This is a genomic window from Zobellia sp. OII3 (assembly GCF_002211465.1).
Taxonomy (GTDB): domain Bacteria; phylum Bacteroidota; class Bacteroidia; order Flavobacteriales; family Flavobacteriaceae; genus Zobellia; species Zobellia galactanivorans.
The window spans coordinates 1-57,671 of record NZ_MWRZ01000014.1 but is presented as its reverse complement, the minus strand read 5'-3'; the positions used below and the strand labels follow the sequence as shown (position 1 = coordinate 57,671).

45 protein-coding genes and 5 tRNA genes (1 of these 50 running past the window's edge) are annotated in these 57,671 nt (G+C 43.1%); 37 read left to right on the top strand and 13 right to left on the bottom strand.

Translation table 11 applies throughout. The annotated features are described in order from the left end of the window. From B4Q04_RS20865 to yaaA, 3 genes are all read left to right on the top strand, one after another. Window positions 1-321, top strand: the 3' portion of a protein-coding gene (locus tag B4Q04_RS20865; RefSeq protein WP_013992060.1) for a PASTA domain-containing protein. Its footprint begins 267 nt before the window's first position; the window shows 321 of its 588 coding nt (coding positions 268-588); its start codon lies beyond the left edge, outside the window; it ends in the stop codon at window positions 319-321. Window positions 322-324: 3 nt separating this feature from the next. Continuing rightward, window positions 325-1,353, top strand: coding sequence for an RluA family pseudouridine synthase (locus B4Q04_RS20860; protein ID WP_088697971.1), 1,029 nt, complete (start codon window positions 325-327; stop codon window positions 1,351-1,353). A 105-nt stretch (window positions 1,354-1,458) separates the two neighbouring features. Next, window positions 1,459-2,220: a peroxide stress protein YaaA gene (gene yaaA / locus B4Q04_RS20855; RefSeq protein WP_013992058.1), complete on the top strand. Its 762-nt coding sequence runs from the start codon at window positions 1,459-1,461 to the stop codon at window positions 2,218-2,220. Between the two features lies 1 nt (window position 2,221). Here the strand turns inward: yaaA and B4Q04_RS20850 are convergent, their stop codons facing one another. Further along, window positions 2,222-2,350 carry a 30S ribosomal protein THX gene (locus B4Q04_RS20850; RefSeq protein ID WP_013992057.1) on the bottom strand — a complete coding sequence of 43 codons (129 nt, stop codon included), beginning with the start codon at window positions 2,348-2,350 and terminating at the stop codon, window positions 2,222-2,224. A gap of 197 nt (window positions 2,351-2,547) precedes the next feature. On the opposite strand from B4Q04_RS20850, the gene B4Q04_RS20845 reads away from it, so the two are divergent. From B4Q04_RS20845 to B4Q04_RS20835, 3 genes are all read left to right on the top strand, one after another. Continuing rightward, entirely contained in the window at window positions 2,548-6,000 is a 3,453-nt protein-coding gene (locus B4Q04_RS20845; protein WP_088697970.1) for a pyruvate carboxylase, read from the top strand. A gap of 15 nt (window positions 6,001-6,015) precedes the next feature. Then, window positions 6,016-6,681, top strand: coding sequence for a uracil-DNA glycosylase family protein (locus B4Q04_RS20840; protein ID WP_013992055.1), 666 nt, complete (start codon window positions 6,016-6,018; stop codon window positions 6,679-6,681). 305 nt (window positions 6,682-6,986) lie between these two features. Beyond that, window positions 6,987-9,533 carry a phosphoenolpyruvate carboxylase gene (locus B4Q04_RS20835; protein ID WP_088697969.1) on the top strand — a complete coding sequence of 849 codons (2,547 nt, stop codon included), beginning with the start codon at window positions 6,987-6,989 and terminating at the stop codon, window positions 9,531-9,533. Window positions 9,534-9,603: 70 nt separating this feature from the next. Here the strand turns inward: B4Q04_RS20835 and B4Q04_RS20830 are convergent, their stop codons facing one another. The 11 genes from B4Q04_RS20830 to B4Q04_RS20780 all read right to left on the bottom strand — a co-directional run bounded on the left by B4Q04_RS20830 (window position 9,604) and on the right by B4Q04_RS20780 (window position 18,807). Further along, window positions 9,604-10,596, bottom strand: coding sequence for a carboxypeptidase-like regulatory domain-containing protein (locus B4Q04_RS20830; protein ID WP_236631069.1), 993 nt, complete (start codon window positions 10,594-10,596; stop codon window positions 9,604-9,606). A 26-nt stretch (window positions 10,597-10,622) separates the two neighbouring features. Next, window positions 10,623-10,850, bottom strand: a complete 228-nt coding sequence (locus B4Q04_RS20825) for a hypothetical protein (RefSeq protein ID WP_013992052.1) — start codon at window positions 10,848-10,850, stop codon at window positions 10,623-10,625. A gap of 25 nt (window positions 10,851-10,875) precedes the next feature. Then, a complete protein-coding gene (trpA, locus tag B4Q04_RS20820; protein WP_013992051.1) occupies window positions 10,876-11,640 on the bottom strand; it encodes a tryptophan synthase subunit alpha in 765 nt (254 codons plus the stop codon). Between the two features lie 91 nt (window positions 11,641-11,731). Next, window positions 11,732-12,916: a tryptophan synthase subunit beta gene (gene trpB, locus B4Q04_RS20815; protein ID WP_088697968.1), complete on the bottom strand. Its 1,185-nt coding sequence runs from the start codon at window positions 12,914-12,916 to the stop codon at window positions 11,732-11,734. A gap of 59 nt (window positions 12,917-12,975) precedes the next feature. Next, complete coding sequence (locus B4Q04_RS20810) at window positions 12,976-13,656, bottom strand: phosphoribosylanthranilate isomerase (protein WP_231854790.1); 681 nt, start codon at window positions 13,654-13,656, stop codon at window positions 12,976-12,978. Window positions 13,657-13,680: 24 nt separating this feature from the next. Then, window positions 13,681-14,463, bottom strand: a complete 783-nt coding sequence (gene trpC / locus B4Q04_RS20805) for an indole-3-glycerol phosphate synthase TrpC (RefSeq protein WP_013992048.1) — start codon at window positions 14,461-14,463, stop codon at window positions 13,681-13,683. A gap of 25 nt (window positions 14,464-14,488) precedes the next feature. Then, window positions 14,489-15,484, bottom strand: coding sequence for an anthranilate phosphoribosyltransferase (gene trpD, locus B4Q04_RS20800; RefSeq protein ID WP_013992047.1), 996 nt, complete (start codon window positions 15,482-15,484; stop codon window positions 14,489-14,491). Between the two features lie 57 nt (window positions 15,485-15,541). Then, on the bottom strand, window positions 15,542-16,105 hold the full coding sequence (locus B4Q04_RS20795; protein WP_088697967.1) for an anthranilate synthase component II: 564 nt from the start codon (window positions 16,103-16,105) through the stop codon (window positions 15,542-15,544). Between the two features lie 2 nt (window positions 16,106-16,107). Beyond that, window positions 16,108-17,505: an anthranilate synthase component I family protein gene (locus B4Q04_RS20790; protein WP_088697966.1), complete on the bottom strand. Its 1,398-nt coding sequence runs from the start codon at window positions 17,503-17,505 to the stop codon at window positions 16,108-16,110. Window positions 17,506-17,743: 238 nt separating this feature from the next. Then, window positions 17,744-18,319, bottom strand: coding sequence for a YceI family protein (locus B4Q04_RS20785; RefSeq protein WP_013992044.1), 576 nt, complete (start codon window positions 18,317-18,319; stop codon window positions 17,744-17,746). Window positions 18,320-18,360: 41 nt separating this feature from the next. Continuing rightward, window positions 18,361-18,807: a MarR family winged helix-turn-helix transcriptional regulator gene (locus B4Q04_RS20780; RefSeq protein WP_013992043.1), complete on the bottom strand. Its 447-nt coding sequence runs from the start codon at window positions 18,805-18,807 to the stop codon at window positions 18,361-18,363. Between the two features lie 157 nt (window positions 18,808-18,964). Between B4Q04_RS20780 and B4Q04_RS20775 the strand changes: the two genes are divergently transcribed. From B4Q04_RS20775 to B4Q04_RS20655, 26 genes are all read left to right on the top strand, one after another. Next, window positions 18,965-19,279, top strand: coding sequence for a rhodanese-like domain-containing protein (locus B4Q04_RS20775; RefSeq protein WP_046287314.1), 315 nt, complete (start codon window positions 18,965-18,967; stop codon window positions 19,277-19,279). A 167-nt stretch (window positions 19,280-19,446) separates the two neighbouring features. After that, window positions 19,447-20,331, top strand: a complete 885-nt coding sequence (locus B4Q04_RS20770; protein ID WP_317042133.1) for a DUF2851 family protein — start codon at window positions 19,447-19,449, stop codon at window positions 20,329-20,331. After that, window positions 20,219-20,722, top strand: a complete 504-nt coding sequence (locus tag B4Q04_RS23135) for a DUF2851 family protein (RefSeq protein ID WP_317042132.1) — start codon at window positions 20,219-20,221, stop codon at window positions 20,720-20,722. The genes B4Q04_RS20770 and B4Q04_RS23135 overlap by 113 nt, the downstream gene beginning before the upstream one ends. A 73-nt stretch (window positions 20,723-20,795) precedes the next feature. Next, complete coding sequence (locus B4Q04_RS20765) at window positions 20,796-21,023, top strand: PspC domain-containing protein (RefSeq protein ID WP_013992040.1); 228 nt, start codon at window positions 20,796-20,798, stop codon at window positions 21,021-21,023. A gap of 2 nt (window positions 21,024-21,025) precedes the next feature. Then, window positions 21,026-22,033: a potassium channel family protein gene (locus B4Q04_RS20760; protein ID WP_046287721.1), complete on the top strand. Its 1,008-nt coding sequence runs from the start codon at window positions 21,026-21,028 to the stop codon at window positions 22,031-22,033. Between the two features lie 111 nt (window positions 22,034-22,144). Continuing rightward, entirely contained in the window at window positions 22,145-24,214 is a 2,070-nt protein-coding gene (locus tag B4Q04_RS20755; RefSeq protein ID WP_013992038.1) for an amino acid carrier protein, read from the top strand. Between the two features lie 20 nt (window positions 24,215-24,234). Further along, window positions 24,235-25,119, top strand: coding sequence for a ComEA family DNA-binding protein (locus B4Q04_RS20750; RefSeq protein WP_046287313.1), 885 nt, complete (start codon window positions 24,235-24,237; stop codon window positions 25,117-25,119). An 11-nt stretch (window positions 25,120-25,130) separates the two neighbouring features. After that, window positions 25,131-26,300 carry an acyl-CoA dehydrogenase family protein gene (locus tag B4Q04_RS20745; protein ID WP_088697965.1) on the top strand — a complete coding sequence of 390 codons (1,170 nt, stop codon included), beginning with the start codon at window positions 25,131-25,133 and terminating at the stop codon, window positions 26,298-26,300. A 124-nt stretch (window positions 26,301-26,424) separates the two neighbouring features. Further along, window positions 26,425-26,619: a 30S ribosomal protein S21 gene (gene rpsU / locus B4Q04_RS20740; protein ID WP_038234876.1), complete on the top strand. Its 195-nt coding sequence runs from the start codon at window positions 26,425-26,427 to the stop codon at window positions 26,617-26,619. A gap of 142 nt (window positions 26,620-26,761) precedes the next feature. Beyond that, window positions 26,762-27,652 (top strand): tyrosine-type recombinase/integrase, encoded by an 891-nt coding sequence (locus tag B4Q04_RS20735; protein ID WP_088697964.1) that lies wholly within the window; start codon window positions 26,762-26,764, stop codon window positions 27,650-27,652. A 39-nt stretch (window positions 27,653-27,691) separates the two neighbouring features. Beyond that, window positions 27,692-27,994: a ribosome hibernation-promoting factor, HPF/YfiA family gene (gene hpf, locus B4Q04_RS20730; protein ID WP_088697963.1), complete on the top strand. Its 303-nt coding sequence runs from the start codon at window positions 27,692-27,694 to the stop codon at window positions 27,992-27,994. Between the two features lie 102 nt (window positions 27,995-28,096). Next, a tRNA-Thr gene (locus B4Q04_RS20725) sits at window positions 28,097-28,170 on the top strand. Window positions 28,171-28,197: 27 nt separating this feature from the next. Next, window positions 28,198-28,279: transfer RNA gene (locus B4Q04_RS20720), tRNA-Tyr, on the top strand. 58 nt (window positions 28,280-28,337) lie between these two features. Beyond that, window positions 28,338-28,410: transfer RNA gene (locus tag B4Q04_RS20715), tRNA-Gly, on the top strand. Between the two features lie 71 nt (window positions 28,411-28,481). Further along, a tRNA-Thr gene (locus tag B4Q04_RS20710) sits at window positions 28,482-28,553 on the top strand. A 55-nt stretch (window positions 28,554-28,608) separates the two neighbouring features. Then, window positions 28,609-29,796, top strand: coding sequence for an elongation factor Tu (gene tuf / locus B4Q04_RS20705; protein WP_013992033.1), 1,188 nt, complete (start codon window positions 28,609-28,611; stop codon window positions 29,794-29,796). A gap of 69 nt (window positions 29,797-29,865) precedes the next feature. After that, window positions 29,866-29,938: transfer RNA gene (locus B4Q04_RS20700), tRNA-Trp, on the top strand. Window positions 29,939-29,959: 21 nt separating this feature from the next. Continuing rightward, window positions 29,960-30,148: a preprotein translocase subunit SecE gene (gene secE, locus B4Q04_RS20695; protein WP_046287312.1), complete on the top strand. Its 189-nt coding sequence runs from the start codon at window positions 29,960-29,962 to the stop codon at window positions 30,146-30,148. 9 nt (window positions 30,149-30,157) lie between these two features. Further along, window positions 30,158-30,709 (top strand): transcription termination/antitermination protein NusG, encoded by a 552-nt coding sequence (nusG, locus tag B4Q04_RS20690; protein WP_013992032.1) that lies wholly within the window; start codon window positions 30,158-30,160, stop codon window positions 30,707-30,709. Between the two features lie 67 nt (window positions 30,710-30,776). Continuing rightward, the gene (gene rplK, locus B4Q04_RS20685; RefSeq protein WP_013992031.1) at window positions 30,777-31,214 is read left to right on the top strand and encodes a 50S ribosomal protein L11; all 438 of its coding nucleotides are present in this window, start codon (window positions 30,777-30,779) and stop codon (window positions 31,212-31,214) included. A 20-nt stretch (window positions 31,215-31,234) separates the two neighbouring features. Next, on the top strand, window positions 31,235-31,924 hold the full coding sequence (gene rplA, locus B4Q04_RS20680) for a 50S ribosomal protein L1 (protein WP_013992030.1): 690 nt from the start codon (window positions 31,235-31,237) through the stop codon (window positions 31,922-31,924). A gap of 28 nt (window positions 31,925-31,952) precedes the next feature. Continuing rightward, window positions 31,953-32,468: a 50S ribosomal protein L10 gene (gene rplJ / locus B4Q04_RS20675; protein WP_013992029.1), complete on the top strand. Its 516-nt coding sequence runs from the start codon at window positions 31,953-31,955 to the stop codon at window positions 32,466-32,468. 32 nt (window positions 32,469-32,500) lie between these two features. Next, window positions 32,501-32,899: a 50S ribosomal protein L7/L12 gene (gene rplL, locus B4Q04_RS20670; RefSeq protein ID WP_353939145.1), complete on the top strand. Its 399-nt coding sequence runs from the start codon at window positions 32,501-32,503 to the stop codon at window positions 32,897-32,899. A 144-nt stretch (window positions 32,900-33,043) separates the two neighbouring features. Continuing rightward, complete coding sequence (gene rpoB, locus B4Q04_RS20665) at window positions 33,044-36,853, top strand: DNA-directed RNA polymerase subunit beta (protein ID WP_088697962.1); 3,810 nt, start codon at window positions 33,044-33,046, stop codon at window positions 36,851-36,853. A 54-nt stretch (window positions 36,854-36,907) separates the two neighbouring features. Beyond that, window positions 36,908-41,206: a DNA-directed RNA polymerase subunit beta' gene (rpoC, locus tag B4Q04_RS20660; RefSeq protein WP_013992026.1), complete on the top strand. Its 4,299-nt coding sequence runs from the start codon at window positions 36,908-36,910 to the stop codon at window positions 41,204-41,206. A gap of 53 nt (window positions 41,207-41,259) precedes the next feature. Beyond that, a complete protein-coding gene (locus tag B4Q04_RS20655) occupies window positions 41,260-41,571 on the top strand; it encodes a DUF3467 domain-containing protein (RefSeq protein WP_013992025.1) in 312 nt (103 codons plus the stop codon). A gap of 57 nt (window positions 41,572-41,628) precedes the next feature. Here B4Q04_RS20655 and B4Q04_RS20650 read toward each other — a convergent pair whose 3' ends face one another. Continuing rightward, a complete protein-coding gene (locus B4Q04_RS20650; protein ID WP_088697961.1) occupies window positions 41,629-43,218 on the bottom strand; it encodes a peptide chain release factor 3 in 1,590 nt (529 codons plus the stop codon). A gap of 399 nt (window positions 43,219-43,617) precedes the next feature. Between B4Q04_RS20650 and B4Q04_RS20645 the strand changes: the two genes are divergently transcribed. From B4Q04_RS20645 to B4Q04_RS20625, 5 genes are all read left to right on the top strand, one after another. Then, window positions 43,618-46,704, top strand: coding sequence for a gliding motility-associated C-terminal domain-containing protein (locus B4Q04_RS20645; protein ID WP_088697960.1), 3,087 nt, complete (start codon window positions 43,618-43,620; stop codon window positions 46,702-46,704). A gap of 14 nt (window positions 46,705-46,718) precedes the next feature. After that, a complete protein-coding gene (locus B4Q04_RS20640) occupies window positions 46,719-47,678 on the top strand; it encodes a type IX secretion system membrane protein PorP/SprF (RefSeq protein WP_013992022.1) in 960 nt (319 codons plus the stop codon). Window positions 47,679-47,690: 12 nt separating this feature from the next. After that, window positions 47,691-49,631 (top strand): OmpA family protein, encoded by a 1,941-nt coding sequence (locus B4Q04_RS20635; RefSeq protein WP_013992021.1) that lies wholly within the window; start codon window positions 47,691-47,693, stop codon window positions 49,629-49,631. Between the two features lie 284 nt (window positions 49,632-49,915). Then, a complete protein-coding gene (locus B4Q04_RS20630; protein WP_088697959.1) occupies window positions 49,916-54,415 on the top strand; it encodes a Calx-beta domain-containing protein in 4,500 nt (1,499 codons plus the stop codon). A gap of 566 nt (window positions 54,416-54,981) precedes the next feature. After that, on the top strand, window positions 54,982-57,671 hold a 2,690-nt coding region (locus tag B4Q04_RS20625), incomplete at its 3' end, for a beta strand repeat-containing protein (RefSeq protein WP_133087855.1).

Sequence of the window (57,671 nt, the reverse complement as noted above, 5' to 3'; positions counted from 1 at the left end):
AATCCACCGGCGGGTAGTAAGGTCAAGGAAAACCGAAAAATTTATCTGACCGTAAATCCTTCCGGCTATAAAAAAGTTTCCGTTCCTAATATTATACAGGTTACCCAGCGTAACGCTACCTCAATGTTACGCGCCGTAGGTCTTGATGTGCAGCGGGTTACCTATATTGACCAGTTGGGTAAAGACATGGTCTATTATATTAAGTACAAGGGCAAGCAAATCAAACCCGGCGACAAGCTGCCTAAAACCTCTAAGATAGAATTGGTTTGTGGTAATGGCTCCATTACCGATCAGGCCAGGGTTCAAGCAGATTCAGAATAATACATGCAAACACCGGAAAACCAAGAACTGAACGATGACGAGCTTTTTGAGCATCACCGTTTTGTAGCCTCAAAAGGTCAAGAACCGTTAAGGGTCGATAAATTCTTAATGAATTTCATAGAATACGCTACCCGAAACAAAATCCAACAGGCTGCGAAAAGTGGTCATATTTGGGTCAATGGGGCTATCGTAAAACAAAATTACAAGGTAAAACCGGGCGATGAGGTAAAGGTCTTGTTCGAGCATCCGCCGCATGAATTTCTTTTGGTTCCTGAAGATATTCCTATCGATATCGTTTACGAAGACGATGTGCTCTTGGTGGTGAACAAGCCCGCCGGAATGGTGGTACACCCAGGTCATGGTAACTATTCGGGTACGCTGATCAATGCGCTACTACATCATATCAAAGACCTTCCTGTAAATAGTAACGAACGGCCAGGCTTGGTGCACCGTATAGATAAGGATACGTCGGGACTTTTAGTGGTAGCCAAAACCGAGGCTGCAATGACCCATCTTGCCAAACAATTTTTCGATAAAACATCGGAAAGGGAATATATAGCCTTGGTATGGGGCAATGTGGAGGATGATCATGGGACGATTGAGGGCAATATTGCCAGAAATCCAAAGAACCGCTTACAAATGCAGGTCTTCCCAGAGGGTGATGAAGGCAAGGAAGCCGTAACGCATTACTCCGTTATAGAAAGGTTGGGTTATGTAACCTTGGTGTCGTGTAAGCTCGAAACAGGTCGTACCCATCAGATCCGGGCGCATATGAAATACATAGGCCATACCCTCTTTAACGATGAGCGCTATGGAGGTGATAAAATATTAAAGGGCACCACATTTACCAAGTACAAACAGTTTGTGGACAACGCCTTCAAAGTACTGCCCCGGCAGGCCTTACATGCCAAAACCTTGGGTTTTGTACATCCCGTAACGGGCGAGACCATGCGTTTCGATTCTGAAATTCCCCAAGATATGGTCGATTGTATCGATAAATGGAGGCACTATGCACAGCACAGTAGCAAATAGGTTATAAGGAACATCGATAGCCCTATCGATAACTCTTTTCCAAATGCATAGGTTTTACTCTGGATCATCAGTATTTTTACCTGAAGTTTTGAAATAGACACAAGCATGAAAATCGTTATCTCTCCTGCAAAATCCTTGGATTTTGAAAAAGAATATCCAAAATATAAGGAAACACAACCACAATTTTTAGATGAGGCCCAGAGCCTGAACAAGGTTTTGGCCAAAAAAAGTCCAAAGGCCCTATCTGAGCTTATGGGGATTTCCGATAATTTGGCCCAGCTCAATTATGAGCGAAACCAGAACTTTGAAGTGCCTTTTACCCTGAAAAATTCCAGACCGGCCATTTATGCGTTCACGGGTGATGTCTATCAGGGACTGGATCCCTATACCATACCCTCCCATAAGATGGAGAAATTACAGGAAAGATTACGTATCCTCTCGGGATTGTACGGTATTCTTCGCCCCCTTGACCTTATGCAGCCCTATCGTTTGGAAATGGGTACGCAGCTGAAGGTCGGTAGAAAGAAGAACCTTTACGAGTTTTGGAAAAAGACCCTGACCGATACCTTGAATTCGGAATTGAAAGACGATGAGCTTTTTATCAACCTGGCGAGCAACGAATATTTTAGTGCCATTGACAAAAAGGCGCTGAAAGTACCTATTATTACCCCCATATTCAAAGATTGGAAAAACGACAAGCTCAAGGTTATTAGTTTCTTTGCAAAGAAAGCGCGCGGTGCCATGGTTCGTTATATTATAGATAACGAAGTGCAAAGCCTTGATGAACTGAAAGGGTTCAACTATAACGAATATGAGTTTAGCCCGTCACATACCTTAAAAGAAAACGAACCTGTTTTTATCAGGTAATCTATTTCTTTTTCTTTAGGCTGATTTTTTCTTCTACGGTAGGGCGTCTCTTAATTTTTCTAGGGCGCCTTGCCCCGTAAGAGCGATTGGCAATTTTCCCTCTTCTCGATTTTTTGTCTCCTCTTCCCATGTGATATTATTCTTTAGCTGAAGATACTATTTTAGGTTCGGAATATCAAGTAAAGCGCAAACTGACTTTCTTAAGGTGACATAGAAACGTCACAAAATTCCTATAATTTATAAGGGTGTCATATTGCTATCCTAGAGCAAAAAAGTTAAGTTTGTTTGAATCGGTTCAAGGGTAATAATTTTAAACAACGCACAAACATGAAGATAGAAAAGGTTTTAGTAGCGAACAGAGGTGAAATTGCCATACGTATTTTTAGGGCCTGTGTTGAGATCGGTGTGCGAACGGTTGGGATCTATACTTATGAAGACCGGTATTCCTTACACCGCTACAAAGCCGATGAATCGTATCAAATAGGGGAGGATAACGAACCGTTAAAACCCTACTTGGATATTGACGCCATTATAAAGGTGGCCAAAGAGAACAATGTAGATGCCATTCACCCGGGGTACGGATTTTTGTCGGAGAACGCCAAGTTCGCCCAAAAATGCGCTGACAACGGTATTGTCTTTGTCGGTCCTAAAGTTTCGGTATTAAAGGCCTTGGGCGATAAGATCACCGCCAAGGAGGTAGCGGTGGCGAACAATATTCCCATAATTCAGAGCAGCGATAAGGACCTGAAGGATGTAAAGACGGCCATAGCCGAAGCCGATCGCATTGGTTATCCCTTGATGTTAAAGGCGGCTTCGGGTGGTGGTGGACGTGGAATGCGCGTCATTCGGACCCAAGAGGAGCTTGAAAAGGGCTTTCCCGAAGCCAAAAGGGAGTCGTTGAACGCCTTTGGAGACGATACGGTCTTCCTCGAAAAGTTTGTAGAGAACCCCAAGCATATCGAAATACAGATCGTGGCCGATACCCATGGAAACATCGTGCATTTGTACGAACGCGATTGTTCCGTACAAAGGAGGTATCAGAAGGTTATAGAATTCGCCCCGTCGATAGGACTCCCACAAGAGACCAAGGATAGTCTATATCGTTATGCCATAGCCATTTGCAAGGCGGTCGATTATAACAATATCGGTACGGTGGAGTTTTTGGTAGACGATGACGGTAGTATCTATTTTATAGAGGTGAATCCGCGTATTCAGGTAGAGCATACGGTTACCGAAATGATTACCAATATCGATTTGGTAAAGGCCCAACTTTTTATAGCGGGAGGATATAAACTGTCGGATACCCAGATAAAAATACCGAATCAAGAATCGGTTCAGGTAACGGGTATAGCACTGCAATGTAGAATAACTACTGAAGACCCATCGAATGACTTCAAACCCGATTACGGGGTGGTCACTACTTATAGAAGTGCTTCCGGTTTTGGTATTCGTTTAGATGCGGGAAGCATTTATCAAGGGGTGGTTATCTCGCCTTTTTTCGATTCCATGTTGGTAAAGGTTTCGGCGCGTAGCCGAACGCTTGATGGTTGTTGTAGAAAAATGCGCCGTGCCTTGGCCGAATTCCGTATCCGTGGGGTGAATACCAATATGGCCTTTCTCGATAATATCTTGAAGCACGAAACTTTTCGCGAGGGCAAGGTAACGGTCAATTTCATTAAGAACGAACCTAAACTTTTTGAGTTCACCGAACCCCGAAACCGGGCCAATAAGCTGATTACATTTTTAGGGGAGGTCATAGTAAACGGCAATCCCGATGTTAAGAAGCTTGAGCCTTGCCGTATTTTTAGCAAACCGACAATTCCTTCCTTTCCGAAAATGGACGGGCATCCAAGGGGTACCAAGGATTTGTTGACCGAATTGGGGCCTGAGCAATTTGCCCAATGGCTCAAGGCGGAGAAAAAAGTACATTTTACCGATACCACCATGCGCGATGCCCACCAAAGTTTGTTGGCGACCCGCATGCGGACCATAGATATGATGAAAGTGGCCGAAGGCTATGCCAAGAATCATCCCGAAATATTTTCCATGGAAGTCTGGGGAGGCGCCACTTTTGATGTTTGTTTGAGGTTCTTGCATGAAAATCCATGGGAGCGTTTGGCCCTGTTGCGTAAGGCCATGCCCAACGTGTTGCTGCAAATGCTTATTAGGGGTTCAAATGGCGTTGGGTATACGGCCTATCCCGATAACCTGATCGAGAAATTTGTAGAAGAATCGTGGAATACGGGCGTAGATGTCTTTAGGATTTTCGATTCGTTAAACTGGATGAAGTCCATTGCCCCATGTATCGAGCACGTACGAACCAGAACCGGTGGTTTGGCCGAAGGTTCCATTTGCTATACGGGCGATATTCTAAATCCCTCCAAAACAAAGTACGACCTAAAATACTACGTGCAACTCGCCAAGGATATCGAGAATGCCGGAGCCCATATTTTAGGTGTAAAGGATATGGCCGGACTCTTAAAGCCGAATGCCGCCTTTGAATTGATCCAGGCTTTGAAATCTGAAATCAATATTCCTATCCATTTACATACCCACGATACTTCCTCGGTACAGACGGCTACCTATTTAAAGGCGGTCGAAGCTGGGGTAGACGTGGTCGATGTGGCTTTGGGCGGACTTTCGGGACTCACTTCCCAGCCCAACTTCAATTCGGTCTTGGAGATGCTCCGCTTTCATGAGCGCGAGAATCCGATGAATACCGAAAAACTCGCCGAATACTCCAACTATTGGGAAACTGTCCGTAATTACTATTACACTTTTGAATCGGGATTGAAATCGGGTACGGGCGATGTGTACCATCATGAAATTCCTGGAGGACAATATTCCAACCTAAAAGGACAGGCCATTGCCTTGGGGCTTGAGGATAAGTTTACCGAGGTCACCAAAATGTACGCCGAGGTCAACCAAATGTTCGGGGATATCATCAAGGTTACCCCGAGCTCGAAAGTAGTCGGCGATATGGCGCAATATATGATCAGCAACAACCTAAGCGTTGCGGATGTTATGGAAAAGGGAGAGGATATTTCTTTTCCCGAATCGGTAAAAAGCTTTTTTAGGGGAGACTTGGGACAACCGGTCGGTGGATTTCCAAAGAAATTGCAGAAAATCGTTCTAAAGGACGAAAAGCCATATACCAACAGGCCCAACGCGCATCTCGAACCCATAGATTTTGATAAGGAGTTCAAGGCTTTTAGGCGAAAGTTCAAAAAGGGAATGGGCAGGGAACTCGAAATGACCGATTTTCTTTCCTATAAATTATACCCGAAAGTCTTTACCGATGCCTATAACAACCATGTGAAGTACGGAAATTTGGTAAATATACCAACGAAAAATTTCTTCTATGGCATGGAAGTGGGAGAAGAGATCATGGTCGAGCTCGAAGGGGGAAAGAACGTTCTGATTTCATTGATGCTCAAAGGTGAGCCCGATGAGGCCGGTAACGTTAGTATCTTCTTTAAGATCAACGGTCAACTTAGAAATATTTTGATCAAGGATACTTCCGTAAAAGTGGAAAAGCAGGAAAATATAAAAGTAGACCCGAGTGATCCCAAACAAATTGGGGCGCCATTGCAGGGACTACTTTCCAATGTACTTGTCAAGACGGGCCAAGAGGTGAAAAGGAACCAGCCGCTCTTCGTTATCGAGGCCATGAAAATGGAGACGACCGTAACGGCTACCGAAGAGGGGGTTGTTGCTAAAATACAGTTACAAGGGGGGGCTTTGGTAAATTCCGAAGATTTGGTATTGACTTTAAAATAGGTATATTATATATCTATGTTCTTACACACGCATCCTTATGAACCTTTTGTTTTTGAGCAGGCAGAAAAACTCATTGTAGGAACGCTTCCGCCCCCGCGGTTTACGACAGGTGAACTAAAGGCCGATGATGTCGATTTCTGCTATGGTAGTAGAAACGGCATGCTCTGGCCTATTCTAGACCGCATTTTCGATTTGGGCCTAGTGTATGAAAACACCCATTTGGCCATTGAACAACGCAAGAATTTTTTATTGGCCAACAAGATCGGGGTCTGCGATATTGTTGAAAGTGCCGAACGTGATAAGGTAGACGCTTCCGACTTGGGTATGCAGAATGTACGCCTAAGGAATTTACTGCATTATTTAGAGCGTTATCGGAACCTGAAGACCGTACTATTTATGGGCGGTAATAGCAAAAACGGTCCTGAATATTTTTTCAGGAAGCTGTTGAAACCCATAGGGGTCAAGTTGGAAACCATTTCGGAAGAGGTGCCGCGAATATATCAATTTCAACTCCCGGAAACGGGTCGGAAGATACAGACCGTCTCCCTGACGGCGCCATCGGGTGCCGCAAATAGGGCGGTGGGTAGTTTGGCTTCCTACAAAAGAATGAAGGCTGCCGATGCCGATTTTAATACCCTTGATTTTCGAGTGCTCCAATACCGCGATTTTTTTCTTTCCTAAGATATCCCTCTACTTTGGAATTACCATTGGAATAGCTGTAAACTAAAAAGAGCCCTATCGGTTTCGACAAGACTCTTTTACGAGAACACTATATGAAAATGAAAAAATTTAAATCCGTATTAATTACATTGTAAATGTAGCCCGTTATACCCTTGTGGGGTAATTATTGTTGTCAAGGCTGTTGTTTTTGTGGTGTAGTGTGGTATTTTTGTTATAAGACACGTTCAAGTGTCGGTAGTCGTGTATTATTACCGATATTTACAGGTCGAAAACCATAAGTATTCCTTTTAAATATTAAATAACCTATGCCGCATATAGAAAGATTGGTTGAGTTTAAGAAGTCGGTCAACAACAAGTTTAATGTCTACAATAGTCTGTTCTTGAATTTGCCGTATCGCAATATCGAGAACGTGGGTATGCTTATACCATTGTTGTTGGATCAATGTCAGAAAGGATTGGGTTCAGGACTTAACCCCCAGGAAATTCTTGAAAAGTTCTTTGAGAACTACGCGCATATCGATTCTGAAAAAGAACAGATCGATTTTATGTTCAAGATTATTCAGTACGTTGAGCGACAGGTGGTTTTGTACGATAGTGTTGAAGATGCAGCTTTTCCGAAGCTACAAGAGCATACACAGTCGTTATCGATCAAAGACTACTTTCAATTGGTAAATAAGAACAAGAGTTGGGACAAGGTGTCTAAAAAACTTTCTTCGTTCAGTGCCCGCCTTGTGTTAACGGCCCATCCTACACAGTTTTATACCCCGGCCGTACTCGATATCATCGAAGAATTACGATCGCTTATTTTAGAGGATAAGATAGACGATATTGATATTACCTTACAGCAGTTGGGGCTGACTTCTTTGATCAATTCAAAAAAACCTACCCCATTGGATGAAGCTAAAAATATCATTTACTTTTTACGCCATGTGTATTACAATGCCGTAGGGGACTTGTATGCTTATATCAAAGAAAATATAAAAAAGGACGACTTCGAGAATCACAATATTATGAAGTTGGGCTTTTGGCCCGGTGGTGACCGTGACGGAAACCCTTTTGTAACGGCCGATATTACAAAAGACGTGGCCGATGAGCTTCGTATCAACTTGATGAAGTGTTACTACAATGATTTGAAGATCATTCAGAAAAAATTGACCTTCAAAGATTTGCAGGAGCCTATCCAAAAACTCCGTGGCAACTTGTATACCGCCATGTTCGATTCAAAGAAAACCGTGGGCTATAACGATATCTTGCAACCACTTCTTGATATTAAGGAGTTGTTGATCAATAAATATCACAGCCTTTACTTAAAGGAATTGGAGAACTTTATCGATAAGGTGAAGATATTCAAGACCCATTTTGCCACCTTGGATGTTAGACAAGATCATAGCAAGCACAAATTGGCGATCGAGAGTATATTGAAGAACAATAAACTGATTAAAGAAAGTGTTGACGAGCTTTCAGAAGAAGCCTTGGTCGACCTTTTGATCAATAAAGACCTTAAGGTCAATGCCAGTGATTATTCCGAGGATATCGTTAAGGATACCATCACCAACATCAAGCAGTTGAAGAGTATTCAAGATGCCAATGGGGAAGAGGGATGCAATCGCTATATCATCAGTAATTCGGAAGATATTTTTTCGGTACTGTTCGTTTTTGGACTGTTCCGATGGTGCGGGTGGAAGAAAGAAGAGATCACTTTCGATATCGTACCCTTGTTCGAGACCATGAACGGTATGGAAGGGGCCGAAAAAACCATGCAAACGCTTTTCGATTTACCCGATTATAAGGCGCATCTTGAAAGAAGAAATCACAACCAGACCATTATGCTCGGTTTTTCCGATGGTACAAAAGATGGTGGATATTTAAAGGCCAACTGGGCTATTTTCAAGACCAAGGAAACCTTGTCAAAGGTGTGTGATAAAAATGGCTTCAACGCTATTTTCTTTGACGGACGTGGTGGCCCACCGGCACGTGGTGGTGGTAAAACGCACCGCTTTTATGCGGCCCAGACCAAGAGCATTGCCAATCATGAAATACAGTTGACCATTCAAGGACAGACCATAACCAGTACCTATGGTACCAAGGAGCAGTTTATCCATAACAGTGAGCAACTCTTGACGGCCGGTCTTTCAAACAACCTTTTCGGTAAAGAGAACGTGATTTCAAAAGAGCACAGAAAATTGATAGAGCAACTTTCTGAGTTGAGCTTCAAAAAGTACGATGCACTTAAGAACCATGATAAATTCATTCCCTACTTGGAGAACCGTAGTACGTTAAAGTACTATCAGAAAGCCAATATAGGTAGTAGACCGGGGAAAAGGGGCAATAAGAAAAAATTGGAACTTACCGATCTTAGGGCCATCTCTTTTGTTGGTTCTTGGAGCCAATTGAAACAGAACGTACCGGGTTATTTTGGTATTGGTACCGCTATACAGACCATTAAAAATGAAGGTAGGTTGTCTGAACTTAAGAAATTGTACAAAGAGGTGCCTTTCTTTAAAGCCTTGATGCACAATAGTATGATGTCGTTGTCCAAGTGTTATTTTGAGCTCACATCCTATATGCAGAAAGATGAGGAGTACGGAGATTTTTGGAACATCCTTCATGAAGAGTATCAACTGTCTAAGAAAATGTTGCTTTTGATTTCCGGAAGCAAGATTTTGATGGAAAACGAAGCGGTTTCCCGTGAGTCGATAAAAATACGTGAGAATATTGTTCTTCCGCTCTTGGTAATCCAACAGTTTGCCTTGCAGAGAATAGGCCAGGACACGAGCTTTAAGGACGAGTACGAAAAAATCGTAACGCGTTCGCTCTACGGCAATATTAACGCGAGTAGAAACTCGGCGTAAAACAAAGGCCCTTACTTTTAAAGTAAGGGCTTTTTGTTTATAAACGAATATGTTGTTTTTTTGGGATGCCCTAATCCTCGTAAACCTTGAACTCTGCGCCCATACCGTAATTGCGATGTCCGGTTTGGAGCAGTTTTGAGTTGGGATTATAGTTCCGGTCAAAGACCTGCCATTTTTTATTGTTGAAGAAAATGCGCCGTACGAAAGTACGTTGTGTAGCCTCTCCTTTTATAAAGGGCAATAAGGGCCTAAATGAGGTCGATATTTTTTGGATGCCACGGGCCGTTTTTATCTCACGGTATTTTTTGGTCTCTACCAATTTTCCGTCTTTATCGGCATAGCCTAAAACTTGAATCGAAACAAAAAGTCCCGACTCGGGAATGAAAATGGAGTTGGACAATAGGTCGAGTTCAAAAACCTTGTCGGCTTTTTCGTCCATGGCAAAAACTACATTTTCGTGGGGAATGCCCGCACCGGGGCTTCCATTGTTGTTTTCGTAGAACTGCACCCTGAATATGGTGGCGAACTTTCCCTTTCCCTTGGTTTTGTATTCCGATTCGGCATTGACGGGCAAGTAGAGTTTTGATATTTGTGAAACCTGGCCTTCATAGCGATGAAAGAGCACGGCTATTTCACTTTCCACGGTAGGCAACCAACAGGCAAAAATGTCTTTATGGGTCTGTGGTTTTTGCTTCCTCAACTTGAATTTTCCTTGTTTTGGGGCGGAAACGATAACCTCGCCAAGTTGTGAAACCTCTGGGGTAAGTGCCACGATATGGGGTTCGTGGGTATTGTCTTTTGGAATCGAGATTGCTTTTTCCGAATAGCCAAGTGCCGAAATATAGAGCGTATCTATGTCGGGGTATTTTTGGGAGGAAAATACAAAAAGACCTTCTTCGTCGGCAAAGGTACCCAGTCCGTCACCAAACGATATGGTCGCGAAGGAAACGGGGGAGCGGTCTTTGCTGTCTATAACCTTGATCTCTTGGGCATGGCCCCAATAGATAATAAGAAAGAAAAGAACGAGGGTATATCGCTTCATGGCGTAAACAATTAAGTACATAGTAACGGCCGTTAAGACCTTGTACTCTATTGAGAACGGGATTTACCGATTTTCAGTATTAAGAATCGAATTAATAAGACAAAGGGAAAACCATGTAAGACCACATCGAACCAATCTTTGGGCTGCATACCTATTGCTCCGCCCGTAATCCACTTGATTTTACCCCAAATATGGGGTTCGGGGAAAAAGGGGGCCAGACCTAGGGTAAGGCAGAGGAGCAATAGAAGCTTCCCGTTGTTGATAAGGTCTTTCATATTTTGATGTTTTTGTCAAAAAAAACTAGCGGATGGTTTCGATGAACTTGTCAATTCCATCCACGCCATGACCGTTTAAATGTTTGATAAAGGCCGAACCGATAATGGCCCCTTTGGCCGATTTTGTAGCCTGTTCGAAAGTTTCTGAATTGCTGATGCCGAAACCTACGATTTGGGGATTTTTTAGGTTCATATCGGCAATGCGTTGAAAATAGGCTTGCTGGGCATCGCCGAAACCCGATTGTGCCCCGGTAACACTAGCCGAGCTTACCATGTAAATGAATCCGTTCGAAACCGAATCTATAAACCGGATGCGTTTCTCGGAAGTCTGTGGGGTTATCAAGAATACATTGATCAGGCCGTATTTTTCAAAGGTCTCTTGGTATTCTTCATGATAGACATCTACCGGCAGATCGGGAATGATGAGTCCGTCTATACCAATTTCCTGGCATTTTTTACAGAAGGCCTCTACGCCGTATTGAAGCATGGGGTTAAAGTAGCCCATGATAATAAGCGGAATGGAAACCGATTGGCGGATATCTTTCAGTTGATCGAAAAGAATTTCGGTCGTCATGCCGTTTTTAAGGGCCGCCGTGGAACTTTGTTGAATGGTGGGGCCGTCGGCCAGGGGGTCACTGAACGGGAGGCCTATTTCGATCATATCGACGCCGTTTTTCTCCAATTGCTGTATGATTTCTACGGTGTCGCCCAGTTTGGGATAGCCGGCCGTAAAATAGATGGAAAGCAATTTGCCTTCCTCCTTCAGTTTTTTGTTGATTCTATTTCCCATAGTTTCAAATTCTGTTTTTCCTTTTTAATAGGATGGGCAAGTTCGTTCGGGATGCCGTTTTATAGGGTCCGTAAGATCTTGCCCAAGTATTTTATAGATTAAAATATTCGATGTAGTTGTTGAGGTCTTTATCGCCACGCCCCGATAGGTTGATCACTACGATATCTTCGGGCTTGAACTTTCGGTGTTCCAAGATGGCCAGTGCATGCGAAGATTCAATAGCCGGGATAATACCTTCCATTTTAGACAAGAGCAAGCCGGCGTTCATGGCATCGTCATCGGTAATGGAAATAAACTCCCCGCGGCCCGATGCGAATAAATTGGCATGCATGGGTCCGACCCCGGGATAATCCAATCCTGCGGAAATGGAGTAGGGCTCGGTAATTTGTCCGTCATTGGTCTGCATTAACAAGGTTTTACTACCGTGAATGATTCCCACTTTTCCCAAGGCCGAGGTGGCTGCACTTTCGCCACTGTCAATTCCTTTTCCGGCGGCTTCAACGGCTATGATGCCTACTTCCGGAATATCTAGGTAATGATAGAAGGCTCCCGCCGCATTACTTCCCCCGCCCACACAGGCCACTACGTAATCGGGATTTTCCCGTCCTTCCTTTTCTTTCAACTGCCATTTGATCTCTTCCGAGATTACCGACTGAAACCGTGCTACCATATCGGGGTAGGGATGCGGCCCGACCACACTACCGATAATGTAATGGGTGTCTACAGGGTTGTTGATCCAGTCGCGAATGGCTTCGTTGGTGGCATCTTTTAAGGTTCTACTGCCCGAAAGCGCAGGTCTGACCTCGGCACCCAACATCTTCATACGGGCCACGTTGGGAGCTTGACGGGCAATGTCTATTTCGCCCATGTAAACGATGCACTCAATGCCCATAAGGGCACAGACCGTTGCGGTAGCCACCCCATGTTGGCCGGCACCCGTTTCGGCAATGATCCTGTTCTTGCCCAATTTTTTGGCCATTAGGATCTGCCCAATGGTATTGTTGACCTTGTGCGCACCGGTATGGCAAAGATCTTCGCGCTTCAGGTATATTTTAGTGTTGTATTTTCTTGAAAGCCGATCTGCAAAATAGAGCGGGGTAGGGCGTCCTACATAATCTTTGAGCAATTGGTCAAATTCCTTTTTAAAGGAAGGCTCTTCCATGATACGGATATAATTCTGTCGAAGTTCCTCGGTATTGGGGTATAGCATTTCAGGAATATAGGCACCGCCAAACTCCCCGTAATATCCTTTTTCGTCCGCTTGATAGGTTTTCATAACAATTCGTAGTTAATATGAAGTCGTAGTACAAAGTAAAAAGTAGGGTCTCATACGTTTTACTCGATACTAAGTACTCTTTTAAATTCTTTTACTTTTTCAACATCCTTTAAACCCGGTTCTATTTCAAACTTACTGTTCACGTCTATGGCGTGGCAGTACTTTGCTTCCGGCCGGGTCATGAATTTCTTTAGGGAATCTACTTCGTTCAATCCGATACCGCCACTCAAAAAATAAGGTTTGGTAGAGGGGTAGTCTTTTAAAACTTCCCAATCAAAGGCATAACCATTTCCCCCGGGCAATTTCCCCTTGGTATCGAAAAGAAAGAAATCGCATACGGTTTCATATGGCTTTAATATACCAAAATCAAACTCGTTTTTAATGGAAAACACTTTGATGATACCAATGTGTTTTACTTTCAGCTTGAGCTCGGCGCAGTATTCGGGCGTTTCCGAACCGTGCAGTTGCACCAACAAAAGGTCGTGGTCTTGTATGCGTTCGACAACGGTTTGAATCCTGGCATCGACAAATACGCCGACTTTCCTTACCGTATGGGGTACGGGGGGCATTGGCCCCGTAAAATGTCGTTTGGATTTTTCCCAAAAAATAAAGCCGAGATAATCGGGTCTTAGTCCGGCAATTTCGGTCGTGTTTTTGTTCATACCACACACCTTCAGCTTGATCGGGGCATTTTCTATGGTAGAAGGCCCTGATTTTTTGGTCGTGTAATGATAGTCCATTTGAGTCATGGCATTGGGTCGCAATTACGACAATTGTTTGATAAATTCCTTGGCGTTTTCGCCGGGATTGTCCGTTTTCATAAAATTTTCCCCGATCAAAAACCCTTGATACCCGTAAGGCTTTAAATTTTTAATGGCCTCTATTGAGCTGATTCCGCTTTCCGATACTTTTACGAACTCGTCCGGAATGAGTTTTGAAAGCGATTTGCTAGTATCTAGACTCACCTCAAAAGTCTTTAGGTTTCGATTGTTTACGCCCAACATGTCGAGGCTGGGCATGATGCTTTTCTGTAGTTCGGCTTCGTTGTGTACCTCTAGCAACACATCTAGGTCTAGGCTTTTGGCCAACTCCGAAAAGGTTTTTATTTCCTCCTTCGATAAAATAGCGGCGATCAAAAGGATCACATCGGCACCATGGGCCCTGGCCTCTATAATTTGATATTCGTCTATAATAAACTCTTTTCGCAATAAGGGTAGGCGTACGGAAGCACGGGCCAATAACAGATCGTCCAACGAACCGCCAAAGTATTTCCCATCGGTTAAAACGGACATGCCACAGACGCCTGCATTTTCGTATCCGCGGGCTACGTCTTGAACGTTCAGGCCCTGGTTGATTTCCGATTTTGAGGGCGAACGTCGCTTGTGCTCGGCAATGATACCGGTTGAGCTGTTGCGCAGGGCCTTGCCCAAAGAAACCGTTTCACGTGCGAACAAGACCGAATTTTCCAATTGGGAAACGGGGATAAGCGACTTTCTTAAGTCTGTTTCCTTGCGTTTGTCGACTACTATTTTGTCTAGAATGTTCATCTTCTATGGGCCCTGGTGCCCTTGTTTAGTTTTTACTCAATTCTTGCAGTTTTTTCAATGCGTTTAGTCCTTTTCCGGCCAATAACGATTCCTTGGCTTGTTCAAAACCTTCTTTCGGACTCAGGTTCTTTACCGTGGCAATGGCAATTCCCGCATTGGCACAGACTACATTGTTCTGGGCTTCCGTACCTCGGCCTTGCAGTACATTTAAGAATATCTGGGCCGAATCTTCGATGGAGTCGCCACCGACAATTTGCGACTGTTCTATTTTTTCTACGCCAAAATCTTCGGGTTTCAACATGCTCTCCGAATTGTTGGAAATGGTTTTGGTATTGCCGGTCAACGAAATCTCATCATAGCCGTCCAAGGCGTGGAGTACGGTAAACTTCTTATCCGTATTCTGGTAGAGGTAGCCGTACATACGGGCCAGTTCGAGGTTGAAGACACCGACCATTTGATTCTTTGGAAAGGCCGGGTTTACCATGGGGCCCAACATATTGAAAAAGGTCTTTACGGCCAGTTCTTTTCTGATCGGGCCTACGTTTTTCATGGCAGGGTGAAATAAGGGGGCATGAAGGACACAGATACCTGCTTGATCGATCGATTTTTTTAGGAAGTCGGCTTCGTTACTGAATTTGATCCCTAAGAATTCCATGACGTTGCTGCTCCCGCATTTGGAAGAAACACCGTAGTTACCATGCTTGGTTACGTTTACGCCTGCGCCCGCCGTAACGAACGACGCCAAGGTGGAAATATTGAAGGTGTCTTTTCCGTCACCGCCCGTTCCACAAAGGTCGATCGGGTCGTATTCCGAAAGGTCTACCGCCAAGCACAGTTCTAAAAGGGCGTCGCGGAAACCTTCGAGTTCTTCGATGGTAATGCTGCGCATCATATAAACCGTTAAGAATGCGGCGATCTGACTCGTATTGTATTCGCCTTTGGCTATGTTTACCAATACCTGTTTGGCTTCCTCTTTGGGGAGAATATCGTGATTGATGAGCTTGTTTAATGTGTCTTTCATGGTCTTGTTCTTACTACAATGGGGTACGTATTAAATCGATTCCTGTGCTGTTCCGGTTTACTTCCCTAGCCAATTGGCGAGAATTTTTTTGCCTTCGGGCGTCAAGACCGATTCGGGGTGAAACTGAACGGCGGAAACATCGTAAACCTTATGGCGCAGCGACATGATCTGTCCGTTTTTATCGACCGAAGTGGCTTCAAGGCTTTCGGGCAAATTCGGGTCGACTACCCAAGAATGGTACCTGCCTACTTTTATTTTTTTAGGTAAACCCTCAAAATTGGGATCGTCTTTGGTGATGGTGATTTCGGTGGCGATACCGTGGTACACTTCGTCGAGGTTGATCAAGGAACCGCCAAAGACCTCGCCTATGGCCTGCTGGCCCAGACAAACCCCAAAAATACTTTTGGTAGGGGCGTATTTGGCAATAATTTCCTTTAGGAGTCCGGCTTCATCGGGTATTCCCGGACCTGGGGAAAGAACGATCTTGTCAAAGGCCTCGACTTCATCCAAGGTCAATTGGTCGTTACGTTTTACGATTACCTCACAATCCAGGTCTTCTAAATAATGGACCAAATTATAGGTGAAACTATCGTAGTTGTCTATTACTAAAATCTTTTTCATCGTTATATGCTTTCGGCAATTTTCAAGGCCTTGGTCAATGCGCCCAATTTGTTATAGGTTTCTTGCAGTTCGTCTTCGGGATCTGATGCGGCAACAAGGCCTGCACCGGCCTGATAATGCAATTGATGGTTTTTGCTTAAAAAGGTACGGATCATAATGGCATGGTTGAAATTGCCGTCAAAGTCCATAAACCCAATGGCGCCACCGTAGTAGCCGCGACTGGTTTTTTCGTATTTTTCGATGAGTTGCATGGCCATGTGTTTTGGGGCGCCGCTCAAGGTACCTGCGGGAAAGGTGTCGGCCACCACTTTCATGGTAGGGATATCTTTCTTTTTTTGCCCCACAACCTTAGAGACCAAATGAATGACATGGGAGAAGAACTGTACCTCCCTGTAGTTGGTAACCTCTACCATGCTGCCGTTCCTGCTCAAGTCGTTACGGGCCAGGTCGACCAACATAACATGCTCGCTGTTTTCCTTGTCGTCTTCGGTGAGTTCCTTGGCCAGAATGGCATCTTGTTCATCGTTTCCGGTGCGTTTGAAGGTTCCGGCAATCGGGTGGATTTCGGCCTTGCCCTCTTTTACGATGAGCTGTGCTTCCGGAGAGCTTCCGAAGATTTTGAAATCGCCATAATCAAAGTAGAACAGATAGGGTGATGGGTTGATGGAGCGTAGTGCACGGTATACGTTGAATTCATCTCCCTTAAACCCTTGGGAAAACCTACGGGAAAGTACCAGTTGAAAAACATCGCCACGTTGACAGTGTTTTTTTGCCAATCTCACGTGCTCCCGATATTCTTCATCCTGTAGATTGGAGGTGGCTTCGCCGTCGAGGGAAAAATTGTACGAAGCAAAGGTGCGTACGTTTAAAATGTGCGCTATTTCGGCCGTGTTTTCATCGGTGTTGAAACAGTGGGCAAAAATATAGGCCTCGTTCTTATGGTGGTCTATGGCAATAATATTCTGGTATACCGCATAATAAATGTCGGGTATGGCCACCGAATCATCTTTTTTACCGATTTCAACATCTTCGTAGTAGCGTACGGCATCATAGGCCATATAGCCAAAGATACCGTTGTTGATAAATTTGAAATCGCTTTCTTCGGCCTCGAACTTTTTACTAAAGTCGTGAATGACCTTTACGACGTCGGTGTTCGGATTGATTTGCGTTTCGTACGAAGTCTGGTCGGGAAACCGTTCCACAATGGTTTCGTTCTCGACCTTTATCGATGCAATAGGGTTGCAACAGATATACGAAAAACTATTGTCGGTGGCGTGGTAATCGCTACTTTCCAACAAAATGCTGTTCGGGAAACGATCGCGAATCTTAAGGTAGACACTTACCGGGGTAATAGTATCGGCCAGAATTCTTTTGTGATAAGATTTTAATTTGTACTTCATTTTGATAGTATTCAAATGCAAAAGGCTTGTCGTGATGACAAGCCTTTATATAGTTTTACTACAATGATGCTCAGCTCACGATGTCTGTCGAGAGTTGTTCCACCACCAAGTATTTACGTTATTTCTGTTCATTGGGTCAAATATAGAAATCATTTTTAAAACCACAAACCGATTGTTTGAAAAAAAAGCCCTGCCTTCATGACGAAGGTAGGGCTTAATATGCTATTGTTGAGCTAATTTAGAATTCTAGGTCAACAACAAGGTCAAACTCGTCATATATGGTCTTGTCTCCTAAATTTTCGAAGAAACTACCCGATCCGTATTTAATGTCATAAGCGGTACGGTCTACTTTTACTGAAGCGGTAGCTTTGCTGCCATAAACCGATACATCAAAGGTAACGGGTTTGGTAATACCTTTAATCGTAAGGTCTCCGGTTACTTCGTACGCATTTTTACCAGTGGATTTTACTTTGGTAAAGACCAATTTGGAGCTGGTGTGCTTTTCGGTAGAAAAGAAATCTTCGGACTTTAAGTGACCTTCCAACTTTCCTTTTGATTCGCCTTCAAGGTCTAGGGCGACCAAAGAAGTCATGTCGGCCTCAAATTCACCACCGGTTAACTTGTCACCATCAAAAATCAATGAACCTGATTTAAGGTTTACCGTACCATAGTGTGATCCGGTTACTTTGTATGCTTTCCAAGTAATCGTACTTGATTCGGTCTTAACTTCCTTTTTGTCTCCAACTGTCGGCTCTGTAGCCATTGCTACGCCAAATACCATGGCCAGTGCCAAACTTAATACTCCTTTTTTCATAATTGATGTTTAGATTTAAAATGAATAATTAGTGTTTCTATTTAAAATTTGTTGAACAATGTGTTCAGTTGTTCCATGTCCTGGTCCGATAGGTTCCTTAATATAAGGTCTTCTGCCTCGGTCATTGATCGGTCCATTTCTTTTAATATGTTCAGGCCTTCCTTTGTTATACGTATCTCGACCTTTCGTCGGTTCGAAGGACAAACCTTTCGGTCGACATAGCCTTTTAACAAAAGTTTGTCGACCAAACGGGTGGTGTTACTCATTTTAGAGACCATACGTTCATTAAGTGTCGCCAAACTCGCGGGTTTGCCCTTCTGGCCCCTTAAGATGCGCAGTACATTAAATTGTTGTAATGACACACCGTAGGGTTTGAGGGCAGCGCTCAAAGCTTCCGTTACCGTATTGTTGACCAATAAAAAATGGATCAGTGTACGGCTTTTTAGGGGAATTTCTTTTTCGGTCTTTAAAATATCTTCCACATTCATGTCTCTACAACAATTGTATATACAAATGTATGTCTAAAGTTCAGATCGTTAAAATTTCCGATAGATAATTTTTTGTTAAATATTTAGGAAATGCCTTTGGTTCAAAATCCGTAATTTTGGTTTTTAAATGGACATCCGCAATAGCGATAAAAATTAGATTATGAATTTATCACAAGAAGATTGGGAAGAGCAGCTGGAAAAAGATGACAATGCACTTATTCTAGATGTTAGGACTCCTGAAGAAGTAGAGGAGGGTTATATACCCAATTCCATCAATATAGATTTTTACCTTGGGCAAGACTTCTTGAACGAAATCGAGAAGCTTGACAAAAGTAAGAACTACTATGTATACTGCCGAAGCGGTAACCGAAGTGGTCAAGCCTGTGCCATTATGAACAGTGTAGGTATTGAGAATACCTATAACCTTGAAGGTGGGTTCATGAATTGGGATGGTGCGGTAGAAGGCGATTAGTGCCTTCTTGTCAAACCTACCTCCATAGCTTGGGTTTGGTGTTGTTGGAAAAATAATGGGCCCCGGTCAGTACTTTATAATGTACCGCCGGGGCCTTATTTTTTTTAATGATTTAGAATTTATATTTTTTGTGTATAAATTGTGCGTTGCAAAAACAGATCGTTTCTATGCGCGAAGACCTTCTTCATTTTATATGGAAATATAAAAAACTAAGGCTTTCCGATTTGCGGACGAGCCAAGGGGAAAGTTTGTCCATTATCGATTTCGGTAGGCACAATCACCTAGCCGGTCCTGATTTTTTTAATGCCCAAATAGACATAGGAGGCCAAGTGTGGGCCGGTAATGTCGAGATGCACCTAAAATCTTCCGATTGGTATGCCCACCACCACGAACAAGATACCAACTATAATAATGTCATATTACATGTAGTTTGGGAAGACGACGGTGACGTTTTTAGAAAAGACAATAGCCTCATACCTACATTAGAGTTGCGGAAGTACATTCCTTTGCAGCTCTTGCAGACCTATCAAAGTTTGTTCGATAGGAAAAATGTACACTTTATTAATTGCGAAAAGGATATAGGGGACTTCGATGACTTCTTGATGAAGAATTGGTTGGAGCGTCTTTATTTTGAACGGCTCGAATCCAAGGCCGGGTTTGTATTCGACCTATTGAAAAAATCGAACAACGATTGGGAGCAAGTACTGTTTACTTTCCTTTTGAAGGGATTTGGACTCAAAATTAACGGTGCGGCTTTTTTAAGCTTGGGGGCTGCCCTTGAATTTTCCATTTTTAGAAAACAGCAAGACAGCATTTTTCAAATGGAGAGCTTGTTGTTCGGTATGGCCCATCTCTTGGAAGACGATACGGTTTTGGATGACTATTATGTAGAACTCAAAAAAGAGTATGCCTATCAAAAGCGCAAATACGGATTAAGCGATGCCGGTGTTCAAAAACCGGATTTTTTTAAGCTTAGGCCGCCTAATTTTCCCACGGTGCGATTGTCGCAACTGGCCAATTTATACGCCATGCACCAAAGTTTGTTTCATTAAGGTAATCTCGGCGATAAGCCTAGAAGAGCTTTATGCTATATTTAATGTCAAGGCCAGTGCTTATTGGGACAGCCATTATACTTTTGGTAAAGAATCGCGAAAAAAGGCGAAAAAGCTAACACCGAAGTTTGTTGACCTATTGGTGGTAAACGTCATTCTTCCGTTGCAATTCTGTTATGCCAAACACAGGGGGGTGGATATTAACGAGCAAATAATTGAGGTGATATCCGAAATAAAGAAGGAAGGGAATACCGTTGTTTCGAACTTCGGAAAAATGGGCATAGCGCCATTAAATGCTAAAGAAAGCCAGGCTTTATTGCAGTTGTACAATGGGTACTGTACCCAAAACAAATGCCTACAATGTGTAGTGGGAACCAATTTATTGCGTTGAAATGGTTAAATTTGGCTTTGAAGATTTTGAAAAAACGCTCTAGTCGGCCTTCCATATAGTTTCAAACATCATTATGAACCTCTTCTATAAATTGCTTTATTATTTTCAGAAACGCGGTTTTGAGGTGTGCCGTAGAATAGCCGAGAGGTTGGGTATACGGGCCAGGGTCGTACGAACATCCTTTATTTACCTGACGTTCGTAACCTTGGGTTTCGGTTTTGCACTGTACTTGTTTTTGGCCTTTTGGTTGCGCATCAAAGACTTGGTCTATACCAAGCGTACTTCCGTTTTTGATCTATGATAATGATACAACTATTCAGGTCTAAGGTGTATATCGCGTTGGCGTTGATGTTGGGCGTGTTGTCGCTCGGTGTTTTCGGGTATCGCTACTTGTCCGACCTTACTTGGGTAGATGCGCTCTATATGACCATTATTACGGTGACTACCGTGGGCTTCTCCGAGGTAGGTCCAATGGATACCCAGGAAAAAATATTTACCGTAGTTTTAATCGTACTGAGCGTTTTTATTTTTGCATTTGCCATCTCGGTCATTACCGAATATATTTTGAGCAGAAGTTCGCTACAGGAATTAAAAAGGAAAAAAGTGAAAAATAAGATAGATAGCCTTTCCGGACATGTCATAGTGTGTGGTTTCGGTAGGAACGGAATGCAGGCCGTTGAGCGTTTAAGGGCGTATGAAAAGCCATTCGTCGTTATAGAAAAGGATAGGGAGGTTATTGAAAAATACGAGGAGGAGCTTTTATTTGTCGAAGGCGATGCCAATGAAGATGAAATACTTTTGGCTGCGGGCCTTGATCGTGCCCAACACTTGATTACAGCGCTTCCCGATGATGCGGCCAACCTTTTTGTGGTGTTGTCGGCGAGACAATTGAACAAAGACCTATTTATTGTTACTCGGGCGTCTTTGGTCACCTCCCAGAAAAAATTGCTTTTGGCGGGAGCCGATAAGGTGATTATGCCGGATAAGATCGGGGGCGACCATATGGCTTCCTTGATCGTAATGCCCGACCTTATCACCTTTATGGATAAGTTGGGAGTGGAGGGGGAGCACACCACCAATCTTGAGGAGGTGGCTATCGAAGATTTTAAAGACCAGGTAGAGTGCAACTCCCTCCGGGATTTGGACCTTCGAAAGCGAACGGGCTGTACGATAATCGGTTATATAGAGCCTGATGGTAATTATATCATCAATCCCGAAGCGGACCTGCAATTACAACCCAAGAGTAAGGTAATCGTCTTGGGAAGGCCCGAACAAATACGAAAACTAAATGAAATGTTCAGAATTGGCTAGCGCCGAGCTGCGTTAATTCAACATTATTATTTGATTGTGTTACTATTTTTTATGATATTGCTGCAATTGTTTTAAAACCACTGATACAGCATCGAACCTACAAAGATTAATATGAAGAAATTTACCTTATTGTTTTTTTTGCTACTAGGTGTAGTAGCCTTTTCCCAAGAACTTGTCGTAAAAGGCAAAGTCTATAATCCTTCCCCTCGAATAAATGACGGTGTAATTGAAGCAGATGTAACAGGAGGTACCCCTCCTTATACCTATAAGTGGAGCAATCAAGCAACTTCTTTAACTTCAAAAAGGTCAAGTGGACTGGTAGAAGGTATACCTTATACATTAACGGTAACCGATGCTGCCGGTAACTCCCAGACCAAGACCTTTAAAGTGAAGCCCGAGGCAATAGTAGAGATTTTTAACGGTACCATGACCCCTGCGGTGAGCGCCCTTGGATCGGTACTGTTTTGGGATCCTTTTGCGGCAGTGGGTATTTACGACCCCATAGTTTATGCCGATGTCAAATTGGTAGGAACACCGGGTTGGACCAGTAATATTCAAGATAGGTTTGTTCTCAAAAAGTGGCTTAAGGCTGAAGGGGAAAAGGTTCAAAAAGGAGATAAGATAGCGGTGATTTCCAGTAATGGCCAGGCCGATACTACGGTTGTAGCCCCTGCCAATGGCCAGTTGAAATATTTGGTCGACGAAGGAAAGGTTATCTATAATTCAGAAAACGCAAAGCACGTTATCGAGCAAGGGGCCCATTACCTTGCGGAAATAAAATACGATAAGCCTGTGGCAATGCAACACCCGAACGGTGATCCGATTTCAAATGGTATACCTTTTATTGTTATCTGGTTGGTTTTCGGAGCTACGTTCTTTACGCTGCGAATGGGCTTTATAAACATTAAAGGGTTTAAGCATTCCATTGACTTGGCCAAAGGAAAATACGACGATCCGGATGCGCCCGGTCAAGTAACCCATTTTCAGGCTTTGGCAACGGCGGTATCGGGTACCGTAGGTTTGGGTAACATTGCCGGTGTGGCCGTAGCCGTGTCCTTAGGAGGGGCGGGAGCTACATTTTGGATGATCGTCTGTGGTTTGCTAGGGATGTCCTCTAAGTTCGTGGAATGTACCCTAGGGGTCAAGTATCGCGATATCCTTCCTGACGGTAGGGTCTTTGGAGGTCCGATGAACTATTTGAGATACGGTCTTGAAAAGCGAAATATGAAGGGCTTTGGTAAGATATTGGCAGGCTTCTTTGCCGTCTTGGCCATTGGTGCATCTTTTGGCGGGGGCAATATGTTTCAGGCCAACCAATCTTTCGAACAATTGGCGGGCCAGTTTCCGGCCTTGGAAGGTCAAGGTTTCTGGTTCGGTGTTATAACCGCCATTCTTGTGGGTGTCGTTATTATCGGGGGAATCAACAGTATTGCAAAGGTTACCGGTCGGGTAGTGCCGATCATGGCTTCAATATATATTGTAGCGGCCTTGGCCGTTATCATTATGAATATACAGAATATCGGACCGGCGTTTTCGGCCATATTCGAAGGGGCGTTTAACCCATCGGCCCTAAAAGGGGGGATTGTAGGTGTGCTGGTGATAGGCTTTCAAAGGGCGGCCTTCTCCAATGAGGCGGGAGTAGGCTCCGCCGCTATTGCACATAGTACGGCAAAAACCAATCATCCACCATCTGAAGGCTTCGTGGCCCTTCTAGAGCCCTTTATAGATACGGTAGTGGTGTGTACCCTTACGGCATTGGTATTGATTTTTACCGGTATGCACGAGGTTGAGGGCTTGGCCGGTGCGCAGTTGACCTCCGATGCTTTTGGAAGCCAGATTTCTTGGTTTCCTTATGTCTTGGCCTTGGCGGTATTCCTTTTCGCCTTTTCGACCATGATTTCTTGGTCGTATTACGGTATGCGTGCTTGGACCTATCTTTTTGGGAAGAGCAAAAAATCTGAAATGGTATACAAGATGCTTTTCTTGGTATTCGTAGTAGTAGGTGCTTCGGTAAGTTTAGGGGCCGTACTCGATTTTTCGGATATGATGATCTTGGCCATGTCCTTTCCTAATATTATCGGTCTCTATATTATGTCCGGTGAGGTTAAGGGGGATTTGAATTCTTACTGGAAAAAATTAAAGGCGAACGAGCTTTTTAAAAAGCAGGTAGCCGCTAAGTAATATTGGCGCATTGCATGCGTATGGAAAATTTTAAATCCCACTTCAGGTTCAATAAACAGGAACGAAGTGGGATTTTTTATTTGTTGTTCATAATAATAGCCCTTCAAATCGGTTTTTTTATCCTTCGTAGTGTAACCGCTGAAAGCGGCGATAGCTCTTTTTGGCTAGATTCCCGGCTTCAGTCTGAAATCGATAGCTTAAAGGTTAGGTCGCAGCAAAAGGACTCGGTGAAGATATATCCGTTCAATCCCAATTACATTACCGATTACAAAGGGTATACCTTAGGAATGTCCATAGATGAAATAGATAGGTTGCACCGGTTCCGGAAAGCAGGTAAATTTGTCAATTCCGTAGAAGGGTTTCAAAAGGTAACCGGAGTTTCCGATTCCTTGCTTCGGGCCATATCCCCATATTTTAAATTTCCCGACTGGGTCCGAAAGAAAGAAAGGGTTCAAAAGGGAGTTACCGTATCGGGTATTCCAGAAAGGGAGTATGGGGCAAATCTTGGGATTCGCGATTTGAACGAAGTAACGGCCCAAGAACTTCAAGAGGTCAATGGGATTGGGGAAACCTTGTCCGCCAGAATCGTAAAGTTCAGGAATCGGCTCGGGGGATTTCTAGTCAATGAGCAGCTTTATGATGTTTACGGGCTAAAACCTGAGGTGGTCGAGCGCACATTAGAGCGCTTTCAAGTGTTGAAAAAGCCCGTTGTTGAAAAAATTAACATTAATACGGCATCGGCCAAAAGCTTGTCAAAATTAGTATATATTCAAAAAGAAGTCGCTGAGAGCATAGTAAATTACAGAAACGTTAATGGAAACCTTGTTTCTTTTGATGAATTGTCAAAAATCGAGAATTTTCCAATAGAGAAGATTGATAGAATTAAGTTATATTTGGCCTTATAAATTGAATTGCTATGCAGAGCATGTACTTTACTGAAGAACATCAGTTATTTAGAGAGAGTCTCAGGGATTTTTTGTCGAAAGAAGTGATTCCCCATATCGATAAATGGGAAGCTACCGGCACCATAGAGTCTTTTATTTGGAAAAAGTTCGGTGAAATGGGGTATTTCGGCCTTGCAACCGATGAAGCCTATGGGGGATTAGGATTGGATCTCTTTTATACCGTAATATTCTTGGAAGAGCTTCAAAGGGTAAATTCCGGTGGTTTTGCCGCCGCAATGTGGGCGCATGCTTACTTGGCTATGACGCATCTGAACAAAAATGCCAACCACGAACAGAAGCTGGCGTATTTGACCCCAAGTGTCAATGGGGAGAAAATCGGCTGTCTGGGGGTTACTGAGCCCTTCGGTGGCAGTGATGTGGCCGGAATGAGAACGACGGCGCTAAGAGATGGGGATGAATATATCATCAACGGTTCAAAGACCTTTATTACGAATGGGGTGTACGGCGATTATTGCATACTTGCCGCAAAAACCGATCCGTCCGCAGGAAACAAAGGGATAAGTATCTTTATTGTCGATTTGGATAGTAAAGGGGTTTCGGCCAGTAAGCTCAATAAATTGGGTTGGCGTGCCTCGGATACGGCGGAATTGGCTTTTGATAATGTACGGGTTCCCGCTTCGAATTTAATGGGGTGCGAGGGCAAGGGGTTTACCTTTATAATGGAGGCCTTTGCCTTGGAACGTTTGGTTATGGGAATCAATGCCCATGCAAGGGCCGAATATGCCCTTGAGTACGCTATGCAATATATGTCCGAAAGGGAAACTTTCGGGAAGCCTATAAATCAATATCAGGCCCTCAGGCATAGGTTGGTCGACGGCCATGCCAGTATGGATCTGTGTAAGCAGTACAATTATGGGGTCGTCTACAAAATGAACAAAGGGGAGTATGTGGTACGTGAAGCTACTATTTCAAAGTTGAAATCTACGGAAATGGCCGATAAGGTCGCCTATGATTGCTTGCAGTTTTTAGGAGGTTACGGGTATATCGAAGATTATCCTATGGCTCGTATGTTCAGGGATAGCCGATTAGGGCCGATAGGAGGGGGTACCTCTGAAATCCTCAAGGAAATTATCGCTAAAATCATCATAGATAAAAAAGAATATCGTCTGCCTAAAGACTAGCCATGACTTGTAAATAAAGGAGTGCTGTTAAAAATTGACAAATAATTTAAAAACAAGTAGTGCTCAATTCTAAATAAGTTTATATATTTGCAGCCTTAATTCTAAAGAGAGGAGGTAGTAGCCAATGTTAATTATACCAGTAAAAGAAGGAGAAAACATCGATAGGGCTTTGAAACGTTTCAAGCGTAAATTCGATAAAACGGGTACGATGCGTAGATTACGTAAGCGTCAGCAATTCACAAAACCCTCCGTTGAGCGCAGAGCGCAGATACAAAAAGCAGAATACATTCAAGGTTTAAGGGATAAAGAAGAAATTTAATATCCTTTACTAAGTGTACAAATAAGAAAATCCCATCGTAAGATGGGATTTTTTTTGTTTGGGATATGTCTTAGGATGTTTTACAATCTATCCTTAAATTTAGCGTTAGATGAATCTTAAGATTTAAAGGTAACTTCGTAACATGGCGCTAGAGTCGTTTATATCATATCTTTCCTTGGAGAAGCATTATTCGGAGCATACCGTAAATGCTTATAAAAAGGATATTGGGTCTTTTATCGATTTCTGTGCCCGGCGTCACGGGAGTGGGGCCATAGATGGGGTGTCGTATTCCGTAATTCGAACTTGGGTGGTCGATTTGGTTGAGTCCGGTATTTCGAACCGAACGATAAACAGGAAGATGGCCGCCTTAAAGGCTTACTATAAATTTTTGCAAGGAATAGGGGGTATTTCGGTAAATCCCCTGGCAAAACATAAAGCCTTGAAAACGGCGAAGAAAATAGAGGTTCCTTTTTCGGAAAAGGAAATGGAAGATGCCCTTTTTCAGGTGGACTTTTCCGATGACTTTGAAGGTGTTCGTGACCGGTTGGTTATAGAGCTGTTCTATACCACGGGTATCAGGAGGGCCGAATTGGTAAATTTAAAGCTGTATGACGTTGATTTGCCTGCTCGATCGATCAAGGTGCTGGGTAAACGGAATAAAGAACGTATAGTGCCTTTATTGCGGTCTACGGTTGATTTGTTTTCCCAATATTTTGTTAAGCGGGAGGCCTTGCCGAAAGTGTCCGATGAAGCCTATGTTTTTTTGCTGAAATCCGGTGACAAAATATATGAAACCCTTGTTTATCGATTAATAAATAAGTACTTTAGTAAGGTGTCGTCCAAGGTGAAAAAGAGTCCCCATATCTTGAGACATACCTTTGCTACGCATATGCTCAACAAAGGGGCCGATATAAATTCGGTCAAAGAGTTGTTGGGGCATGCGAGTTTGGCTTCTACCCAAGTGTATACGCACAATGGTATAGCTGAATTGAAAAAGGTGCATGCCAAGGCTCACCCACGGGCCAAGAAGTAGTGAGATCAATTTCATTGTTAACATAAAAAACTATAACCTATGAAAGTAAATGCGCAATCAGTAAATTTTAATGCGGATCGAAAACTCATCGATTTTTTGCAGAACAGAATGGATAAGCTTGAGACCTTTTATGATAAGGTCATTAGTTCCGATGTGTATTTGAAGGTGGAGAATACAAGTTCGAAGGAAAATAAAATAGTGGAGATAAAGTTGAATATCCCTGGGGATAAATTTGTAATAAAAAAGCAATGTAAGACTTTTGAGGGGGCAATTGACTCATGTTGTAACTCGCTGGAAAGAAAGCTGATAAAACACAAGGAGAAATCAAGGGTGCAAGCTTGATAAAAAAAATTCTAATTTTTGTTTTGAATAAACAAAAAAACGTATACATTTGCAGTCCGTTAGAAATAGCGGACTTTTTTATGCTGAAAATAGCGTGGAAAGGCCGATGTAGCTCAGCTGGCTAGAGCAGCTGATTTGTAATCAGCAGGTCGTGGGTTCGAGTCCCTCCATCGGCTCTAAAAGTTCTTTAAAAAAAATGTTTTGGGGAGATACTCAAGCGGCCAACGAGGGCAGACTGTAAATCTGCTGACTATGTCTTCGCAGGTTCGAATCCTGCTCTCCCCACTTTTTTTAAAAAGCCTGGTTTTTATTCGGGTTTTGAAATATTGTAGTATTATAATTTGCGGGAGTAGCTCAGTTGGTAGAGCGTCAGCCTTCCAAGCTGAATGTCGCCGGTTCGAACCCGGTCTCCCGCTCTAATGAACCAAGGTAATGTTGTATGGTTCCGATCAGAAAAACATTGAACCTTGAACCTTGAACCTAATAAGCCGACGTAGCTCAGGGGTAGAGCGTTTCCTTGGTAAGGAAGAGGTCACGGGTTCAATTCCCGTCGTTGGCTCAACTAAGGCATTATTTGTACACTAATATATAACTAAGATTAAAATTTATTAAAAATGGCAAAGGAAACTTTTGATCGTTCCAAACCGCACTTGAATATAGGTACTATTGGACACGTAGATCACGGTAAAACAACATTGACTGCTGCTATTACTACAGTATTAGCGAATGCAGGTTTGTCTGAACTTAGAAGCTTTGATTCTATTGACAATGCTCCTGAGGAAAAAGAAAGAGGTATTACTATTAATACTTCACACGTTGAGTACCAAACAGCTAACCGTCACTACGCGCACGTTGACTGTCCTGGTCACGCGGATTACGTAAAGAACATGGTTACTGGTGCTGCCCAAATGGACGGTGCTATTCTTGTTGTTGCTGCTACCGATGGTCCTATGCCACAAACACGTGAGCACATCCTTTTAGGTCGTCAGGTTGGTATTCCAAGAATCGTTGTATTCTTGAACAAAGTTGACATGGTTGACGATGAGGAGCTTTTAGAGCTAGTTGAAATGGAAGTAAGGGAATTGCTTTCTTTCTACGAGTATGATGGTGATAATGGACCTGTAATCTCTGGATCTGCTTTAGGTGCCCTTAACGGTGAGCAAAAGTGGGTTGATACGGTAATGGAATTGATGGATGCTGTTGATAGCTGGATCGAATTGCCTGCTAGGGACGTTGATAAGGATTTCTTGATGCCTGTTGAAGATGTATTTACGATTACTGGTCGTGGTACTGTTGCTACAGGTCGTATTGAAACTGGTGTTGCCAATACAGGTGATCCTGTTGAAATCATCGGTATGGGAGCTGAGAAATTGACTTCTACTATTACTGGTGTTGAAATGTTCCGTAAGATTTTGGATAGAGGTGAAGCTGGTGATAACGTAGGTATCTTGTTGAGAGGTATTGAAAAAGCCCAGATCAGCAGAGGTATGGTAATCTGTAAGCCAGGTTCTGTTAAGCCGCATGCTAAATTCGAAGCTGAGGTTTATATCCTTAAAAAAGAAGAAGGTGGTCGTCACACACCATTCCACAATAACTATCGTCCACAGTTCTACGTAAGAACGACTGACGTAACTGGTAACATCGCTCTTCCTTCTGGTGTAGAGATGGTTATGCCCGGTGATAACCTTACTATTACAGTAGAGCTTATTCAGCCTATTGCATTGAGTGTAGGTCTACGTTTCGCTATCCGTGAAGGTGGTAGAACTGTAGGTGCTGGTCAAGTTACCAAGATTATAGATTAATCTATTGTATTAGAATAATGTATTTAAGGGTGTTCTGCTTTAGTGGGACACCTTTAAATGCAATTATAAACGGGTGTAGCTCAGTTGGTAGAGCACTGGTCTCCAAAACCAGGTGTCGGGAGTTCGAGTCTCTCCTCCCGTGCGAATTTAAGTAAGAATCATTATGTTAACGTATATAAAAGAATCTATAGAGGAGCTTCGTAACAATGTTACTTTGCCTCCGAGGGCCGAATCATCTAATTTAATGGTTGTTGTGGCTGTTTTCTCTATTTTGTTCGCTTTGGCGACTTGGGGTGTAGATACGGTATTCAGTAAGTTGGTTCGCTTATATTTCGATAACGTATTAAACTAGTCGTTCGCTATGTCAGAAGTATTGGAAAAGAAATGGTATGTAGTGAGGGCGGTCAGTGGTCAAGAGAACAAGATCAAAGGTTATATCGAGAGTGAGGTAGAGCGTCATGGTTTTTCCGATTATTTGGAAGATGTTCTTGTTCCTACTGAAAAAGTGATTCAGATTCGTAACGGAAAAAAGATTAACAAGGAAAGGGTTTATTTTCCTGGTTATATAATGATTAAGGCCAACCTTGGTGGAGAAATGATTCATATTATACGTTCGATTACGAACGTTATTGGTTTTTTGGGCGAAACAAAAGGGGGTGACCCTGTTCCGTTGAGAAAGGCCGAAGTGAACAGAATGTTAGGTAAGGTTGATGAGTTGGCGGTTAATACCGATACGGTAGCTATTCCATTTACACATGGTGAAACGGTAAAAGTTATTGATGGGCCTTTTAACGGGTTCAACGGTACTGTTGAGAAAATCAACGAAGAGAAGCGTAAGCTTGAGGTGATGGTTAAGATTTTCGGAAGAAAAACACCGTTGGAGCTCAGTTATATGCAAGTAGAGAAAGTATAAGTTAAGTGTTACATATTTAAAGTTGTGTTGCTTCCAAAATAATACAGCTTAAATTTAATTTTAAACAATGGCAAAAGAAGTAGGTAAAGTAGTTAAACTACAAGTTAGGGGAGGTGCTGCGAATCCGTCGCCACCGGTTGGACCCGCCTTAGGTGCTGCCGGCGTTAACATCATGGAGTTCTGTAAGCAGTTCAATGCTCGTACGCAGGACAAACAGGGCAAGGTATTGCCTGTTGTTATCACCGTGTATAAAGACAAGTCGTTTGACTTCGTCGTTAAAACACCACCAGCGGCAGTTCAGCTTTTGGAAGCGGCTAAGATTAAAAAAGGATCAGGCGAACCTAACCGAGTAAAGTCAGGTAGTGTTTCTTGGGACCAAGTTAAGGCAATTGCCGAAGACAAAATGGTTGACCTTAATGCGTTTACGGTAGAATCAGCAATGAGCATGATTGCCGGTACAGCTAGGTCTATGGGTCTTAAAGTTGCAGGTAAGCGACCTTTCTAAAATCTTAAAAGCAATTTGAAATGGCAAAATTAACTAAGAAACAAAAAGAGGCCCACGCTAAAATCGAGAAAGATAAGCTTTACTCGGTTAGTGAAGGTGCAGCTTTGGTAAAAGAAATTACCAATACAAAATTTGATGCGTCTGTTGATTTGGCGGTGCGCTTGGGTGTAGATCCAAGAAAAGCGAACCAAATGGTACGTGGTGTGGTAACACTACCTCACGGTACGGGTAAAGATGTTAAGGTTTTGGCTTTGGTAACCCCGGATAAAGAGGCAGAGGCGACAGAAGCTGGTGCTGATTTTGTTGGATTAGATGAGTATTTGGATAAAATCAAGGGCGGTTGGACAGATGTTGATGTTATCATCACTATGCCAAGTGTTATGGGTAAACTAGGTCCTTTAGGACGAGTATTAGGGCCAAGGGGTCTTATGCCCAATCCAAAAACGGGAACAGTTACAATGGATGTTGCAAAAGCGGTATCCGATGTAAAAGCTGGTAAAATAGATTTTAAAGTAGATAAAACAGGTATCGTTCACGCTGCTATAGGGAAAGCTTCTTTCTCTGCGGACAAGATTGCTGAAAATGCCAAGGAGTTGTTAGATACTTTAGTGAAAATGAAGCCTGCTGCAGCTAAGGGTGTTTATATGAAAAGTATTTTCATGTCAAGTACCATGAGCCCAAGTGTTCAGTTAGATCCAAAAACAGTTTAATCGAACTGGGTAGTTCAAAATTTACAGTATGACAAGAGAAGAAAAAGCAAACGTAATACAGGATTTGACTTCACAGTTGGCCGATAGCAGTACTATTTATTTAGCTGATATATCGGGATTGAATGCAACGCAAACCTCAGATTTGAGAAGAGCTTGTTTCAAGGCAAACGTTAAACTGGCGGTAGTCAAGAATACATTGCTGGCTAAGGCAATGGAAGCTTCCGAAAAAGAATTCGGTGAACTTCCCGGAGTGCTTAAGGGCAATACTTCGTTGATGTTCTCAGAAGTAGGGAATGCTCCCGCAAAGCTTATCAAGACTTTCAGAAAGAAGTCTGAGAAGCCTTTGTTAAAAGGGGCTTTTGTAGAGGAAGCTATATATATTGGTGATGAAAACTTAGATGCGCTCGTAAGCATTAAGTCTAAAGAAGAAATGATCGGCGAGGTTATCGGATTGCTACAATCCCCAGCCAAAAACGTTATTTCTGGACTTAAATCTGGTGGTGGTAAACTGGCAGGCATTCTTAAGACATTATCAGAAAGATAAGTACGCACTAGTAAACTAAGTATATTTTAAAAATTTTATTAAACGATAGAAAAATGGCAGATTTAAAAGATTTCGCAGAACAGTTGGTTAACTTGACCGTAAAAGAGGTAAACGAGTTGGCTGATATATTAAAAGAAGAATACGGTATCGAGCCTGCAGCTGCTGCAGTTGCTGTTGCCGCCGGTGGTGGTGGTGAAGCTGCCGAAGCCGCTGAAGAGCAGTCAGAATTTGACGTAGTCTTGAAAGCAGCAGGTGCTTCTAAATTAGCAGTTGTTAAATTGGTTAAAGAATTGACCGGACTTGGATTGAAAGATGCTAAAGACATCGTTGATAGCGCACCTAAAGCTGTAAAAGAAGGTGTTTCTAAAGACGAAGCTGAAGGAATCAAAAAATCTTTGGAAGAAGCAGGAGCGGAAGTTGAGCTTAAATAGTATCAGCAACCATAGTACTTTGGTTTAGGTCTTTTTTCGCCCCCGGCGGAGCTAGACCTAAGCCTTTTTATACAAGTAAGATTCACGTATATGAAGAAGTATACGACCCGAATTTAGTATTCACGTTCAAAATACTGTCCATAGATGTTCACACAACAGACTGAGAGAATAAATTTTGCATCCGCTAAGAACACGCCGGATTATCCGGACTTCTTGGACATTCAGATTAAATCTTTTCGAGACTTTTTTCAGCTTGAGACAAAATCTGACGAAAGAGGCAATGAAGGCTTGTACAACACCTTCATGGAAAACTTCCCTATTACGGACACCAGAAACCAGTTCGTACTTGAATTTTTAGATTACTTCATAGATCCGCCTAGATATTCGATACAAGAATGTATCGAGCGAGGTCTTACTTATAGTGTCCCCTTAAAGGCACGATTAAAATTATACTGTACCGATCCCGAGCACGAAGATTTCGAAACTATCGTGCAAGACGTGTATTTGGGTACCATTCCATATATGACGCCCAGTGGTACGTTTGTTATTAACGGTGCAGAAAGGGTTGTAGTATCTCAGTTACACCGTTCTCCCGGTGTTTTCTTCGGTCAGTCATTTCACGCGAATGGAACTAAGCTTTATTCTGCCAGGGTAATACCGTTCAAAGGTTCGTGGATCGAATTTGCTACAGATATTAACGGAGTGATGTATGCGTACATCGACCGTAAAAAGAAATTACCCGTAACGACCCTTTTTAGAGCCATCGGTTTTGAAAGGGATAAAGATATTCTTGAGATTTTTGACCTTTCTGAAGAGGTGAAGGTATCTAATGCGGGACTTAAAAAAGTTTTAGGCCGTAAATTGGCTGCAAGGGTATTGAACACTTGGCACGAAGATTTTGTTGATGAAGATACGGGCGAGGTTGTTTCTATCGAAAGGAACGAAATCATCCTTGACCGTGATACCGTGTTGGAGAAAGATCATATTGCCGAAATCTTGGATGCGGACGTGAAAACTATCCTGCTTCATAAAGAGAACAATGCGCAGTCTGACTATGCCATCATTCACAATACGCTTCAGAAGGATCCAACCAACTCTGAAAAAGAAGCGGTAGAGCATATCTATCGTCAATTGCGTAATGCCGAACCGCCCGATGAGGAAACGGCTCGTGGTATTATCGATAAACTGTTCTTTTCGGATCAACGTTACAACCTAGGTGAGGTTGGGCGTTACCGTATGAATAAGAAATTACAGTTGGATATTGGAATGGACAAGCAGGTCTTGACCAAGGAAGATATCATAACTATTATTAAATATTTGATCGAACTTATCAATTCCAAAGCGGAGATTGATGATATCGATCACCTTTCGAACCGTCGTGTACGTACTGTTGGTGAACAATTGTCATCTCAGTTCGGCGTAGGTCTTGCCCGTATGGCCAGAACTATCCGTGAGCGTATGAACGTTCGTGATAACGAAGTGTTTACCCCGATCGATTTGATTAATGCAAAGACCTTGTCTTCCGTTATTAATTCATTCTTTGGAACGAACCAGTTGTCCCAATTTATGGACCAAACGAATCCATTGGCCGAGATTACGCACAAACGAAGATTGTCGGCACTAGGGCCAGGTGGTCTTTCGAGAGAGCGTGCCGGTTTTGAGGTTCGTGACGTTCACTATACACACTACGGTAGACTTTGTCCTATTGAAACTCCTGAAGGTCCGAACATTGGTTTGATATCTTCCTTATCGGTTTTTGCCAAGGTAAACCCTATGGGCTTCCTGGAAACACCTTACCGTAAGGTTGACAATGCCAAGGTCAATACAAAAGAGTATGTGTACCTAAGTGCGGAAGAAGAGGAAGGAATGAAAATTGCCCAGGCGAACATTCCGTTGAAAGAAGACGGTCAGATCGATACCGATAAGGTTATTGCCCGTGAAGAGGGCGATTTCCCGGTAGTAGATCCAATTGAAATAAACTATACTGACGTTGCTCCTAATCAGATTGCATCTATTTCGGCATCACTTATTCCCTTCTTGGAGCATGATGATGCGAACCGTGCACTGATGGGCTCAAACATGATGCGCCAAGCCGTGCCATTGTTGAAGCCTCAGTCCCCAATTGTGGGTACCGGTCTTGAGCGTCAGGTGGCATCCGATTCTAGGGTACTGATCAACGCTGAAGGTGATGGTACTATAGAGTATGTAGATGCTAAGATGATTACTGTAAAGTACGATCGTACCGATGCTGAGCGTTTGGTCAGTTTTGAAGATGATTCGAAGAGTTACAACTTGGTCAAGTTTAGAAAGACCAACCAAGGTACCAGTATCAACCTAAAACCTATTGTTAGAAGAGGTGATAAGGTTAAGAAAGGTCAGGTACTTTGTGAAGGCTATGCTACGGAAAAAGGTGAATTGGCCCTAGGTCGTAACCTTACTGTTGCCTTTATGCCTTGGAAAGGATACAACTTTGAAGATGCGATCGTAATTTCTGAGAAAGTAGTTCGCGAAGATATATTTACCTCAATTCACGTAGATGAATATTCTTTAGAGGTTAGGGATACTAAATTAGGTGCCGAGGAATTGACCCATGATATTCCGAACGTATCTGAAGAGGCTACCAAAGATTTGGACGAGAACGGTATGATCCGTATCGGGGCCGAAGTGAAGCCTGGTGATATCTTGATCGGTAAGATTACTCCTAAAGGGGAATCTGATCCGACTCCAGAGGAGAAATTACTTAGAGCCATTTTTGGTGATAAAGCCGGTGACGTTAAGGATGCTTCTTTAAAGGCATCGCCTTCATTGCGTGGTGTGGTTATCGACAAAAAACTGTTCTCCCGATCAGTTAAGGATAAGCGTAAGCGTTCTGAGGATAAGGAAGAGCTTAACAAGTTGGAATTGGAGTACGAAGTGAAATTTCAAGAGTTGAAAGACATCTTGATCGAGAAGCTTTTTACTTTGATCAATGGTAAGACATCGCAAGGTGTGTTGAACGATTTGGGTGAGGAAGTATTGCCAAAAGGTAAGAAGTACACCTTGAAAATGTTGAACGCGGTTGATGATTTCGCTCACTTGGTAGGCGGTAGCTGGACCATGGATAAGGATACGAACGAAGCCGTTGCCGATTTGCTCCACAACTATAAGATCAAGTTGAACGACCTTCAGGGTAACTTAAGAAGGGATAAGTTTACGATTTCGGTAGGTGATGAATTGCCAGCCGGAATTATGAAACTGGCCAAGGTTTATATTGCCAAAAAACGTAAGCTTAAAGTAGGGGATAAAATGGCAGGACGTCACGGAAACAAAGGTATCGTTTCTCGTATCGTTCGTCAAGAGGATATGCCGTTCTTGGAAGACGGAACGCCTGTGGATATCGTGTTGAACCCGTTAGGGGTGCCTTCTCGTATGAACATCGGTCAGATCTATGAAACCGTATTGGGTTGGGCAGGTCTTAAATTGGGTAAAAAATATGCTACTCCAATTTTCGATGGGGCCACTTTGGATCAGATCAATGAATATACCGATCAAGCGGGTATACCAAGATTCGGTCATACCTACCTTTATGATGGTGGTACCGGTAAACGTTTTGATCAACCGGCAACCGTTGGTGTGATTTATATGTTGAAACTAGGCCACATGGTAGACGATAAGATGCACGCACGTTCTATTGGGCCATACTCATTGATTACGCAACAACCATTAGGTGGTAAAGCACAATTTGGTGGTCAGCGTTTTGGTGAGATGGAGGTTTGGGCATTGGAAGCTTATGGTGCTTCGGCCACACTTCGTGAAATATTGACCGTTAAGTCGGATGATGTTATCGGAAGGGCCAAGACCTATGAATCAATAGTCAAAGGCGAAACCATGCCAGAGCCCGGTTTACCGGAATCTTTCAACGTATTGATGCACGAACTTAAAGGTTTGGGCTTAGATATCCGTTTGGAAGAATAGAATCGATTGTAGCGATTGAAGAACACACATTTTAATTAGTATCACCATTAGATTATGGCTAGAATAAAAGATAATAATCCAATAAAAAGGTTTGATAAAATTTCCATAGGATTGGCCTCACCGGAAGCAATTCTGGCGGAGTCGAGAGGAGAGGTTCTCAAGCCTGAAACTATCAACTACAGAACGCATAAGCCTGAGCGTGACGGTCTTTTCTGTGAGCGTATTTTCGGTCCTGTAAAGGATTACGAATGTGCCTGTGGAAAGTATAAGAGAATCCGCTACCGTGGTATCGTTTGTGACCGTTGTGGTGTTGAAGTTACCGAGAAGAAAGTACGTAGGGATAGGGTAGGGCATATCAATTTGGTAGTGCCCGTGGCCCACATCTGGTACTTCCGCTCGTTGCCTAATAAAATAGGTTACCTTTTGGGATTGCCATCGAAGAAGTTGGATATGATCATTTACTACGAACGTTACGTAGTAATACAACCAGGTATCGCAAAAGGCCCTGAAGGTGAAGAAATCAATAAAATGGATTTCTTGACCGAAGAGGAGTACTTAACGATTTTGGAGTCTATTCCTGTAGAGAATCAATATTTAGAAGATACCGACCCTAACAAGTTTATCGCTAAAATGGGTGCGGAATGTCTTATTGATCTTTTGGCCCGTATCGACTTAAAAGATTTGTCGTACCAATTACGTCACAAAGCCAATACAGAGACTTCCAAACAAAGAAAGACCGAGGCCCTAAAAAGACTTCAAGTTGTTGAAGCGCTTCGTGAATCTCAAGAAAATAGGGAAAACAGACCAGAGTGGATGATTATGAAGGTGATTCCGGTGATCCCACCAGAATTACGTCCATTGGTGCCGCTAGATGGTGGTCGTTTCGCTACATCGGATTTGAACGATCTTTACAGAAGGGTGATTATTCGTAACAACCGTTTGAAAAGATTGGTAGAGATCAAGGCTCCTGAAGTGATTCTTAGAAATGAGAAACGTATGCTTCAAGAAGCGGTAGATTCTCTTTTCGATAACACAAGAAAAGCGTCTGCGGTGAAAACCGAATCAAATAGGCCCTTGAAGTCACTTTCCGACTCATTGAAAGGTAAGCAAGGTCGTTTCCGTCAAAACCTATTGGGTAAGCGTGTTGATTATTCCGCACGTTCGGTAATCGTCGTTGGACCTGAAATGAAATTGTTCGAATGTGGTCTTCCAAAAGATATGGCCGCTGAGCTTTACAAACCTTTTGTAATCAGAAAACTGATAGAAAGAGGTATCGTTAAAACAGTGAAGTCGGCCAAGAAGATTATAGATAAAAAAGAGCCGGTAGTTTGGGATATCCTAGAGAATGTATTGAAAGGACATCCGGTACTGTTGAACCGTGCCCCTACATTGCACCGTTTGGGTATCCAGGCCTTCCAGCCAAAACTTATTGAAGGTAAGGCGATTCGTCTTCACCCATTGGTATGTACGGCGTTTAACGCGGATTTTGATGGTGACCAGATGGCGGTTCACCTTCCATTGGGCCCTGAGGCTATCCTTGAAGCCCAATTATTGATGTTGGCTTCGCATAACATCTTGAACCCGGCAAATGGTTCGCCTATTACCGTGCCTTCCCAGGATATGGTATTGGGTCTGTACTATATGACCAAAGAGAGAAAATCTACACCTGAAGTTCCGATTGCGGGAGAAGGTCTTACTTTCTATTCTGCGGAAGAAGTTGAAATTGCTTTCAATGAAGGCAAGGTAAACTTGAACGCAGGTATCAAGGTTAGGGCAAAAGATTTTAATGAAGAAGGAGAATTGGTGTACAAAATCATACCGACTACAGTGGGTAGGGTGTTGTTCAACATGGAAGTTCCGGAACAGGCGGGTTATATCAACGACGTACTGAACAAGAAATCCCTAAGGGATATTATTGGCGGGATTTTGGCCGTGACCGATGTACCGACTACAGCAGATTTCTTGGATAAGATCAAGACTATGGGATATGAGTTCGCTTTTAAAGGTGGACTATCATTTAGTTTGGGTGATATTATTATCCCTCAAGAGAAACATGAAATGATTGCTGACGCAAATGGTCAGGTAGATGGCATTATGGCCAACTATAACATGGGTCTTATTACCAATAATGAACGTTACAACCAGGTAATTGATGTTTGGACATCGACCAACGCCATGTTGACCGAGCTTGCTATGAAGCGTATTCGCGAAGATCAGCAAGGGTTCAACTCTGTGTATATGATGCTTGATTCCGGTGCAAGGGGTTCTAAGGAACAGATTCGCCAGTTGACAGGTATGCGTGGTTTGATGGCCAAGCCTAAGAAATCTACCGCAGGTGGTGGTGAAATTATTGAAAACCCGATTTTATCGAACTTTAAGGAGGGACTTTCAATTCTTGAATACTTTATCTCAACTCACGGTGCCCGTAAGGGTCTTGCGGATACGGCCCTTAAAACGGCGGATGCAGGTTACTTGACCCGTCGTTTGGTGGATGTTTCGCAAGATGTTATTATTAACATCGAGGATTGTGAAACCCTAAGAGGTATTGAAGTCGAGGCCTTGAAGAAAAACGAAGAAGTTGTAGAATCTCTAGGGGAACGCGTTCTTGGTAGGGTTTCCTTACACGATGTATACAATCCGTTAACGGAAGAACTTATCTTGAAAGCAGGTCAGCATATTTTAGAGGCTGATGTGAAGCGAATAGAAGAGTCGCCTATTGAAAAAATAGAAGTACGTTCGGCATTGACTTGTGAAGCGCCTAAGGGTATTTGTGCCAAATGTTACGGTAGAAACCTTTCTACCAACAAAATGGTACAACGCGGTGAGGCCGTTGGTGTTGTTGCGGCACAATCGATCGGTGAACCTGGTACACAGCTTACTTTGCGTACTTTCCACGTGGGGGGTATTGCAGGTAACATTTCCGAGGATAACAAGTTGACGGCTAAATTTAATGGTATAGCCGAAATAGAAGATTTAAGAACGGTTACTGGAGAAGACGGTGAAGGCAAATCTGCCGAAATTGTAATCTCAAGGACTTCTGAGATCAAAATCGTTGACAAGAAAACGGGTATAACCTTAAGTACGAACAACATTCCTTACGGATCGCAATTGTTCATCAAGAACGGTGCCTCTGTATCTAAAGACGATGTTATTTGTTCTTGGGATCCTTATAACGGTGTTATTGTTTCCGAATTCCCAGGTAAGATTGCTTACGAGAATATCGAGCAAGGTATTACCTACCAAGTTGAAATTGATGAACAGACCGGTTTCCAAGAAAAGGTGATTTCCGAATCTAGAAACAAAAAGTTGATTCCAACACTTTTGATTCAAAACAATAAGGGTGAAACCTTGCGTTCTTATAACCTTCCTGTTGGTTCTCACATCATGGTAGATGATGGAGATAAGATTAAAGAAGGTAAGATCCTTGTGAAAATACCACGTAAATCTGCTAAGGCGGGTGATATTACGGGTGGTCTTCCAAGGGTAACGGAACTGTTTGAAGCACGTAACCCATCTAATCCGGCCGTAGTGTCTGAGATAGACGGTGTTGTTTCCTTCGGTAAGATCAAAAGAGGTAACCGTGAAATTATCATAGAATCTAAATTGGGCGAGGTCAAGAAATATTTGGTCAAACTTTCAAACCAGATTCTGGTTCAAGAGAACGATTACGTTCGTGCAGGTATGCCCCTATCGGATGGTTCGATTACACCAGAGGATATTCTTGCGATCAAAGGGCCATCTGCCGTTCAGCAGTACTTGGTAAACGAAGTGCAGGAAGTATATCGTTTACAGGGTGTGAAGATTAACGATAAGCACTTTGAGGTTGTTGTAAGACAGATGATGCGTAAGGTACGTATTCAAGATCCGGGTGATACTATATTCTTAGAGAACCAATTGGTTCACAAAGATGACTTCATCAAGGAAAATGATGAGATTTTCGGTAAGAAGGTGGTTGTTGAGCCAGGTGATTCTGTAAACCTTAAGGCAGGTCAAATTATTACGGCCCGTGAACTAAGGGATGAGAATTCGGTTTTGAAACGTTCCGATAAGAACTTGGTTACGGCCAAAGACGCGATTGCGGCTACGGCTACTCCAATATTGCAAGGTATTACAAGGGCTTCGTTGCAGACGAAATCGTTTATATCTGCAGCATCTTTCCAAGAAACGACCAAAGTATTGAACGAAGCTGCCGTAAGCGGTAAGGTAGATACATTGGAAGGCTTGAAAGAAAACGTTATTGTAGGTCATAAGATACCTGCAGGTACGGGTATGCGCGACTATGAGAACATCATTGTTGGCTCTAAGGAAGAGTACGATGAAATCATGGCCCGCAAGGAAGCCTTGAAATTTTAAACTCAAATATCAAACCCTCAATACATTGTATTGGGGGTTTATTTTTTTTACATATGAGCGAAAAAGAACAAAAGCAGAACCAGATCAATATTGAACTTGATGAGAAAACGGCCGAAGGTATTTATTCCAATTTGGCTATTATCAATCATTCGGTTTCTGAATTCGTAGTAGATTTCATTAGTATGATGCCTGGTGCGCCAAAGGCCAAGGTGAAAAGCCGTATTGTGCTTACGCCCCAACATGCCAAGAAGTTCTTGAAGGCATTAAATGACAACGTGAAGCGTTTTGAGAGCGCCCATGGAACGATTAAAGATTATGAGCAACCTCCTATTCCGATGAATTTCGGTCCCACAGGGGAAGCTTAAACGCATAAAAAATGCCCTCTACAAATAGAGGGCATTTTTTTTTGTTCGGTACTTTTCTTAATCGAATTCGGAGACAAAATGCAATTTAACGCTTGGGTATTTCTGTTGTGTCATCTGCAATGAGAATTGAGAATCGGCCAAGAATACCAATTGACCGCGCTTGTCTTTCGCCAAAAATTTTTGTTTTACCCTTTTGAATTCCTTGAACTCATCGTTTTTTGGGTCCTCGGCCTGTACCCAACAGGCTTTGTAAACGGGGAAGTTTTCATAAGTGCACTTCGCCCCATACTCGTGTTCGAGGCGGTATTGGATTACTTCGAACTGTAGGGCGCCAACGGTACCGATAACGCGTCTTCCGTTTAGTTCTAGGGTAAACAATTGCGCCACACCTTCATCCATCAGCTGGTCGATACCCTTGTAAAGCTGTTTTGATTTCATGGGGTCGGCATTGTTGATATACCTAAAGTGCTCAGGGGAAAAACTAGGAATACCCTTGTAGTGAAGGGCTTCCCCTTCGGTTAAGGTGTCGCCGATCTTAAAGTTGCCCGTATCGTGTAGACCCACGATGTCGCCGGGATAGGATATGTCGACAATCTCTTTTTTCTCGGCAAAAAAGGCATTTGGGCTCGAAAATTTCATTTTTTTCCCGTTTCTCACATGTAGATAGGGTTTGTTTCGCTCAAAAGTGCCCGATACGATTTTTATAAAGGCCAAACGGTCCCTGTGCTTGGGGTCCATGTTGGCGTGTATCTTAAATACAAAACCCGACATTTCCTTTTCATTGGCCTCAACCAGTCTTTCTTCCGCTTTTTTGGCGCGTGGGGAAGGGGCGATTTCAATGAAACAATCCAATAACTCGCGAACTCCGAAATTGTTCAAAGCAGAACCAAAGAAAACCGGTTGTTGCTGACCTTTTAGATAACTTTCTTTATCGAAAGGGGGGTAAACACCATTGACCAAATCGAGGTTATCGCGCAATTCCTCGGCGGCCTTGTTGCCGATAATGTTTTCTAGTTCGGTACTTTCCAAAGAATCAAAGGCAATGGTTTCTTCAATATTTTTTTTGCTGTCTCCACTAAAGAGGTTGATGTTCTTCTCGTAAATATTGTAAATACCTTTAAAATCATAACCCATACCGATCGGAAAACTCAAAGGGGTCACCGATAGGCCAAGCTTTTGTTCCAGATCGTCGAGCAGGTCGAAAGCGTCTTTACCTTCCCTGTCCAATTTGTTGATGAATACGATCATCGGTATGTTGCGCATACGGCATACCTGTACCAGTTTTTCGGTTTGTTCCTCAACGCCTTTGGCAACATCGACTACAACGATGACGCTATCTACGGCGGTCAGGGTTCTAAATGTATCTTCGGCAAAATCTTTGTGCCCGGGCGTATCAAGTATGTTTATTTTTTTGTCCTTATATATAAAGGCGAGTACGGATGTAGCAACGGAAATACCTCTTTGGCGTTCTATTTCCATAAAGTCACTGGTGGCCGTTTTCTTTATTTTATTGTTTTTAACGGCACCTGCCTCTTGAATGGCCCCTACGAACAACAGTAGTTTTTCGGTTAATGTGGTCTTACCGGCATCGGGGTGGGATATGATTCCGAAAGTTCTACGTCGTTGGATTTGTTCTTTAAAACTCATGAAGAAAATTTGTGCAAAAATACATTAAATTATAGTTTATCTAGAGGGGAACGGCGCTTAAAAATAAAGTCCTTCTTTTTGATGTGGAGTTTGTTCCATCAACCTTTTACGGGCAGATTGTGGTGTGTCGACCAACTACGGAAAAATTCGATATGCTGTTATTGATGTTTGATTTCTAGCGTGTTTCGTCGGAGTCTAAGTTCGTCAAACCGATTTGATGTGCTCGCTTCACCGAATATATAGGTCTTTAGCGGATAAATCATAATTTCTGGAATCAAAAGAATTTGGAGATCTAAATATTAGATATATCTTGCATCCATATTGGAGTATCCCAACTTCTTACTACATACGTTTTAAACCTGCAGGCCATGGTGATTAGTTTAATAAAACTAAACATTTATGGAAAACTTTACCCTATTAAATTTTAAGAACGGTGCTTTTAAGGCCGTTACCTATACCTTCGCCCTTGCTATTTTGGGTGTGGGGTCTTCTTTTGCCAACAATGGCCCCGTAGAGGGAGCCAATGGCAAAGAAGCTCAAAAAATAAAGTCCACTCTCGTGTTGGAAAACAGTCTTACAGGGTGTGCCGAAGAAGATCCTGAAGAAATCAGGGCAGGTGATTTTGGTTTTGCCAATGGCGTAACCGATGGTAGCCTATCTGCCACGAACGTTGATTTAAGTGCTAAGTGGGGGCTTCCCGCTGGTAGTGTTTTGGTAAGCGTAACCGGGGCAAGCACTAAAAATTCAGGCGGACTCTTCGAGGTGCACCAAGGCCTTCCGGTTACCTTTTCCTTTTCGGGTACCGTACCTGTAAAACTGATAGCGGAGCATTCGGCTAGAGTCGATGCAAACCATAGGGATGGTATTGTTGCTCTTGATAACGCTATGTATGTACAGACAACGGCGCTTCCCGCAGGAATCACCTCTGATAACGAGACCAATGATTATTTTGTGGAAAATACAACAGTTTCGCCTATTACCGGCCCTGAACGTTTTGTTTGGGAATCCCAAGGTTTGGCTAACGAAATCCAATTCTATACGACTTCCCATTTTCCGATAAACGGAATCCGTATAACTGCAATTCCGGTTGTATGTCCTGATACCGATGGTGACGGTGTACCTGATTCCACCGATTTGGATGATGATAACGATGGTATTTTAGATACCGAGGAAGACCCTAATACCGATGGGGATGACGATCCTTTGACGAATCCTTTGGATACGGATGGAGATGGCATACCTAACCATTTGGATATCGACTCTGACGATGATGGTATTCCTGATAACGTAGAGGCCCAGACCACTGATGGTTATATCGCGCCCAACGATGACGATGCGGCAACTTATGAGGCCAACGACGGATTGAACTCGGCCTATCCTGACGGGTTAACACCTGTGAACACCGATGGTGAGGATACACAAGATTACATAGACCTTGACAGTGATAACGATAGTGTTCCCGACAACAACGAGGGTAACGATTTCGATTTCGATGGTATCCCTGATCAAAACTATACCGGAAACGATGCCGATGGCGATGGATTGGATGATGGTTACGAAGGAAGCGATATCAACGATGGCTTTGATGTGAATGATGAAATCGATGATCCTGCAAATGATCTTCCCGATACCGATGGTACCGAAGATGTAAACTATCGTGATTTGGACGATGACGGTGACGGCATCGATACTCCCGATGAAGATGTGGACCAAGACGGAGACCCGACCAATGACGATACCGATAATGACGATACGCCAAATTACTTGGATCCTACCGATGACACCCCCACGGATACCGATGGTGACGGTGTACCTGATTCTACCGATTTGGATGATGATAACGATGGTATTTTAGATACCGAGGAAGACCCTAATACCGATGGGGATGACGATCCTTTGACGAATCCTTTGGATACGGATGGAGACGGCATACCTAACCATTTGGATATCGACTCTGACGATGATGGTATTCCTGATAACGTAGAGGCCCAGACCACTGATGGTTACATTGCACCGAACGATGACGATGCGGCAACTTATGAGGCCAACGACGGATTGAACTCGGCCTATCCTGGCGGGTTAACACCTGTGAACACCGATGGGGCTGATACAGAAGATTACATAGACCTTGACAGTGATAACGATAGTGTTCCCGACAACAACGAGGGTAACGATTTCAATTTCGATGGTATCCCTGATCAAACCTATACCGGAAACGATGCCGATGGCGATGGATTGGATGATGGTTACGAAGGAAGCGATATCAACGATGGCTTTGATGTGAATGATGAAATCGACGATCCTGCAAACGATCTTCCCGATACCGATGGTACCGAAGATGTAAACTATCGTGATTTGGACGATGACGGTGACGGCATCGATACTCCCGATGAAGATGTGGACCAAGACGGAGACCCGACCAATGACGATAGTAACGGAAACGGTACGCCAAATTACTTGGATCCTACCGATAACAATCCGAATCCTGACGATACCGATACCGATGGTGACGGAGTGCCGGATAGGGTAGACTTAGATGACGATAATGACGGTATATTGGATACTGTAGAAGATCCTAATACCGATGGTGATAACGATCCTTTGACCAATCCTTTGGATACGGATGGTGACGGCATACCTAACCATTTGGATATCGACTCTGACGATGATGGTATTCCTGATAACGTAGAGGCCCAGACCACTGATGGTTACATTGCACCGAACAATGACGATGCGGCAACCTACGAAGCCAATAATGGATTGAACTCGGCCTATCCTGATGGATTGATACCGGTAAATACCGATGGGGCGGATACGGAAGATTATATTGACCTTGATAGTGATAATGATTTGGTGTTCGATAATAATGAAGGGAACGATTTCAATTTTGATGGTATCCCTGACCAATCGTACACAGGTATTGACACGGATGGAGATGGACTTGATGATGGTTACGAAGGAAGCGATGTCAACGATGGCTTTGATGTCAATGATGAAATCGACGATCCGGCAAACGATCTTCCCGATACCGATGGTACCGAAGACGTGAATTACCGTGATATTGATGATGATGGTGACGGTATCGATACTCCTGACGAAGATGGAAATGGAAACGGTAATCCAACCGACGATGATCTCGATGGTGATGGAATCCCTTCATATCTTGATCCAGAGGAGGATACCGATATTGTAGTGATGCAAATGGTAACACCTAACGGAGATGGTAAAAATGAATTCTTGTGGATTGAAAATGTCGATAAGGCATTGAACAATAGCCTTAAGATATTCAACCGATGGGGAGTGGCAGTTTACGAAGGGGAAGATTACAATAACCAGAACAATGTTTTTGACGGTAGGTCAAAAGGAAGATCCACTATAAGTGGCGCAGACTATCTACCTGCCGGTGTATATTTCTATATCTTTAAGTACTCCACTGTAAACAAGCAGAATATAACTGATAGTGGTTATATTTATATCAGTAAATAATCTATAAAGTAGGCATGATTATAAAAAACAAGCTACTAGCGGCCCTATTCTTGGTGTTGGTCTATTGTCAAACGGCTTCCGCCCAGCAAGATGCCCAATACACTCAGTACATGTTCAATACGATGAGCGTTAACCCAGCCTACGCGGGCTCTAGGGGGCAGCTCAGCATCGCGGGCCTTTACAGGTCACAGTGGGTAGGTTTAGACGGTTCGCCCGAAACCTTTACCATTAACTTGCATTCTCCCATTCGAAATAGTAATGTGGGATACGGCCTGTCGGTAGTAAACGACAAAATAGGGGAAGGAACCGTTCAGGAAACGTATATAGACGGATTGATTTCTTATTCAATCGATGTTTCCCTTAAAGGAAAACTATCTTTTGGCCTAAAATTGGGGGGTAACATCCTGAACCTCGATTTTGAACAATTACGACAGCGACCAGGGTTTGAAGAAGCCGTAGGAACGGATAATATTGAAAACAAGTTTTCCCCGAACGTTGGTTTGGGTATGTATTATCACACCAATAAGTTTTATGCCGGTCTTTCCGCACCCAATTTATTGGAGGTAGAGCATTTTGATTCTGCCGATTCCGATGCCAATCAAATCGACTTTTTGGCAAAAGACCGTGTGAACTTCTATTTGATTACCGGTTACGTATTTGATTTGAACGATAACCTCATGTTCAAACCGGCCCTTTTGACAAAGGTCGTCGGTGGTGCACCTCTTCAGGTAGATGTGTCGGCCAACTTCCTCTTTGCGGAAAAGTTTTCCTTCGGAGCCGCTTACAGATGGGATGCCGCAGTAAGTGCCTTGGCAGGATTTCAGATATCTGACCAAATTATGTTAGGTTTGGCCTATGATAAAGAAACAACCGACTTTGGCAGTACACAATATAACTCAGGGTCTTTCGAAATTTTTCTAAGATGGGAATTGGTGAAATCCTTTGAAAAACTGGTTTCTCCTCGTTTCTTCTAAACCTTATATCTTATGATAAAAAAAATACACATTCTATTTGTTTTGGTCTTTTTGATGGGTGTTAGTGGTTTTGCCCAAGAAAAATTAATAACCAAAGCCAATGAAAAATATGACGAGTACTCCTTTAGTCCGGCTATCGACATTTACAAAAAAGTGCTCGATCGCGGATATGTTTCGGCAGACTTATTAAAGAAACTGGGGAACTCCTACTATTATAATGCAGATTACGAAGATGCTGCCAATACCTATAAAAGGCTGGTAGATGAATATCCTGACGAAACGGGTCCTGAGTATTACTTTAGGTATGCCCAAACCTTGAAGACTTTAGAAGATTATGAAACTTCCAAAGTAATAATGGCGAAGTTTCTAGAAGTCACTTCAGATGATGTTAGGGCCAATACCTACAAAAGCGAAGAAGACTATTTAAACGATATCAAGAAAAATTCCGGTAGGTACAACGTATTGCCATTTCAATACAATTCACCTTACTCCGAGTTTGCCCCGTCTTTTTACAAGAAGGGACTCATCTTTTCTTCGGATAGGGATACCGGTAACTTTGCGCGCTACCGTCACACCTGGAATTCAAAAGACTTCTTAGACCTTTACAAAGTTAATGCCGATAGTGCCTCCAATGGATTCGTAACCAAGTTGGGCGATCAACTTAATACGAGATTGCACGAGTCTACATCGGTAGTTACCAAAGATGGTCAAACACTTTATTTTACCCGTAACAATTATAAGGAAGGTAAATATGTAAAAGATGGTAATGGAATCATTCGTCTTAAGATCTTTAAGGCGGTTATGTCTGAAGAAGGGCTTTGGTCTAATATAGAAGAACTGCCTTTTAATAGCGATGATTATTCCATAGCGCATCCTACATTGAGCGCTGATGAAAAAACATTGTATTTTGCTTCCGATATGCCCGGCTCATTTGGGGAGTCCGATATTTTTAAGGTAGCCATAAATGAAGATGGAAGCTATGGAACGCCTGAAAATCTAGGGGACGTAATCAATACGGAAGCTAGGGAAACCTTTCCTTTTGTAACCAGTAAGGATATTTTATACTTCTCTTCCGATGGACATCCAGGACTGGGTGGTCTTGATATTTTTGCAACGAAGATAGACGATGGAAGGTTCGATGGCACCGTAATGAATGTAGGGGAGCCCGTTAATGGCCGAATGGACGATTTTACGTTCATCTTTGACGAAGATACCCGAGAAGGTTACTTCGCCTCAAACCGCTCGGAAGGTCAAGGAGCAGATGATATTTATGCTTTTCTTGAAACTAAACCACTACTTATCGACTGTGAACAAGCTGTATCTGGGGTCGTAAGGGATAAAATATCCAATGAGCCCTTGGTTGGGGCTTCTGTAAAGGTTATTGATGAAAATAACGAAGAAATTATGTCTGCCATCACCGATGCGGAAGGTAAATATAATTTGACCGTAGACTGTACCCAGGGCAATTTTGTAAGGGCAATGACCGAAGGTTATATACCTTCCGAAGAATACTTGGGAAAATCTGATGGAGCACCTAAAACTATCGATTTCTTCTTGGAAAGAAGCTCTATCAGTGCCGGATTTGGAGATGATTTGGCCAAGTTGTTACAACTTAGTACCATCTATTTTGACTTCGATAAGTACAATATTCGAAAAGATTCGGAGATAGAAGTGGAAAAAGTTATTGCGGCCATGGAGAAGTATTCGAGTTTAAGAATCAAGGTGAACTCGCATACCGATAGTAGGGGGAAAGATTCGTACAACCTATGGCTTTCCCAAAAGAGGGCAGAAGCTACGGTCAACTATATGATCAGTAAGGGTATTGCCAAAGAGCGACTGGAAGGCGAAGGTTTTGGGGAAACCAAACTCATAAACAAATGCGCCAATGGTGTAAAATGTTCCGATAAGGATCATGAGCTGAACCGACGTTCCGAATTTATCATTCTCGAATAGAACAATTAAATATACCAACTGTAAAAGGCCGCTATCCAATAGCGGCCTTTTTTGATGGATATTCCCGTGTTTTTATCATAAGGTAGTTGGTCGATAAAGGCCTTAATGTAGCTTCATGGGCCATGTTGAAAATCGACAGACACTGTAAAACTGGCCTCACGTGTTACCAATTCTTTACTTCACAACAATTTTGATGGTAGCGGGCTAGAGACCGGTATATTTGTTTGATTATTAGGTTGATTCGATTCTTTTTGGATGGTTTTGGCCCTTTACAGATATATTAAATGTTTCATAATAACATAAGGTACTTCTACATTTTTATAGCGATGTTGTTCTCGTTACAGCTGTTCGCGCAAGAAACCTATAGGGACAATTTTAGCAGTGTTTCTTACTCCAACAACAATGGTAGTTCCAACTTTAGTACGGATTGGATCGAAACAGGGGACACGAATGGTGGACCGGCAAGTCAGTATATTCGAATAAGTACTAACCGGCTCGAGCTTTATTATATTTGGTCGGAAACCATACGTCGATCGGCCAACTTAAATGGTGCGGCAACGGCAACCCTAAGTTTCACTTATGGAGCCATAAGCCTTACGGGAGGCGCGGCACTCGGCGTGGAGGTTTCCAATAATGGCGGGGCGTCTTATACAACAGTGGGGACGATTAGTGGAAATAATACTTCAGGGACCTTCAGTCGAGATATTTCAAGCTATATTTCGGCGACCACAACCATTCGATTGGCAAAATCTGGAACGAATTGGAGTAATAACGATTATGCCCTTATTGATAATTTTCTGATTACGGCAACTTTTCCGCCACCACTACCTGTAATTGAAATAGATGATGTTACGGTAGATGAAGATGCCGGTAATGCTACTTTCATCGTTAGACATACAGGGGCAAATGCCACGGCGCCATATACTTTAAATTATCGAACGGTAAATGGTTCCGCTATCGATGGTAGCGACTACACCTCTAGAACAGGTGTTTTGAACTTTAATGGATCTACAGGTGATACCGAAACCATAACTGTTCCTATTCTTGACGATGGAACTATGGAGAATCCCGAAAATTTTACGGTGGAATTTACCTTGTCATCCGATTCCCAGATAGACATTAGCGATACGGCTACGGCTACTATTATAGACGATGACGCCTTAATTATGACCAATGGGGGTAATGCTACCACATGTAGTGATACTTTTTTTGATCCGGGCGGACTTTCAAATTACGACAATAACCAAGATATGACGTATACCATATGTCCGGATACGGCCGATACGTACATTAATATCAACTTTTCCAGTTTTGAAATCGTTTCCGGTGATGTTCTTTACATTTATGAAGGTTCAAATACGAGTGGAACGCTAATAGGGCAGTACGATAGTGCTAACGTTCCTACGAGTATTAACTCTTCCCATTCATCAGGATGCTTAACTTTTAGGTTTGTTTCCAATGGAAGCAATACGGGAGCTGGTTGGGAAGCTGAAATCAATTGTTTTCCTGACGGACCGATTATTGTAATTGACGATATTACTTTTGATGAAGATGTAGGTAATGCCGTATTTACGGTAAGGTCGACACGAGCGGCCCATGGAAGAAACATTTTCTTGTTTGGATTCGTAGAAGTTCCTTTTACGGTCGATTTTAGGACCGTGGACGGACTTGCATTGGCAGGAAGCGATTATACCGCAAGCTCCGGCACATTGACTTTTACGGGAGAGCTGAACAATATTCAGACCATATCGGTGCCTATAGCCAATGATGGTGTACCCGAATATGCCGAGGATTTTGATATAGAGTTTACCGGAGCCAATGCTCAGTATGCCGTAGTGAACTATAATGAAAAAGGGAAAGGTACCATCAACTCACAAATCTTGGCAAATGACCCTTTGACCTTGTTTCAAGAATTTGATGGGTATTACGATTATACCACCACGGGAGGTACGTTGCGTACCAGTCCTAATGGGGCTAGTCCTTGTGCGGTTACTACATCGTCGTCCAATAGTTTGGTATCCCCTGTTCCGGCAACGGCGTCAGTAGAACGGGCTTATTTGTATTGGTCGCATTCTAGTACGGTACGGGATCCCGATGTAATCTTTGAAGGACAGAGTGTATCGGCTAATTTTTTGTATCAAACTTCGTTGGGTAACAGAAACTTTTTTGGGTATGTGAGTGATGTAACCACAATTGTTCAAGGTATATCTAATTTATCGGGTAACGTCTTCGATTTTAGTGGTCTTACGATTAATAATACGGGAGAATATTGTACTACAAGTACGGTGTTAGGGGGCTGGGCGCTAATGGTGTTTTATGAAGACCGTTCCTTGCCGGCCGTAAACATTAACTTATATCAAGGTTTTGACGGATTAAGTAATGACGGTAACTCATTTACCTTAGATTCGTTTTATGCCATTTCTGGCACTGGAGCTAAAGCTTCTTTCTTATCATGGGAAGGCGATCCGGATCTTAATGGTTCAAGTTCGGGTTCTACCAACCCGGAAGAACTGTCCATTACCAACCAGCGTAACCAAAACTTTATACTTACGGGCGATGGTGGCCAAACCGGTAATAACTCTTATAATTCTACAATTTACGATAACACTGTAGGGCCACCCGTTTATAATAATGCCAGTACCTATGGTGTAGATTTAGATACCTATGATATCTCCTCATTTATTCAAACTGCGGATAGTGAGGTAACGGCCAACGTAGATGTAGGTCAAGATTTTGTTATTTCCGCAGCTGTAATCTTAAAAGTTCCATCAAATTTGATTGCAGGACGTGTTTTTGAGGATGTTAATTATCCTGGAGGTCCGGGTCGAAACCAATTGACTTCGGGCGGGATAGGAATTTCGGGGGCAATCGTAGAACTCTTCGATTCCTCGGGCAACTTCATCCAAAGAAAAAATACCGAGGCGAACGGGAATTACTCGTTCGGGGGGATGGCCGATGGTGACTACTTTGTAAAGGTGGTAAGTTCGACGGTAAGGTCCACAAGGGACAATGGGGCCAATTGCTCGAATTGTTATCCGGTACAGACTTATAGGACCGAAGTCGTTTCTAGCAGTATTGTAGATGTCATTAATGAGGTTGGTGGGGCCGACCCAAAAGCAGGGCAAGATGTATCGCTAGGTGTTTTTAACAATGCACAGAGTATATCACCGGTTGAAGTGGCAGGTAATGGTGTCGTGGGAATCGATTTCGGCTTCAACTTCAATACCATTGTGAATACCAATGAAACCGGACAAGGTTCATTGACCCAATTTATTAAGAATTCCAATGGTATAGGTGAAGTAGGCTTAGATATTGAAGCTAATGGTCTATTTGATCCGGGAGCTGGTGAAGATACCTCAATTTTTATGATACCCACTACCGGAGATCCCTTGGGCAGAACGGCCGACACTAATTTTGCTAACGGATATTTCAATATTACCATGTCAAATCCCAATGAATTTCCTATTGTATCCGGTACGAATACGGTTATCGACGGTCGTACGCAAACGGCTTATTCGGGAAATACCAATGCGGGAACCGTAGGTTCCGGGGGAACAGGGGTTGGCGTTTCGAATACCATTTTACCTGATTTCGATAGACCTGAAATTGAACTTTATAGCGCAAATGGCGATGTCCTCCAATTGAATGGCACCAATGTGGAAGTACGTAATATTGCCGTTCGTGCGGGTGATAATGCCGGAGTAAAGGTTGAAGGTGGTTCGGCTACCGTATCGCATAACTTATTAGGAGTCAATGCCCTTGGTAATGCATCTGGTGATATTGATTATGGGGTAGAAGTTACAGGTGGTATAACGACCATAGAGGGCAACTACATTGCAAGAAACACTGATGAGGGTATTTTGGTCAACGGAGGAACGTCTACCGTTATTCAAAACAACCATATAACCGATAATGGAAGCAATGCGTGTTTTGATAATATAAAAGTAAGTGGGGGATCGGGTATTTTGATCCAACAGAATTTAATAGATAGGGCAGCTTCCTTAGGAATTGATGGCGAAGGAATTTCGGGTGGACTCACGATTACGGAAAATACAATAGTAAATTCAGGCCAAGACGGTGGTAAGTGTACCGGAGATGATGCCAATGCCGGCATTCGTCTCGATGGAAGCAATTCTACCCTGACCCAGAATATAATCGCTTCAAATGGAGGCGCCGGTGTTGTTCTTGGAGGGGGGAATACCTCGGGCAACCTAATTTCTAGAAACGCTATTTATGCGAATGGAACCGCTAGTCCGGCATTAGGTATCGATTTAGATGCATCCGACAGTATGGGAGATGGGGTCACTATTAACGATTCAGGTGATACCGATAATGGCCCTAATGGACTTCTAAATTTTCCGATAATCACTGGGGCTTATCTTTCCGGAACCAATCTTGTCATTGAAGGATGGTCAAGGCCAGGGGCAACTTTAGAACTGTTTGCAACCGACATTAATGAGGGGTCTGCCGCCATTGGAGATAATAAGTTGGGAATGACATACGATTATGGTGAAGGACAAATATATCTTGCCACTATGGTCGAAGGTGGCCCGATAGACACCGATTCACAGGTTACGACCTATACCGATGATGACAATAATACCGATAACACCAATAAGTTTAAGTTCAGTATACCTGCTCCGCCAGGTATTAGCCTAGGGAAATCGGTAACTACAACGGCTACCTTGGCCAATACTACTTCTGAGTTTTCTCCCCTAAGCATTGTTAAAGCGTATACCGTAATTACAAACCGTAGAATAACCTACCGGGTAAAGAAGAATTAACAGCTTGTTCTCGCTTTCGGTTAGGGATGGATCATTAATCTTTCAAAGTTGGTTTTCGATACTTTTTTGCGCCTTATTTTGAGGTCAAAAAAAGATGTAAATACAAACTATTTGATCCATTTTCAAGATTTATCGACCTCTGCAATACAGCGATATAATTGAACTTATCGACGAGTGGCACAGAAAATATATATATCGACACCTCATTTTTCCCTACGTATACATTAGTAATTAACACTTATACAACAATTATTTTCAGTTGGTAACACTAAGGTTAATTTTGTAAACGTAATTGGATCATTTTCAATGGGATTGCTTCGATTCACCCCAAAAACTGAATAGCTTAACCAAACAAGACAACAGGTTTTAATTCAAAAACCGAGTGGCATTTAGGATGTCTCTACATCCTCTTCACTATATCAAAATGCACGTAAAATGTGTAATGTCCAGAAAGGTGTTCAGCTTTTATTTTTTTTGAAAAAGAAACAGTTCACTATGTCTGTTGTCAGCTCGCATAGTAATCACAAAAAGTATTGGACGATACGATATTAAACAAAGTGATGGTCATGAAAAAAATAAGTATAATCCTCGTTTTTTTAATCTCCGGATTAACATTTGCACAGACTACGGTCAATTTAGAAGACCAATGTAACTGTGAAGTGTTAAGCGGTGTCGATGTTACTGCACCGGGAGTGGCTACTCCTGCAGGAGCCGATCTCGGAGATATTTATGTGAATACCGATACCGGTACCATTTATTTTTGGGATGGCGATTCTTGGGAATTGACATCATCCGATGACCAACAGCTTCAGAGTTTTACTTTTGATAATGGAACAGGGGTACTTTCGCTAACCCTTGAAAACGGAGGTACGGCAACGGTGACTTTGCCTGTTGAGACTATTACGACCTTATCGGGAACGGCGCCCACAGGGAATGCCATAGGTGTTTACGAGAATGAGAATGGCGATATAGTAACCATTAACGAAACCATAACGGCTATAAGCGATGCTGGTGATGGCAATGTAACTTTTACAAACGAATCTGGAGCAACGGTAACAGTCGCCAAATCGGATATCACGGACTTAGGAGGGGGACTTTATAGGTTTACCAATGGCGACGGAACGGATGTGGATATCAACACGAACGGCATCGCCATAACCGATGTTATCGCCGGTAATCTGATCGCCACGGTAACCGAGGCCGATGGAAGTGTCACCGAGATCGACGAGACGATAACGGATATCACGGGTACATCGACTACAGGAAACGAAATAGGTATTTACGAAAAGGAAGATGGTACTACCGTCTCTATCCAAGAGAGCATTGTACGTATCGAGGACCGTAACGACGGCAATATTACTTTGGTCGATGAGACCGGAACCGATGTAACAGTCGCCAAATCGGATATCACGGATCTAGGAGGGGGACTTTATAGGTTTACCAATGGCGACGGAACGGATGTGGATATCAACACGAACGGCATCGCCATAACCGATGTTATCGCCGGTAATCTGATCGCCACGGTAACGGAGGCTGACGGAACGGTGATTGAAATAGACGAAACGGTTACGGATATCACGGGTACATCGACTACAGGAAATGAAATAGGTATTTACGAAAAGGAAGATGGCACTACGGTCTCTATCCAAGAGAGCATTGTACGTATCGAGGACCGTAACGACGGCAATATTACTTTGGTCGATGAGACCGGAACCGATGTAATAGTCGCCAAATCGGATATCACGGATCTAGGAGGGGGACTTTATAGGTTTACCAATGGTGACGGAACGGATGTGGATATCAACACGAACGGCATCGCCATAACCGATGTTATCGCCGGTAATCTGATCGCTACGGTGACCGAGGCCGATGGAAGTGTCACCGAGATCGACGAGACGATAACGGATATCACGGGTACATCGACTACAGGAAACGAAATAGGTATTTACGAAAAGGAAGATGGTACTACCGTCTCTATCCAAGAGAGCATTGTACGTATCGAGGATAATAATGACGGGAACATCACTTTGGTCGATGAGACCGGAACCGATGTAATAGTCGCCAAATCGGATATCACGGACTTAGGAGGTGGACTTTATAGGTTTACCAATGGTGACGGAACGGATGTGGATATCAACACGAACGGCATCGCCATAACCGATGTTATCGCCGGTAATCTGATTGCCACGGTAACCGAGGCCGATGGTACTACCACGCAAATCGACGAAACGATTACTACTTTATCTACTGCTGATAACGTAAATTATGTGTATTCATCCGAAAACGGAACTACAACAAGTTTTGATGGTACCGATGATCAAGAAGCAACCGAGGTGAACTTAACAACACCTTTGGACGTTGATGGAGATAGTGTAGACGAAAATACGGTAGAAGAGGCTATTGCCGATTTAGCTGCGAATAGTAGTGATAACCAGAATTTGACCGGAGCCACTTTAAGTGGAACAAATCAATTACAGATTGAGATTGAAAGAGGGAGTTCAACAAGTGTCGATTTATCATCGCTTGTAGAAACCGTAATCGCCGGAACAGGTGCGATTTCAGTGTCGGATGATGGCGATGGAAATTATACGGTAAATTCAACAGATCCTGATGAGGATGCTACTAACGAACTTACTTTGTTGGGCAATGGAGCTCCGTCCGTAACCCCGAGCAATAGTGGGGTTACCTATGTCGATGAGGTAGCGGGACAATTATATGTTTATGATGGAAGTACATGGAATGCCGTAGGTGGAAATGCGAGTCCTGATTTAGATGGAGACCCCAATAACGAGATCCAAGATCTAGAGGATGTAATAGGGGAGGACCCAAGTGCTGGCAACCAGGCCATCACGAACTTGGCCGACCCAACCGCTCCACAGGACGCGGCCACTAAGGCCTATGTGGATGCCTTGGATACTGACGATGCCGATGCCGACCCAAATAACGAGATCCAAGATTTGAGCCTTACGGGGAATATCCTAAAGGTCACGAATAATACAAGTGCCACTGATATCGATTTGTCCCCATACACGAATACGGATACGCAGGACCTGTCGATCGACGCTACGGGAAAAACGATTTCCTTGGTAGATGGCGGTTCGGTAACGGTCGATACGGACGATGCCGATTCGGACCCGAACAACGAGATCCAAGATCTAGAGGATGTAATAGGGGAGGACCCAAGTGCTGGCAACCAGGCCATCACGAACTTGGCCGACCCAACCGCTCCACAGGACGCGGCCACTAAGGCTTATGT

Bases quoted from the DNA above. Each gene is read 5' to 3' on its own strand.
- B4Q04_RS20860 (WP_088697971.1), top strand. From the start codon at position 325: ATGCAAACACCGGAAAACCAAGAACTGAACGATGACGAGCTTTTTGAG.
- yaaA (WP_013992058.1), top strand. From the start codon at position 1,459: ATGAAAATCGTTATCTCTCCTGCAAAATCCTTGGATTTTGAAAAAGAA.
- B4Q04_RS20850 (WP_013992057.1), bottom strand. From the start codon at position 2,350: ATGGGAAGAGGAGACAAAAAATCGAGAAGAGGGAAAATTGCCAATCGC.
- B4Q04_RS20845 (WP_088697970.1), top strand. From the start codon at position 2,548: ATGAAGATAGAAAAGGTTTTAGTAGCGAACAGAGGTGAAATTGCCATA.
- B4Q04_RS20840 (WP_013992055.1), top strand. From the start codon at position 6,016: ATGTTCTTACACACGCATCCTTATGAACCTTTTGTTTTTGAGCAGGCA.
- B4Q04_RS20835 (WP_088697969.1), top strand. From the start codon at position 6,987: ATGCCGCATATAGAAAGATTGGTTGAGTTTAAGAAGTCGGTCAACAAC.
- B4Q04_RS20830 (WP_236631069.1), bottom strand. From the start codon at position 10,596: ATGTACTTAATTGTTTACGCCATGAAGCGATATACCCTCGTTCTTTTC.
- B4Q04_RS20825 (WP_013992052.1), bottom strand. From the start codon at position 10,850: ATGAAAGACCTTATCAACAACGGGAAGCTTCTATTGCTCCTCTGCCTT.
- trpA (WP_013992051.1), bottom strand. From the start codon at position 11,640: ATGGGAAATAGAATCAACAAAAAACTGAAGGAGGAAGGCAAATTGCTT.
- trpB (WP_088697968.1), bottom strand. From the start codon at position 12,916: ATGAAAACCTATCAAGCGGACGAAAAAGGATATTACGGGGAGTTTGGC.
- B4Q04_RS20810 (WP_231854790.1), bottom strand. From the start codon at position 13,656: ATGGACTATCATTACACGACCAAAAAATCAGGGCCTTCTACCATAGAA.
- trpC (WP_013992048.1), bottom strand. From the start codon at position 14,463: ATGAACATTCTAGACAAAATAGTAGTCGACAAACGCAAGGAAACAGAC.
- trpD (WP_013992047.1), bottom strand. From the start codon at position 15,484: ATGAAAGACACATTAAACAAGCTCATCAATCACGATATTCTCCCCAAA.
- B4Q04_RS20795 (WP_088697967.1), bottom strand. From the start codon at position 16,105: ATGAAAAAGATTTTAGTAATAGACAACTACGATAGTTTCACCTATAAT.
- B4Q04_RS20790 (WP_088697966.1), bottom strand. From the start codon at position 17,505: ATGAAGTACAAATTAAAATCTTATCACAAAAGAATTCTGGCCGATACT.
- B4Q04_RS20785 (WP_013992044.1), bottom strand. From the start codon at position 18,319: ATGAAAAAAGGAGTATTAAGTTTGGCACTGGCCATGGTATTTGGCGTA.
- B4Q04_RS20780 (WP_013992043.1), bottom strand. From the start codon at position 18,807: ATGAATGTGGAAGATATTTTAAAGACCGAAAAAGAAATTCCCCTAAAA.
- B4Q04_RS20770 (WP_317042133.1), top strand. From the start codon at position 19,447: ATGCGCGAAGACCTTCTTCATTTTATATGGAAATATAAAAAACTAAGG.
- B4Q04_RS23135 (WP_317042132.1), top strand. From the start codon at position 20,219: ATGCCGGTGTTCAAAAACCGGATTTTTTTAAGCTTAGGCCGCCTAATT.
- B4Q04_RS20765 (WP_013992040.1), top strand. From the start codon at position 20,796: ATGAACCTCTTCTATAAATTGCTTTATTATTTTCAGAAACGCGGTTTT.
- B4Q04_RS20760 (WP_046287721.1), top strand. From the start codon at position 21,026: ATGATACAACTATTCAGGTCTAAGGTGTATATCGCGTTGGCGTTGATG.
- B4Q04_RS20755 (WP_013992038.1), top strand. From the start codon at position 22,145: ATGAAGAAATTTACCTTATTGTTTTTTTTGCTACTAGGTGTAGTAGCC.
- B4Q04_RS20750 (WP_046287313.1), top strand. From the start codon at position 24,235: ATGGAAAATTTTAAATCCCACTTCAGGTTCAATAAACAGGAACGAAGT.
- B4Q04_RS20745 (WP_088697965.1), top strand. From the start codon at position 25,131: ATGCAGAGCATGTACTTTACTGAAGAACATCAGTTATTTAGAGAGAGT.
- rpsU (WP_038234876.1), top strand. From the start codon at position 26,425: ATGTTAATTATACCAGTAAAAGAAGGAGAAAACATCGATAGGGCTTTG.
- B4Q04_RS20735 (WP_088697964.1), top strand. From the start codon at position 26,762: ATGGCGCTAGAGTCGTTTATATCATATCTTTCCTTGGAGAAGCATTAT.
- hpf (WP_088697963.1), top strand. From the start codon at position 27,692: ATGAAAGTAAATGCGCAATCAGTAAATTTTAATGCGGATCGAAAACTC.
- tuf (WP_013992033.1), top strand. From the start codon at position 28,609: ATGGCAAAGGAAACTTTTGATCGTTCCAAACCGCACTTGAATATAGGT.
- secE (WP_046287312.1), top strand. From the start codon at position 29,960: ATGTTAACGTATATAAAAGAATCTATAGAGGAGCTTCGTAACAATGTT.
- nusG (WP_013992032.1), top strand. From the start codon at position 30,158: ATGTCAGAAGTATTGGAAAAGAAATGGTATGTAGTGAGGGCGGTCAGT.
- rplK (WP_013992031.1), top strand. From the start codon at position 30,777: ATGGCAAAAGAAGTAGGTAAAGTAGTTAAACTACAAGTTAGGGGAGGT.
- rplA (WP_013992030.1), top strand. From the start codon at position 31,235: ATGGCAAAATTAACTAAGAAACAAAAAGAGGCCCACGCTAAAATCGAG.
- rplJ (WP_013992029.1), top strand. From the start codon at position 31,953: ATGACAAGAGAAGAAAAAGCAAACGTAATACAGGATTTGACTTCACAG.
- rpoB (WP_088697962.1), top strand. From the start codon at position 33,044: ATGTTCACACAACAGACTGAGAGAATAAATTTTGCATCCGCTAAGAAC.
- rpoC (WP_013992026.1), top strand. From the start codon at position 36,908: ATGGCTAGAATAAAAGATAATAATCCAATAAAAAGGTTTGATAAAATT.
- B4Q04_RS20655 (WP_013992025.1), top strand. From the start codon at position 41,260: ATGAGCGAAAAAGAACAAAAGCAGAACCAGATCAATATTGAACTTGAT.
- B4Q04_RS20650 (WP_088697961.1), bottom strand. From the start codon at position 43,218: ATGAGTTTTAAAGAACAAATCCAACGACGTAGAACTTTCGGAATCATA.
- B4Q04_RS20645 (WP_088697960.1), top strand. From the start codon at position 43,618: ATGGAAAACTTTACCCTATTAAATTTTAAGAACGGTGCTTTTAAGGCC.
- B4Q04_RS20640 (WP_013992022.1), top strand. From the start codon at position 46,719: ATGATTATAAAAAACAAGCTACTAGCGGCCCTATTCTTGGTGTTGGTC.
- B4Q04_RS20635 (WP_013992021.1), top strand. From the start codon at position 47,691: ATGATAAAAAAAATACACATTCTATTTGTTTTGGTCTTTTTGATGGGT.
- B4Q04_RS20630 (WP_088697959.1), top strand. From the start codon at position 49,916: ATGTTTCATAATAACATAAGGTACTTCTACATTTTTATAGCGATGTTG.